General features: G+C 39.9%; 1 protein-coding gene (running past one end of the window). It reads left to right on the top strand.

Annotation, left to right across the window (positions count from 1 at the left end):
* The coding region annotated (locus AB1414_00005) for an IPT/TIG domain-containing protein (protein MEW6605818.1) crosses the window boundary (this coding region is incomplete at both ends): on the top strand, positions 1 to 57,671 show 57,671 of its 63,150 nt. 5,479 nt of the annotated region lie to the left of the window's left edge.

Here is a 57,671-nt window from a genome sequence, read left to right as displayed (position 1 = left end):
GACCATCAAGGTTAAGGGGGTGTCAAGTTCCTACCAGGAGAAACAGACAGAATTTAAGATAATACCACATATTACTTCAACTACACCTCAATCAGGAATAGTAGGTGTAACAATTACAGTTATGGGAGATGGATTTAGTGGTAATGCTAATCTTATAGTCTATTTAAGAGATGAGGAGCGAACGAGTCCATCTTCTCCTGGTAGTGCAGGGAGTTTTACTTTTACTTTTACCATAAACACCCAGGTATATGGGACAGCTACTATAACGGTTAAAGATGTAGCTGGAAATTCAGGAGGTTATGAAGCAACAGATACAATTACTATTCTTGCCAATATAATTGAAGTAACGCCTATCTCAGGAACAGTTGGTTCTTTTGTAACTTTATCCGGTAATGGCTATGGGGTAAGTGAGACAGTGGAGGTTTATTTTGGTATTCCGGCTGAATTTAGAGGGAGTAAGACAGTATCTTCTTCCGGGACATTTACCATTGAGTTTACTGTGCCAAAACAACCTCTAGGCACAGCAACGATAGTAGCCAAAGGTATTTCTTCTGGTGCTCAGGCCACTACAACCACATTTGCTATTACTGGTAATATCTGGGTAACAGCAAATACTGGAACAGTAGGGAAGTTGGTAACATTGTATGGAAATGGGTATAAGGCAAGTGAGCAAGTTCAGGTAGATTTTGGTACCTTTAGCAATCAATGGCAGGTTAATACAGATGGACTTGGGTCATTCACCTGTGTGCTTACGGTATTACAACAGCCCGCAACGATAAGCATTACAGCTCGCGGGATGCTCTCCGGAACAACCAGGACAACTGCCTTCTTTGTTCAAGCATCAATTTATCAGGTTACTCCTTCTTCTGGAACGATTGGCAGGGTGATTACAGTATTGGGACAGGGGTATGGCATAAGTGAAGCCATTAGACTGGATTTTGGGAATATAACAAATATAGGCATAGGGACGAGTAATTCTAATGGGACATTCAGTATTGCTTTTACTACACAGGACCAGCCGTATGGGACAAGGACAATCCTGGCTCGAGGATTTACCTCGGGTAGGTTTAGCGAAGGGACATTTAGTGTGATGTCGGCATTTCCTGAGATTACACCTGCTCAAGGGACAGTAGGGAGTTATGTTACGGTAAGAGGTAGTGGATTTGGCTCGGCAACATTGGGAACAATAACTTTAGGCATTCCTGCTCATCCACGCAATACCTTTACTACCTCTGCTTATGGGACATTCTCGGTAACATTTACCGTAGATACCCAGCCTTTTGGCTCAACAACTATCAATGTTAGAGATACCTGGGGTGCAAGTGCTACGGATACAGATAGGTTTAAGATAATTGGTAATATCTATCGGATTAATCCTGGAAGTGCTTCTGTTGGTGAATTGATTACTGTTTATGGAAATGGGTTTAAGCAGGAGGAACGGGTAGAAATAGACTTTGGATTAGTGACCACAATAGCACAGACGACAACAGATACGATAGGGTCATTTACTGCTGTTTTCACTGTAGTTCAGCAACCAGCAACTACGACAGTTAAGGCAAGAGGAATTGCTTCTTTGACCACACCAGAGGCTACCTTTAATGTAAAACAGAGGATTACTTATCTAACACCAATTTCAGGGATAGTAGGGGCAATAGTTACAGTAGAAGGTGAAGGATTCCTGGCTAATGGGCAGATTTTAATTGATTTTGGTACTATTCAGGTGATAAATCCAGGAAATCCAGGGACAACGAATGTCAATGGGACATTTAGTATTGTATTTACTAATACCGCAGGTGGAAGGAGTCATCCTTATGGCACGACGACTATAAAGGTGACGGCAGTAAATATGAGTTGGATTACTGCAGCTACCTCAACTTATCGTATCTTATCTCATATCATCAGTGTTAGTCCAAACAGAGGGAGTGTAGGGACATTAGTTACTGTACAAGGTAATGGATTTGAGGCTACAAGCGGGATAAATATTACCTTTGGACTCTGGATGCATAATATGGGAACATTTAATTCAACAGTTTCGGGGTCTCTTACCGCGACATTTACGATAGATACACAACCTTTTGGCACTACTACGATTAAACTGACAGGTCTGCAAGGCTCTTCTGTGGCAACCGGGACTGCTTTTTGTATTGTGGGAGGAATATACTTAGTTACACCTCTAAAAGGGGTAGTTAGTAGTAGGGTAACGGTTTATGGAAATGGGTATCTGACGACAGAAAGTATCAGGATAGAATTTGGTAATCATAGTAGTATTGCCTTTGCCACAACAAATTCAGCCGGGACATTTACGGTAGAATTTAGCGTGAATACCCAGTCTTCTAATCGGATGGCAGGAACGACTATTACCGCTATTGGTTCAAGTTCTGGCCAGTCATCAACAAATAATACTTTTAATATAGTTGCCAATATCTATAAAGTTTCACCCAGTTATGGGACAATAGGAACGGGAGTAGAAATTTATGGGAATGGTCTTAAATATAATGAATATTATTACTATGCCATTGATCGTACTCCTACTCCTGTGGACAAGGATGGTTCTGCTCAAGCAACAATTAATGGAGATTTTTCATTTGCTTATACATCATTTCCTATATATCCATTTGGGGAAAGAGTAATCGGAATTGCGGGGATTATGTCGCCTCCTGAAGGACGAGAAGCATATGCTACATTTACTGTGAGAGGTAACATAATTCAGATTTCACCTCAAAGCGGCACAATAGGTATTCGAGTAACGATTTCGGGAGATGGATTTAGCCCAACAGAGGCTATAACGGTAAAATTTGGGGGAGATGTAGTTGGAATAGGGACTACATCGGAAAAAGGTAGTTTCACGGTAACATTTACTACCATTACTCAGGTTGGGACACCAAGTATTGTGGTAATGGTAGAAGGGCAAGGTGGTGCTACAGCAGCTACTACTTTTAAGATTCAAACAAAGATTGTTATTACTCCTACTTCTGGGATAGTGGGAACAACTATTACTATAGATGGAGAAGGCTTTGGGAGTAAATCTATTGGTGATTCAGATGGCATTAGAATTGATTTTGGGACTACCATAAATAGAAAGGAAGTAGGTTATAATTTACTTAGTGAAAAGGGGACATTTTCAGTTACCTTTACTGCGGATGTTCAAGCGGCAACTACTACTATTAAGGCTACGGGTATAAAATCAGGTTTAACAGCGACAACTACTTTTGTAGTAACAGGTAGAATTTGGCAGATAACTCCAACAATAGGGACCGTAGGGAGTGAAGTAACGGTAAAAGGTGATGGTTTTGGGAATAACGAACAGATAAAATTAACCTTTGGTGGTCCAACAACCTGGACAACAATATACAGTAGTCCCAATGGTTCATTTAGCGTGACATTGACTGTTCCAGGACAAAATGCTGGGGTTAAAACTATTACTGCTTATGGGTTTACTTCTGGACATTATGGTGAAGGAACATTTACCATAAGAGGACAGATTAGTATTTCACCAACTATAGGTTCTGTGGGAACTATACTTACGGTAACCGGGAGTGGTTTTGCCCAATCTGTAGATGTTTATATAGACTTTGGGACTACCAAAACAATATCTTCTACTTCAACAAATGCGGCAGGTGGATTTGTTAAGTCATTTACGGTTGATACACAACCTTATGGAACTACTACTGTATCGCTTAGTAGCCCCTCATCAGAAAATGTTTGTCTCTTTACCATAATTGGAAATATTTATAAGGTGGAACCTACATTGGGGACAGTGGGAAGTTCTGTGACTGTCTTTGGTAATGGATTTGGAGTTTCATCCGATATTACTATTAACTTTGGTAATTATAGCCCACTTACCTCCTATGGTAGTTCAACTAACCTTGGCTCATTTACTATTTCCTTCACTGTAAACCTCCAGCCTTATGGGAGTCATACTATTGTTGCAACCGATAATTATACCCGAGGGACAAGTAGTTTCTTCATCCTGGCAAAGATAGTGGATATTACACCGAGTTCTGGGACAGTGGGTTCTCAGGTAATGGTCTGGGGTAATGGATATGGTTCATCAGAGTTAGTGACTATTGGATTTGGGTCAACACTGACAATTACTACTACTACCTCCAATAGATTAGGTAGTATCAGTTTAATATTCACTACCGATGTTCAGCCTTATGGAACAACAACAATCTCTGCAACAGGTGCTGATGGAGCTTATGCTACCAATACTACCTTTAAGATAACACCAAAGATGATTTTAGTTACTCCATCTCAAGGAACTATTGGTTCTATTGTAACTATTATTGGAAATGGATTTACACCTACTCCTGGAGTGATACAACTGGTTATTGGTTCGCAGATTGATAATACTAAAAAGGCGGCTACATCGGGTTCTTTAACAGTGGAACTGACTATTTCTTCTGGTCAACCAGGTGGAACAAAAACAGTTTATGGGACAGATACTTCTGGTATAAGAACCGAGGGGACATTTACTATTATTCCAAATATAACCTGTGTTACTCCATCTGAAGGAACCATTGGGACAAAAGTTACTGTTTCTGGTAATGGATTTAAAGAAAATGAATATATAAAAATAGGATTTGGTATAGTGAGTTCTATTTGCACAGCACAAGCAAATGTGTATGGAGATATAGTAACAAGTAATAAGTTTGATGTTGATACTCAACCTTATGGTTCAACTACTGTTACTGGTACGGGATTTGATATTATTCGTGAAGTGGTTAATTATTTTAAGATAAAAGGAAGGATAATTTCTATATCTCCTAATGCGGGAACAGTAGGAACATATATTACTTTAACTGGTGATGGATATAGTAGTCTAGAAACTATAGTAATTAAGATGGGGACGAAGTTGGCGGATGGAGATCCATATCGTCAAATGACTGGAGCAAGTTCAAAAGGTACTATTAGTACTACTTTTACAGTAGATATTCAACCTTTTGGAACTACTACTATCAAGGTTTACGCGGCAGGATCTATCCAGACATTTTATGGTTCAATTACTATCCAACCTAATATCTACAGCATTTCTCCTACTTCTGGAACAATAGGGATTTTGGTGGAGATAAAGGGTAATGGCTATGGGTTGAGTGAGGTAGTGGATGTAGATTTTGGGGCGCTGAGTGCGGGGGATACGGGAACAACAGGTGCAGATTCCGATGGTGCTTTTAGCTACACCTTTACTGTTCTTACTCAGCCGGCGACGGTTACGGTTAAGGCAACTGGAGTTAATACAGGCACATCAGCTACTACCTTGTTCCATGTTTTAGGTAAGATTTACGATATTTCACCTCGAGCAGGCACGGTAGGGACAATTGTGACTATCTATGGTCAAGGATTTGGGGCCTCAGAATATGTCCAAATTAGATTTGGAATTACAGAGGGTATTGCTACGGCGACGACGAATAATGGGACTTTTTCTCAAACATTTACTATAGATACACAAGCGGTAGGAGATAAGGAGGTAAGGGCTGGTGGACTTACTTCTCAGCGAGTAGCTACAGAATCTTTTACTATTAATCCTAATGTTTGGGTGACACCTACCTCCGGAACGGTTGGATTGGTAGTAACGGTAGAAGGAACAGGATTTGGTGGTGCAGAAGTTATTTCTATACATTTTGGGACAACCAGGACGATAACTACCGGTAATAGTGGTGGTCAATTTGGGCAGGGAAGGTTTGTCATATATTTTACGGTTGATACTCAAAAATATGGGACGACGACAATTTGTAGTAAGGGCCCAGGAACTCAGACAAATACCTCGTTAGTCATCTTGCCTAACATCTTTTTTGTCAGTCCAGTTTCCGGTTCAGTGGGAACAATAGTTACTGTCCAGGGTAATGGTTTTGGGGCAAGTGAGGTAATTGTGATTCATTTTGGGACAACTGCTACCATAACTCAGACCTCAACGCAAGCCTTTGGGTCATGGACAACTACCTTTACGGTTGATACGCAGGGATATGGTCTTAAAACTATCACGGCTTATGGTAGTGATACCACTCAAAAGGCTCCTGGGACTTTTTCACTTACTATAACTTCAAATTTAACATTTGTTACACCTTCTTTTGGAACGGTGGGGACAGTAGTAACCATAAATGGAGAAGGTTTTAGTGCCTCTGAGACTATTCGGATAGATTTTGGGACAAAACGGAGTATAACCGTAAGTCAAGCCAATGCCTGTGGGACATTTACTACTTCATTTACTACGGATACGCAACCTTATGGGACAACGACAATTAATGCTGTGGGTGTTTCTGCATCAGGGACTTCAACCGGCTATTTCAAGATTGTTAATATCATTATTTATTTGTCACCAAGAACTGGCACAGTGGGTAGTTTTGTGACTATTACTGGTAATGGATTTGGTAGTGCAACACAAATATCCATAAATTTTGGGACAGATGCGCTTCCGGGATTTAACTCTACTGCTTATGGTTCTTTCTCAACTAAATTTACTATTACTACTCAACATTTTGGGACGCATACGGTTAAAGTAAGTTCTACTTATGGAGAGTATTTTGAATCTATTGGTAGTGTAGGAATTACCTCTAATCTATTCCTATTCTCACCACAAAGCGGAACAGTAGGAACAATAGTTACCATAGCCGGGAATGGATTTGGTGCCACAGAACTTATCCAGATAGATTTTGGAACTAATGTTACTTTATTAACTACTTCAACCTATGCAGAAGGGTCATTCTCCACTACATTTACTGTTAATACCCAGCCTTATGGCACGACAACACTTAAGGTTACAGGACTTGGTAGTCAACAGTATGGGACGGTATCAGACTATTTCTTCAAGATTTACTCAAATATAATCTTGTTTACTCCGACCATTGGCTCTGTAACCACAGTAGTTACAGTGGCAGGTAATGGTTATGGGGCAAGTGAGGAGATTTCGATTACAATTAGTGGAGGTGGAATTGCCGAGAGTATACGAGGAACTATATCTACTACTGTTTTTGGGTCATTTAGTACTACATTTACCATAGATAGACGAATGTATGGGTCAAAGACTGTAGAAATGAAAGGGACGCTCACTCAACAGATAGGCACTCGAACATTCAAGATACTTCCAAGAATTTATTTGGTCTCGCCAACTCAGGGTTCAGTAGGCATAACGGTAACAGTGTGGGGTGATGGTTATTATTACGATGGGACACATCTGAACGCAGTTTTAGACTTTGGTAATGAGATAGATAAATATGAGTGGCTGAGGATAAATAATGATGGGAGTGTTGATAAAGCCGATACACCTGGTTATTTTACCTTTGTGATTGATAAATCTCAGCCGTATGGGACTACGACCATTACAGTTCATAACAAGGACTCAATAAGTGAAGGAACTCCTACTGCTTACTCAAGTTTCTTTATTTTACCGGATATCTGGAAGGTTGAGCCACCAGAGGGTATTGTGGGAACAATTATAACTATTTGGGGTAGGGGCTATGGCAACCAGGAGCAAACAAGAATAGATTTTGGGACGAGACAGAGTATAACGATTGCTGTAGCTGAGGAAGTAGGGTCATTTAATGTTACCTTTACTATTGATACACAACCTTATGGAACAACAACTATTATAGGTAGAGGAAATACCTATAAATATCCGGCAACTAAGACCTGTAGGATATTACCCAATATTATTTATTTGAATCAACCAGCAGGACCTGTGGGAACAGTGCTTACGGTAAGTGGTAATGGATTTGGGTTATCCCAGACTATAAGGATAAAATTTGGGACGACTCCTACGATTAATACTATTAGCAGTACTCAATATGGGTCATTTACGATTACCTTTACCGTAGATACGCAGGCGGCAGGCACCTGTACGATTACTGCCTATGATGATGTTAATGGAATTTGGGCGGCAACCACTACATTCCAGGTTCAGGCAAGGATTTATCAAATTACTCCAACAAGAGGCAGTGTAGGAAGTTATGTTACTATTTCGGCAGATGGGTTTAAGAGTAATGAGTCTGTGCGGATAAGTTTTGGGGATAAGACAACAATTACTATCGTTCCAGCCAGTCAGGTATCTGGTGGAACATTTACAACGAAATTTACTGTGGATACCCAACCGTATGGGACGAAAACTATTTGGGCTTATGGTTTAACATCCGGGTTACCTACGAATGAAGGGACATTTACTATCATCGCTAATATTATCGTAGTTACACCATCTAAAGGCACAGTAGGAAGTGTGGTTACCGTAGCCGGGAATGGGTATGGGATGACCGAGAATATCTGGATAGATTTTGGGACAACACAGAATCTGGTCACTGGCACGCAAACTATAAGTAGTGCGGTAACTACAGCCTATGGCTCATTTACTCTTACCTTTACTATAGATACTCAACCTTACGGGACAACAACAATTGTGGCTAAAGGTGCTGCAAGCGGAGAACGGGCAACTAATACTACTACCACACTGCCATTTGTAATCCAGCCAAAGATTATCAATATCACACCAACTGCGGCTACAGTAGGTAGTGTAGTTACAGTATCTGGTAATGGGTATGGTTTATCAGAAACTATCCTCTTTAAGTTTGGCACTACAGGAACATTTACTACAGGCTCTGCGACGGTGAATGGTTCATTTACCTTGACATTTACCGTAGATACTCAGCCGTTTAGTACAACAACTATCAGGGCAACTGGTGAGATTTTTGGTGAAACAGCCGCAACAACTACATTCCGTATCCAGCCAAATATCTTTTTAGTTACGCCTACAATCGGGACCGTAGGTAGCTATGTGACTATATATGGGAATGGATATGATACCTCTGTGAGTATAAATGTTAAGTTTGGGACAATAGCAGATATAGTTTTGACAAGTGCAAGTGTGGATGGGTCATGGACGGTGAGATTTACGGTTGATAGTCAACCGTATGCAACGACAACTATTGTGGCGAGAGGTAGTAGATATAATGAGCAGGCAACGAATACATACTTTATTACACCTAATATTATTCTTGTTACACCTACTACGGGGACGGTAGGGACTTCAGTAACGGTAGAAGGAACAGGCTATCCATCTACGGGGTATATAGCTATAGATTTTGGAACAGTGCAAGGGGCAGGAGCATCATCTCCATCATGGGCTGATGACGAGTGGGAATGGCATATTAGGAGTATGTCGTCAGACTATAATAAGGGTTTAATAAGATTAGTATTTGAAGTTGATACACAACCTTACGGGACAACCTCTATAACTGCGGTATGGAAGAATCAGGGATGCCCATATACGGATAAATATTATAATATTTCTGCCAAGGGGACATTTAGTATAAGACAGAGGGTTGTATTTGTTACTCCTACCTCAGGTTCAGTGGGGACTATTGTTACGGTAAGAGGTGATGGGTATCGGGCAAGTGATACGGTGAGAATTGACTTTGGTGACCCAGCTCAGGGAGGAATGCAAGGGATTACCATAGGTTCAAGTACTGACTATGGTTCATTTACAATTACTTTTACAGTAAATACCCAATTTTATGGAATAAAGACTATTAAAGCGTTGCATATTTCTCCTTATCTATCTGAGGAAGGCACTTTTTGTATAACGGCAAATATTATTTTAGTTACGCCAACAGAAGGGGTGGTGGGGAGTGTTGTTACGGTAATGGGTAATGGTTATGGTCAAAATGAATTAGTCAGGATTAAATTCGGTACGAATCCCACTATTACTTTAGTCTCTACTGATCCTACAAATTCTGGATATTACGGTTCATGGACAACTACATTTACAGTGGATACACAAAAGTATGGAGATACGGATATTGTGGCATATGGGTTTGATACAGGGGCGGTTGCAACTCGAACCTCGCCTAATACATTTAAGATAATATCACAAATAACCTTAATTACGCCGACAAAAGGAACAGTAGGAACAAATATAACTATAAGTGCCACAGGGTATCCTAATGAAGTAGTAGGTATTTTCTTAGATGCTCAGGTACTGCCTATGTTATCTCCACCAGCCAATGGTTCTTTCACTTATATCTTTACAGTAGATGATCATCCATTTGGCTCAAGGACCGTTACCATTAAAGATGCGCCTCCTTTTAATGCATTACATTATAGAGTATTCTATATAATTCCTAATATTATTTCAACTACACCTACTATCGGGACGGTAGGAACAATTGTGACTATTAAAGGTAAGGGTTTTGATATAGAAGAAAAGATAAGGATTCAATTTGGTATTACTACTACTATTATTACAGTAACATCTACTCCAATAGTAGACGCAGAGAATACATTGGGGGGGACATTTAGTGTTACCTTTACTATTAATACCCAGTCTTATGGGACAACAACAATTATTGCTTTGGGTTTGAATTCACAATACGAGGCTACATCTACCGTCTTTATCTTACCTAATATTATTTCAATTACACCTACTTCAGGAACGGTAGGGACAATAGTAACTATTTATGCCAATGGTTATACTGGAAGTCAATTACTGCAGATAAGATTTGGGACTACTTTGACTATCACGACTGTAACTGCCTTTGCCTCAGGGTCAGTTACCACAACCTTTACCGTAGATACTCAGCCGGGGACGACTACCATTTGGGCAATAGATTTAGCCTCAGGTGCATCTGCTACCTATACTTTCTATGTTTTACCTCGTATCTTTGAAGTAACACCTTCCTCAGGAACAGTTGGGAGTAGAGTTACATTATCTGGTGATGGATATCAAGGAGGAGAATCGCTAAAGGTTAAATTTGGTAATTCACAATTTGTTGGAACACAATTATATCCAAATGGGGCTACTGCTACTTCTTCCGGCTCATTTACAGTTGCTTTTGATGTTAATATACAATGCTTTGGGACCAAAACTATTGTAGTTATAGGTCAGGGTTCTGGTCGTCAATCGGAGAAGTTCTTATATGTGATTATGCCAAAGATTACTAATGTCGCTCCTTCTGAGGGAACCATTAGTTCTAATGTTACTATTACGGCAAATGGTTATGGAAATAATGAACAGGTGCATATATTATTTGGGACTACGGGAACGATTACAATTACTACTCCATCATCAGAGGGGACATTTAGTGTTAGTTGGACTGTAAATGAACAACCCTATGGAACAACGACTATAGTTGGTATTGGACTTAGTTCCTATCCGTGGTATGGTGATTGGGAAACAGGTGAAGGACACGGCACCTGGACTTTTGTAATTAAAGAAAAACTTACTTTAGTTACTCCGAAAACAGGGACAGTGAGTACTATTGTTACTATACAAGGAAATGGATATGGGGCATCTGAATTAATACAGATTGCATTTGGGGTTGCAGGAACGATTAATACTGTAACTTCAAATAGATTTGGGACATTTACGGTTACCTTTACTATCGATACCCAACCTTATGGTTCTACAACAATTACAATTTTTGGGGTAGGTTCTGGTAGGGTGCTTTATAGTGATTTTAAGATTACACAACGGATTAGAGAGATTTCACCTTCAATAGGTACGGTAGGTACAAATATTACGGTTTATTTTGATGGATATCCTAGTGGAGAAATATGGCTTAAGCGTGAATTTGGGAAGACAACTTTACCTGATATTGTTAAGAACACTACTGATGGTGAAGATAAATTTTCGTTCGAGGTAAATTCTCAATGTGCAGGAACTACAACAATATCAGTATATCTAATAGGAAGTGAGTATATTAGAGCGACTAATACATTTATTATTATCCCTCGTTTATTAATTACTACACCTCTATCAGGTTCTGTAGGCACGGTGGTTACGGTAGAGGGTGCAGGATATGGGGTGACGGAGATGATAAAGCTTGATTTTGGGACGACAGAGAGTATTACTACAGGAATTACTACAAGTGAAGATGGGACATTTACTACCCAGTTTACAGTAGATATTCAGCCAGTTGGTATTACTACCGTTAAGGCAACCGGACATAAACTTAGGGCTTCAAACTTTAATTGGGCTTCTGCTACCACAACATTTATCATTACCAGTAGATTGACCATTACACCGACATCAGGCACAGTAGGTAGTTGGGTGACGGTTAATGGGCAGGGGTATCAGGCATCTGAAACTATTCGGGTGAGCTTTGGCAGGACATTTACGATTGCCGTAACTACGGCTGATTACACCGGGTCATTTACTACTACCTTTACTATTGATACCCAGCCAGCAGGGTCAACGACAGTTACCTCAACGGGCATAAATAGTGGTGGGTCATTTACTGTGACATTCTTTATCAAGCCAAATATTATTCTGGTGACGCCTCTGTCCGGGACAGTTGGGTCTCAAGTTACGGTGCGAGGTAATGGCTATAGTGCCACTAATCTGGTTCAGATAGATTTTGGCACTACACCTTCGGTGATTATTACCTCTACTTATTATCATGGTTCATTTACGGCTGTCTTTACGATTACTACCCAACCTTATGGCTCGACTACTATCACTGGTAGAGATAGGGGTATTCCTGGTGAATCAGCCTTTGACAGGTCATTTACAATTCTACCTAATATCATCGCTATTACTCCAACTCAAGGTTCGGTAGGAACGGTTATTACTGTTAGTGGTAATGGTTATTCTGCTACGGATAGCATTCGTATAGATTTTGGGACCAGTCGGACAATTCAGACGGTTACATCTGTAGCACAGGGTAGTTTCACCACTACATTTACCATAGATACTCAACCATACGGGGTTACTACTTTCACTGCTTATGGTAGAGGCACGGGCACAGAGATAATTAATTCTGCGGGGACAGTTACTATTCTGCCAAATATTATCCTGATTACACCTACATCAGGGACAGTCGGGGCAATTATCACTATTTGTGGTAATGGCTATGGTGCAAGTCGGACTATTCGGATAGAATTTGGGACCAGTCAGACAATTCAAACTACTTCAACCTACGCTCGAGGTTCCTGGACTACTACCTTTACTATAGATACCCAACTTTATGGGACAACCACAGTTCGGGCACATCAGGTTGATGGACAGGCACCATCTCGGGAAGGGACGATTACCATTTTACCAAATATTATTTTAATCACACCAACATCTGCGACTGTAGGCAGTATAATTACCATTGCTGGTAATGGTTATGGTGCAAGTCGGACTATTCGGATAAAGTTTGGGACCAGTCGGACAATCCAGACTACTTCAACCTACGCTCGAGGTTCCTGGACTACTACCTTTACTATAGATACCCAACCTTATGGGACAACTACGGTTGGTGCTCATGGTGATGACCAGGATTTACATCGTTACGGATCATTGAGTATCGAATCAAATATTATTTTGATTACTCCGACACAAGGGACGGTAGGGTCAATAGTTACGGTCAGTGGGAATGGATTTGGGGCATCAAAGACGATTAAGCTCAATTTTGGCAGAACACCTACTATTCAAATTACCTCAAGTGAAAAATATGGTAGTTTCACAACTACATTTACCATTACTACGCAACCGTGGGGGATAACGACCATTAAGGCGTATGGTAGTGAACAAGCAGTTGGAACATATTGCATACTACCAAATATCATTCGAATTACACCAACATCCGGTACAGTAGGGGCAGTAATTACTATCAGTGGTAATGGCTATCATAGTTCACAGACGGTGATGATAGAATTTGGCACGACCTCCAGTATCCAATTTGTTACCTCTGCCTACGAAGGGTCATTTACCACTACATTTACTATTACCACTCAACCTTATGGGACGACAACGGTGATTGCCCACGGATATGACCCGCATATCCAGGCAGAAGGGACAGTGAGTATTTTGCCCAGGATTATTTTGGTTACGCCTCTAACTGGTGTAGTGGGAGATAGGATTACGGTTAGAGGTAATGGATTTGGTGCGACGGAGAAGATTTATATACATTTTGGGACAACTAAGACAATAAATACAACAACTACTGAGGCTTATGGTTCATTTACGACCTGGTTTAGCGTCGATACACAAATGTATGGGTCAACAACTATTACGGCGGTGGGAAGTGTAACCGGTGTTTTAAACTGGGATTATTTCACGATTATAGCACGGATTATTTCGGTTACACCAACTACAGGCACAGTAGGAAGTTGGGTTACGGTTAAAGGAAATGGTTATAAGACATCGGAGACAGTAGCCATACATTTTGGAACGACACGGACGATTACTACCACTCATGTCAATGGGCTTGGGTCGTTTACAGTTAAATTTACCGTAGATACTCAGCCTTATGGAACGACGACTATCATTGCTTACGGAACAGAATCTACGATTTCGGATGATGACCTGTCTTTCTCTATTCAGCCAAATATTATCTGGATTTCACCTCAAGAAGGAACGGTGGGAACAAAGGTTACAGTCAGTGGGAATGGTTATAGTGCGAGTCGGACAATTCGGATAGCATTTGGAACCATTCGGACTATTCAGACGGTTACATCTGTAGCACAAGGTAGCTTTACCACTACCTTTACCATTGATACTCAACAGTATGGGATTACCACGATTACTGCTCATCAGGATAATATAGGTATAAAATCGTTGGGGACATTTACTATCTTGCCCAATATCATTTTAGTCACACCAAAACAGGCAACGGTAGGAAGTATAATCACGGTTAGGGGTAATGGTTATGGGGCATCACATACGATTCGGATAGATTTTGGGAGGACTCGGACGATTCAGACAACCTCGACTTATGCTGAAGGGTCATGGACAACCACATTTACCATAGATACCCAGCCTTATGGGACAACAACGATTATGGCAGAAGATACAGGATTTGCGGCGGGGGTAGTAGCTTATGGTAGCACAACTATCTTACCAAATATTATCTATATCTCACCAACTTCAGGCACGGTAGGGACTATAATTACTATTAGGGGTAATGGCTATAGTGCATCAAATACGGTCAGGATAGAATTTGGGACAAATAGGACTATTCAGACAACTTCGAGTTATGCAGAAGGGTCATGGACAACCACATTTACCATTGATAGTCAGCCGTATAGTCTAAAGACAATTGTTGCCTGGCAAGATAATATTGTTAGAAAGGCAGAAGGGACATTGACTATTCTACCAGAATTATTCTATGTTACTCCAACTCAAGGAACGGTGGGCAGTATTATCACTATTCGTGGGACAGGGTATGAGGCATCGGTAGCGGTGCGGATTGCGTTTGGGACGAATAGGACTATTCAGACAACATCAAGTTATGCAGAAGGGACATGGACAACCACATTTACTATTGATACACAACCGTTTGGCACTACTACTATCACGGCTTATGGGCAGGATGAAGGAAATGTTAATGCCAGCAACCGATTAAAGATACTGCCAAATATCACAGTAGTTTCGCCAGGTGCGGGCACGGTCGGGACAATAATTACTTTACGCGGTAATGGATTTGGGGCAACGCATTTAATTCGGATAGATTTTGGGACAATTGTTACTATTCAGACTACCTCAACCTATGCCGAAGGGTCATTTACCACTACCTTTACCATTGACACCCAGCCTTTTGGAACGACTACGATTAGGGCAACGGATGTCCAGATTATTGATGAGCTGGTATTTGCCACGCAGACTTTGACTATTCGACCGAATATAATTTTTGTTACACCAACTATTGGCACGGTAGGGAATATAATCACGGTTAGTGGTAATGGCTATGGTGCTACGGAGTCAATACATATCAATTTTGGCACAAAGCGGACAATTACTTACTGCACTTCAACTGCCTTTGGTTCATTCACGACAACATTTACCATTGATACTCAACCTTATGGCACAACCACGATTACCGCTGTTGGTATAAGGATAGGGACATCGGCTATTTCTTACTTCCATATTCGTCAGCGGATAATTTCGTTCACGCCAACAACCGGGACAGTAGATACGCGGGTAACCTTGCGTGGTAATGGTTATGGGTCAAGCGAGGTTATCCGAATACAATTTGGCACAAATCGCACTATTGCTTTAGTTACGGCAGAAACTTGCGGGTCATTCACCACTACCTTCAGCATCGACACTCAACCGTATGGGTTAACTACTTTGCATGCAGTTGGACTGACTTATGGTTCATCAGCTATTTCAGGGGTTGATGGGACACATACTATGGAGCATTTCTTTATTAAGCCACGAATTACTTTAGTTACTCCAGAGAAAGGTTCAGTAGGAGAATGGGTAACTGTATATGGAGATGGATATCCTTCAGGAGAGTTTTGGTGGGTAATAATTCGTTTTGGGTTAAACGATAGCATAGTTTATAAGGAACCTTCTCTTTATGGAACGTTTGCTATTTCATTTACTGTAGATACTCAACCTTTTGGTACTACGAGTGTAATATCGAGATGTGCACCAACGATACCAGAAATGCCAGAAGATAAGTTTCGTATTTTACCTAAAATTATTTCAATTACACCTGACAATAATCCTCCTGGGACTTTGATTACTGTTCAAGGAAATGGATATGGTGAATCGGAACCAATCAGGATAGATTTTGGGACAAAAATGACTATAGCAATGACGACAGCAAGTCCTGTGGTGGATAATTCAGGTGGGACATTTGCAGTTACCTTCAATGTGCCTGTATTAGAAGGGGAACAGACAATTACGGCTACAGGGTTATGGTATAGAGAATCAGATACCTGGTTATATCATATTACCGCAAAAATTGAAATAAGTCCAAAATCAGGGACAATAGGGATTATAGTGACTGTAAATGGTAATGGATTTGGGGCAACTGAACTGGTGCAGATAGATTTTGGGACAATTGCTACTATTAATCAGATAACTACGAGTGATGAAGGAACATTTACTCAAACATTTACTGTAGTAACACAACCAGGAACAACTACGATTAGAGCTTATGGACTTTCATCTCAAAGAGCGGCAGTTGAGTCATTCATCGTTCTGGGTAAGATTAGCTCTATTACACCTACTTTTGGGACAGTGGGGACAACAGTAACGGTCTTTGGAGAAGGGTTTGGAAGTGAGACAATCGTACTTGATTTTGGGACAACATTTGGGAGGGCAATCTTTGGGAGTAATTATCTGGGGACATTTACTACTGACTTTAATGTTGATACACAACCTTATGGTATTACAACTATTGTTGTTAGAGGTCAGACCTCTGGACATAGAGGAACTTATACCTTCACTATATGGGCAAATATTATTTTAATTACACCAAAGAGTGGAACGGTAGGAACTATAGTAACGGTAGCGGGTAATGGTTATGGAGCGACAGATGACATTCGTATAGACTTTGGCACAACTCCAACGGTGGTTACTACCTCTACTAATAAGAGCGGAACATTTAGTGTTACATTTACTGTTACCACTCAACCTTGTGGGACTACTACTATTAAAGTTGATGGGGCTAATTCAATGTATTGTATAGGTAGTTTTACTATTCTGCCAAATATTTGGATTACTCCTGATACTGGAACGGTAGGGTCTTTTGTAACTATATGGGGAAATGGATATGGAGTAGAAGAAATTAGAATAGACTTTGGTAAAAAGCAGAGTATTACAGTTGTTAATGCAGCGTCTGAAGGAAGTTTCACTACTACCTTTACAATAAATATTCAACCATATTCATGGAAGACAATTAAAGTTACAGGTGTTATCTCAGGAGTAAATACTAATGTATTGTTCTTTATAACTCCTAATATTTCATTAATATCACCCTCTTTGGGTACAGTTGGAATAATAGTAACTGTTGAAGGTACTGGGTATGGTGCTAAAGATGAACCTATTAACATATATTTTGGGAATAAAAATTCAAGAGTAGCAAATGATCTTCTAGGAGAAAATGATAACGGATTCTTTTCACTAACATTTAATGTAAACACTCAACCATATGGGGTAAAAACAATAAAGGCTACCGGTATCTCAAAAGAAAGTAGGGGTACTTTTACTATTTTACCTAATATTTGGATTACTCCTGATGCGGGTACAGTAGGGAGTTTTGTAACAGTAGGTGGTGATGGATTTGATACGACGGAATTGATTCGAGTTAATTTCGGTTCAACACAGAGTATTACCCAGGTCATTTCTACAGGGATAACTGATAATGACCAAGCTGCAGGTGGAACATTCTCCATTACCTTCACTGTTGATTCTCAACCATTAGGAACACGAACTGTAAATGTGTATGGGCATGATATTCATCTTGATAGGCAGAAGCTATTTACTATTGAACCGAAGGTTACATCTGTTACTCCTGCTTTTGGGACAGTAGGGACTGTTGTGACTATAACAGGTAATGGTTATGGGGTAACTGAAGGAATTCAGGTTGATTTTGGTGGGCATAAGACTATAACTATTACCACTACAAATGCTAATGGGACATTTGCAACTACCTTTACTATTGATACCCAAGCATTTGGGACTACATCTATAATTGCTACAGGACTATCGACACAAGGTGAAAATTATATTAATTTTAAGATTATTCAGAAGATTCTTAGAATTACTCCTACTTCTGGAACTGTTGGTTCCTTTGTAACAGTATTTGGTGATGGTTATGGTCAAACTGAGACTATTCACATACATTTTGGTACCACACATACTATAACAAATACAGCGAGTAATCATGCCGGGTCATTTAGTGTTACATTTACTGTAAATGCCCAGTCGATAGGTATAACAACTATTCTTGCTTATGGCATAACCACAGGTAATACTGATTTTTCTTATGCCACATTTAATATTACCAGTAAGATAGCCATAACTCCAACATCTGGTACAGTGGGTAGTTTCGTTACAGTACAGGGAGATGGATTTAAATCAAGTGTGTTGATACATATTGATTTTGGTGCAGAACAGGATATTACTACCATTTCATCAGATGCCTGTGGTTCTTTTACCACTACATTTACAGTGGATACACAATTCTATGGGACAAAGACTGTTAAGGTATATGATGGTGGAAGAGAATTGACTAAATCATATAAAATAGTGTCTAATATTATATTGATTTCACCTTCGTCTGGTACGGTTGGAATTATTATTACATTGAAAGGAAATGGTTTTGTGGCAACAGATGGAATAAGGATTGCATTTGGGATGGCACAAACTGTTACCTTAACTACAGGTGATGCCATCGGTTCATTTACTACTACATTTACTATTGATACCCAAGCTTATGGAATTACCACCATTGTTGCATATAGTTCTATTCAAGATGTGTTAGCTAAAGGGACATTTAGTATTCAACCAAGAATTCATTATGTTTCTCCTGAGGAAGGGACCGTAGGATCATGGGTAACAGTGAAAGGTAATGGATTTCCTGCTTCTCAGGATATATATATTTATTTTGGTACAAAAGATAATGAAATTAAATCTGTTAGTTTTGATGAAGTAGGCACACGGGGACAATTTAGTACTTCATTTACTGTAAATATTCAACCAGCAGGTACTACTACCATTAAAATAGAGAGTTTTGGTGGAATCGTGGGTGTTATAGCCACTGAGACATTTACCATCCTCCCTGCTATTTATCAAGTAACCCCGACTGCAGGCACGGTAGGTAGTTTTGTAACCATCTTTGGTAATGGTTATGGTAGTGTAGAGCGGGTGAAGGTAGATTTTGGGACGACTCCAAGTTGGACATTTGTAACCACAGATACTAATGGTACATTTAGTGTCAGATTTACCGTAAATACACAACCTGCCGGGTCAACTACTATCACGGCTACAGGATTTACATCTAATGCTATCTATGGTTTTTATGCAACGAGTACATTTAAGATTACGCCAAATATTATTTTTATTGATAATAGAAATATCCTTCCTACTGGTATTGAGAATTATGCTTGGGTAGGACAAAGTTTGATAATCAGTGGTAATGGTTTTGGGGCGTCGGAGACTATACGGATAGAATTTGGTTCAGAAGGAAGTATGACGACGACAGATATACGATTTACTACTCCATTTGGTTCATTTACTACATACTTTACGATTAATACACAACCGTATGGGACAACTACTATTACTATTTATGGAACAAGGACGGGTGTTTCAGCAGGGACATATACCTATATTCGTCCACAGATAATTACTCCTTCAAAGATACAAACAGCTCCAGAAAGGATTGTTGGAGCAAGTGTATTTGTTGAAGGTAATGGTTTTGGTTCTTCAGAAAGAGTCAGGATTAAATTTGGTAATACACTTACTATTGCTGTGGTTACTGCCAATACAGATGGTTCTTTCTCAACTACATTTACTGTAGATACACAGAAGTATGGAAATACTAATATACATGCAATCGGTGTAACTACTGGGGCTACTACTGAGATATATGAAGGTGAGGAGAAACACGGATGGGTAAAAATAATACCCAATATCTTTTTAATTACTCCTAAAGAAGGAACGGTAGGGATAATTGTTACGGTAGCAGGTAATGGTTATGCTCAAATAGAGGATATTATGATACATTTTGGTAGTAGCAGAACTATTACCGTTACTTCTTCAGATGTTATTGGTTCTTTTACGGTTACATTTACTGTAGATATTCAAGGATATGGTATAACTACGATTAAAGCAAAAGGACAGGGTGGAAGTATTGCCGATGAGGCTGAAGGAACTTTTACCATCAAACCTTTCATTACCTCTGTTAGCCCGATATCTGGAACGGTAGGCAGTGTGGTTACGATAGAAGGTAATGGTTTTACTGCATCTCAAACAATAACGATTAAATTTGGGACTAATAATAATATTGCCACTAAGACGGTAAATGGCAATGGTTCATTTACACTTACATTTACGATAGACACACAACCCTATGGGATAACTACTATTGTTGGTAAAGGTGCTAATAGTGAACAATCTACGAATACCGTTTTTTCTATCCTACCAAAGGTATTTTTGGTTACACCAGCCGAGGGGACAGTAGGAAGTAAAGTTACAGTCTCTGGTAATGGTTATGGGAGACAGGAAAAGATAAGGATAGATTTTGGGCTTACCTTATCTATCACATTTGTTAGCTCTGAAGTTGAAGGTTCATTTACTGTTACATTTACGATTAATAGCCAAAAATATGGAACGACTACTATTATCGCTACCGGTCAGAATTCTCAATATGGGACAATTAATAGTCTCAGGATAAAAGCTAACCTTATACCTGTTTTACCTATCCCATTTGAAGGTCCTCAAGGGACTACGATAGTGCTATCAGGAACAGGATTTGGTGCCACTGAAAACATAAGGATAGATTTTGGAACTTATCCTACGATAACAACATCTATCTCAAATGCATGGGGAACATTTACAGCGATATTTACAGTCCCTCTGTCAGCTGGTACTCAGACCATTGTGGCTACCGGTAGTCAGACTCAGACTTTAGCAATTTACTATTTCTTAACAAAGGCAGGTATTAGATGGATTTCGCCTACCTCTGGCACGGTTGGTAGCTTAGTAGAAGTAGATGGTGCTGGATATGATGGAGGAGCTACTGTTACTATTCATTTTGGGATTACTTTATCAATTACCTGGGTAACAGCACAAGGTAATGCAGGAATAATTTATGCTACCTTTACCGTAACTACACAACCGGCAGGGACTACGACTATTATTGCCTATGAAACTGACAATATACAGGATGATGAATTCTTTAATATCAAAGCAAATATTGTTGAGGTAATGCCACAAGAAGGAACGGTAGGTAGTATTATCACGGTTCGAGGTAATGGTTATAAAGCATCAGAATTGATTCACATTAAATTCGGTAGTAATCCTACTATTACTACTGTTAGTTCGGTAGCAGAAGGGTCATTTACAGTCAAATTTACCATTGACACTCAGCCGTATGGAACTACGACAATAGTTGCAATAGGATTAAGTTCCTATGAACAAGCAACCAATAGTTTGAAGATTTTACCACATATTGTCTTTATAAATCCTGGGCGAGGGACAGTAGGCAGTACTATTACTATACATGGGGATGGTTATCCTGCCAATGGGAATATTCAGATTAAGTTTGGTACTACTGCTACTCAAAATCATGGTGATACATTTACTCAACATGGGTCTTTTACTATAGAATTTAATGTTGAAAATCAACCAGGTGGAACAACAACGGTGATTATTATAAGTTATACTACACAGATAGCGACAGGGAGCAGCTTCTTTATTCTGCCTAATATTACCATGGTAGATCCTGACACAGGGACAGTTGGACAGTCAATACAGGTTTGGGGAAATGGGTTTGCTCTAAATGAGAAACTAAAGATAGATTTTGGAACGACAATATCAATTACGATAACTGATTTTGACCAGGTATATGATAATAATGGAAATATTAGACCTAAGTTTAATATAGATGAGCAACCTTATGGTAGTACAACAATAGTAGTTTATGGTTTTACCTTAAAACTTCCTGCTACCAGTAGTTTGCGTATTACTTCTAATCTTTGGGTAGAGCCAGGTAGTGGCACGGTGGGGTCGGTAGTAACCGTTCGAGGGACAGGATATAAAGCTACAGAGACGATTCGGATAAAGTTTGGTAGAGTTACTACCGTGGCTGTTACATCAACTAATTTATCAGGTACCTTCTCTGCGACATTTAGTGTTGATACTCAACCCTGGGGAACAACAACTACTACAGGATATGGAGATGCACCACATAGTGCTAATGATGTAGATTCTTTCTTCCTGTTTAAAATCAACCCGCAAGTAGAGTGGGTCACGCCACAACAGGCAACCGTTGGAACTATCATCACTATTCATGGTAATGGTTATTATGTCTCAGAGGAAATTTATGTTCATTTTGGCACGACAAAGACTATTACTACGACATTTTCAAATTGGTATGGTTCATTTACTACTACCTTTACGGTTGATACCCAGTCTGGAACGAGAACTATTACTGCTATTGGTCAAACAAGTAGGACAGAAGCGGTCAAGCACTTTGGTGTCTTAGCGGTGATTGATTCAATTACACCCGTTACCGGCAGTGTTGGAACTATGGTCACGGTGAATGGTAGTGGTTATAGTCTTAATGGCCGTGTAGAAATACAATTTGGCACGACGATGACTATTACCGCTACTACTGCCAGTGAGTTTGGTGGTAGTTTCTCGGTTACATTTACCGTAGATACCCAACCTTATGGGAGAACTACGGTTGTTGCCAGAGATGTAAATACAGGAGCGGAGAGTAGAGGGACATTTACTATTGTCCCGGCTATTTATCGAGTTTCGCCAAACAAAGGTAGTGTTGGCACATTGATTACGGTATATGGCAATGGCTTTGGTAAGACAGAAAATATTGAGGTAAATTTTGGCACTCATCCAACTATTGCCTTTAGTTCAACAGATTATAGGGGTAAATTCCAGGTAGCATTTACAGTAGATACCCAAGCCTGGAATTTTATCACCACCATTACTGCTAGAGGAACCAGAACATCACAAGTAGCTACCACTAGTGTTACTGAGATAGAATATGATACATATAGTTATAGATTATTCAGGATTATACCAAAAGTTATTTTAGTTACTCCTTCATCTGGCACAGTAGGTAGCTGGGTGACAATAGAAGGTAATGGATTTAGTGTCTCAAAAGAAGTTGAGATTAAATTTGGGAAAGTAATTCATTTAGCGTCACAATATTCAAGACCTCTACCAAATATAAATGGGACATTTAGTTATACATTTACAGTTGATATCCAACCGGCGGGGATTACAACTGTTGGAGCAACGGATTTTGATGGGGGTGATGCAATAGATAATTATTTCTATATTAAAGGTGAAATTATATATCTTTATCCTCAGACAGGAACAGTTGGGGTTTCGGTAATAGTAAAAGGTAATGGATTTGATGCTTCAGAGAGTGTGCATATTCATTTTGGAACAACAATGACTATAACTACTGTTACTTCTACAGATATGGGGACATTTGCAGTTACCTTTACGATAAATTCTCAACCTTATGGAACAACCACTATTATAGCCGTTGGTCTAACCTCTCAAGAACGAGCAACTTCAAGTTTATTAACCTCCTTTAAGATTATTCCTGAGATTATTATTACACCTATATCAGGAACAGTTGGGACAATAATTACCGTTATTGGTACTGGATTTGATGCCACAACGGGTATTCGGATTGCCTTTGGTAAAACACCCACTATTACCCAAATATCAACTAATAGCGATGGCACATTTACCCTTACCTTTACTGTTGATACACAACATTATGGGAGTAAGACAGTTACGGGCATTCAATTTAATGATTTGAATAAATTTGCTAATAAAGAATTTAAGATATTAGTTCAGGTAGTAGAGGTAACTCCAATACGAGGGATAGTAGGAAGTAGTGTTAATGTTCGAGGTGATGGGTTTGGAAATGGTGAGGAGATAAGGATTGTATTTGGGGTTGGTTTGACAATAACTATTCCTGCAAGTGGTGATGGAACATTTTCAACTACATTTGCAGTCGATACCCAACCTTATGGAACAAAGACTGTCTATGTTGAAGGACAACTTTATGGCAAGGAAGATAATAGATGGACATTCTTTATTTTAGGGAAGATAACTTCCGTAAATCCATCACAAGGTTCAGTAGGAAAGATAGTGACCGTGACAGGAAATGGTTATGGAAGTTCTGAGGAAGTCCATATTATTTTTGGTAAAGATACAACCGTAACTACTACTACTACCAATGAGAAAGGACAATTTACCGGGGTGTTCACGGTTATCGCACAAACATACGGTAGTGTCACCATTACTGCTATTGGCTCATCGACAGGTGCTACGGATATATCATTCTACTGCATAGTTGGACAACTTACTTTAATTTCACCTCCAGAAGGAATTGTTGGAACTCTTGTTACGGTGCGTGGGGATGGTTATGGCTCTACAGAAATGGTCTCTATCTTATTTGGAACTAATAAGACTATTACTATGGTTAGTACAGACGCGGCAGGTGCATTTACCTCTATGTTTAGTATTGATACCCAACCTTATGGAGATACACAGATTAAAGCTATTGGTAGTAATTCTAATACTATGGCATATGGTAATTTTAAGATTTTACCTAATATAACATTAGTTTCACCATCTTCTGGAACAGTAGGAACTAAGATGACGGTTATGGGAAATGGATTTCGTGCAACTTGTGATGTAAGAATTGATTTTGGTGATAATGGACCAGGTAGAGGATTTATTATGAGTAGTGGAGGGGGAAGTTTTACGATTTCTTATGATCTCTTTGTCTCTCCAAATATGACGATGATTGATTATCCTATGGGGACGGTCACGATTAAAGCCACAAATTTAGGTTATACCTATATAACAGATATTGATTACTTTATCCTGCAACCAAATATTATCGTTCAGCCAGCTGTTTATGGAACAGTTGGATTTATAGTTACGGTAGAAGGGCATGGCTATGGTGCCAGTGAAGAGGTCAGAATTGACTTTGGTGTTACCAGAAGCATTGCTCTGGCTACGACGGATAATGTATATGCTAAGTTTAATGTTACTTTTACTATTGATACTCAGACTTATGGGAGTAAGACTGTTTTAGCTACCGGACTTAGTCGTGATGGGTCAAGTACTGCAGAATTTAAGATAATACCCGACATTATCTTTTTATCTCCAACCACCGGTAGTGTCGGCACAATAGTTACGATTAAAGGAACTGGTTATGGAGAGTTAGATGATATTCGTATAGATTTTGGTAAATCCAATACTATAACTACTACCTCTGCTCATAATAAAGGGACATTTACCATTACCTTTACAGTTGATACACAAAGTGTTGGGCAAAAGACAATTGTTGCCTCTGGTAGAAACTCAAGTTATGATGAAGGCACATTTACTATCTCTCCTAATATTATTGAGTTAACCCCAAGTTCAGGTTCAATTGGGACTACGGTAACTATAAGCGGTAATGGTTATTCAGGAGGAGCATATATAAGTATATATTTTGGTTCTACTTATCAAATTTCAATTAGTGGAACAACTACAATAGACGGAACTTTTAGCGATCAAATTGCACTCATTAATCAAGAACCTTATGGGACAACTACTATAACGGCATCTAATCCATATCCACCTAATGAATCTGCATTAGCATATTTTAAGGTTCTTGGGAATATCTATCAAGTAACACCTCAATTTGGTAATGTAGGCACGATAGTGACTATCTATGGTAATGGCTATGGGATGAATGAAGGAATTCAGATTCTATTTGGTAAATTAACTACGATTACCTATTCGACTGCTACGAGTAAGGGCACTTTTTCAGCCACATTTACTGTTAATACTCAACCTTACGGGATTACTACTATTACTGCCTATGGTAATACTTCAAAGGAACCGCATAGCGGAACATTCAATATCACCTCAAATATCACTCAAATTACGCCTACCACAGGCACAGTAGGTATTCTTGTAACGGTTACCGGTGATGGTTATGGTGCCAGTGTCCAGGTGCGGATAGAATTTGGGACGGCAAGGACGATTACCCAGGTTACTACCAGTTCAACAGGGACATTTACCATAACATTTACCGTAGATACTCAAAAATATGGCACGACAACGATTATCGCGGTTAATGATTCTGCCTTTGAACAACAAGATATAAATAGACAGTTTATTATTCAACCTAATCTCTGGGTTACTCCATCACGAGGTAGTGTAGGAACATTAATAAGTATTATTGGAACAGGATATAACCCTTCAGTCAATATATTGATATCTTTTGGTACGAAACGGATAGCAGGTGGAGATAAGGCTACTGTTACTACTTTAAGTGGTAATTTTGTCTATAATTATACAGTGGATAGTCAACCGCAAGGAACTACAACTATTATTGCCGAGGAAGATGGTGAGGTGAATGAGAAGGAAACAACATTCTATATCCTGTCACATATTTATTCTGTTAGTCCAACTTCAGGAACAGTAGGGACAGTAGTAACCATTAAGGCAGATGGGTTTGGTGGCACAGAGTCGGTCAGGATAGATTTTGGGACGACAAGAACCATTACTACTGTCTCAACCTATGCTGATGGAACATTTACGGTTACATTTACTGTTGATACACAACCGTATGGTTCTACTACGATTACCGGTTATGGCAAATTAGAGCCAGCGACTAATACATTCAAGATACTGCCGCAGGTCTTTGAACCTGTGCTTGCATCCGGGACAGTAGGTCAGGTAGTAGCTGTTTATGGTAATGGTTATGGAGCAACCGAGTGGATTTGTATTCAATTTGGGACAACACCCACTATTACCCGGACACTTTCTACTGCTTTTGGGTCGTTCTCAACTACATGGACAGTAGATACGCAATCTTTGGGGACAACAACGATTGTTGCGGTAGGCACAAGAACAGGGGCATCTGCCTCTAACTTATTTGTGATTAAACCACAACTTGACTCAATCACTCCAAGTGAAGGAACGGTAGGGACCGTCGTCACCTTGCGCGGAGTTGGGTATCAGGCATCAGAATTAGTGCAGATAGATTTTGGAACGACGCGAACGATTACTACGGTATCTGCTACGATTGATGGTAGTTGGACGACGACATTTACCATTGATACTCAACCTTATGGGACAACCACGATTAAGGCCAGAGGGATTGCCTCAGGTCTTTGGGCAGATAACCTGAGTATCAGGATATTACCAAACATTGTTTTATTTACACCTACATCAGGCACAGTTGGTTCTATAGTTACCATAGTGGGTAATGGTTATGGTGCGACACAATCAATCCGCATTATCTTTGGCACAACACCTACATTGCATACTACTTCAACTTATGCCAATGGGTCATTCTCAACCACATTTACTGTTAATACCCAACCTTACGGTCTAACGACGGTTATTGCTTATCAAGGTAATCCTATTTCACGAGAGGCAACATTTACTATTTTGCCTAATCTTATTGAATTAACACCTAATCAGGGTTCTGTTGGGACAGTAATTACTATTGCAGGTAATGGGTTTGGGACAGGAAGTATTGGTGTCAATATAGACTTTGGCACAATCTACCGCACTACAACTCCTGTTAGTCCCTTTGGCTCATTCTCCACTACCTTTACCGCACCCGTTCAAGTACGGGGAAGTCACATCGTTATGGCAACAGATACCAGTATTTCAGGTGTTTGTGCTACCCGGAGCTTTACTATCTTCCCATATCTATTCTTAGTTACTCCAACAAGAGGGACAATCGGAACAACTATTAGTATCAATGGGAATGGATTTGATGGTAATTATTCTGCTAATGTTAAGATTGGAATTGTCTTGTATAATCCTGTAACGGAAGGAGTTGCGATGCAATCAGACGGCAGTTTCCAAAATGTTTGGAGTAATAATATAAGGAGTCAACCTTATGGGACTGTAACTGTAATGGCAACCCAGACGACTGGTTTATATGCTACCAGTACATTCTCTATTCTACCAAATATTACAGGTGTGAATCCTTTATCAGGGACAGTAGGTAGTCAGGTGACGGTATTTGGTAATGGTTATAGGGCAACAAGGAGTATTCAGATTGATTTTGGGACAACTCAGAGTATAACTCTTGCTACTACTAATGATTATGGTAGTTTTACTATTAGTTTTACCGTGGATACTCAACCATTAGGAAGCGTTACTATTCTGGCAATAGATTTAGAGGCAGGGACAACTACTGCGTTCTTTGATATCATACCTCAGATAGTGGAAGTTACTCCTTCCTTTGGCACAGTAGGCAGTGTAATTACTATTACAGGTTCTGGATTTACTGCCAATGAAAAAGTCAGGATAAGTTTTGGGAATACCAATACTATAACTACTGTGAGTGCATCTTCCATAGGGTCATTTACGACAACCTTTACTGTTAATACTCAACCTTATGGTAGCACGACGGTGAGGGCTACGGATATTAAATCGAATACCTCTGCAGAGGTAAAGATATTTGTTATCCAACCAGCTATTTTCTCAATTACACCGACTTCAGGGACAGTAGGTAGTATTGTTACTGTAGCCGGGAATGGGTTTGGGGCGACACACCTTATCTATATTCATTTTGGGAACACTCCTTCTATTACTACCATTACCTCTGCGGCACAGGGTTCATTTAGCACTACCTTTACGGTTAATACACAACCCTATGGTATTAAGACGATTAAGGCACAAGATTTGAGTTGTTCAGTAGTAGAAAATACAGGTACTTATAATCTTTTACCTAATATTCATTCAGTTACACCTGATAATGGCAGTGTTAATACAAGGGTGACTATAATTGGGACAGGATTTGGAATTACCGAACAGATACATATTAAGTTTGGTACCACGCAGACGGTATCGTATGCTACGACAACTATCTCCGGGTCATGGACGACTACCTTTACCATTGATACTCAACCTTATGGTGCAACAACTATTGTGGCAGGTGGTTTGAGTAGTGGTAAAGTAGCGACTTCTACATTCTTTATTGAGCCTGATATTATTTTACTTACACCCACTACTGGGGTAATAGAAAATACCTGTATAACTATACGAGGTAATGGTTTTGGGACATCTGAGACAATCTCTATAGATTTTGGCAGGACGACAACTATTGCACAGGTTTCAGCAGAGACTTGTGGGTCATGGACACTTACCTTTAGTGTTGATACCCAGATTTATGGCACACATACCATTACGATTAAAGGATTAACCTTTAGTCAATCATTTACAAGAAAGTTTATGGTGTTACCGCGAATACATTATGTAAGTCCTACCTGGGGAAGTATAGGTACGGTAGTAACTATACGAGGAGATGGATATAGTAAGCAAGTTTGGCCGAATCCGAATTATTTAGTCATTCATTTTGGAACAATTAGAACAATTACCATTTCTGCGGCAGAACCGCTGGGATTGGTGTCTGGGATGATAAATCCATCTGATTCTGGAACATTTACTGCTATCTTTACCATTACTTCACCTCAACCAGCAGGCACAACTACGGTTGCTGTGCAATCATACAGGGCAGAGAAGGAATATAGCGAAAATATATTTGTTATTACGGGTAATATTACCTTTGTTAATCCTCAAGATGGAACTGTAGGTTGGGTAGTAACAGTTACGGGTGATGGATTTAGTGCCTCAGAGTTAATCAGGATAGATTTTGGGACAACCAGGACTATAGCCACAGTAAGTAGTAGTAATGTTGGGACATTTAGTTGTACCTTTACAGTAGATACTCAACCGGTAGGTGCAACTACTATTATTGCTCAAGGTAGAATTGCCTCTGCTACGGCTTCTTTCTATATTAAGACAAGTATTACAGCTCCTTCACCACAGACAGGAACTGTGGGAACTATTGTTACTATTCGAGGCGTAGGGTATCAGGCATCAGAATTAATTCGGATAGCCTTTGGTAATAATAATACTATTACTACTGTTAGTGCAGTAGCAGAAGGGAGTTTCACTACTACCTTTACCATAGATACTCAACCGTATGGTAATACTACTATTCTTGCTGTGGGGATGAATTCTAATGCCACTGCTACAGCTACATTTACGATAACTCATAAACTTACTATTGTTTCACCTCTTTCTGGAACAGTAGGGAGTCGGGTAACGGTGTTTGGTAATGGTTATTATCCGACCTGTGATATGCGGATTGGTTTTGGGAATAAAGATTCTGACTCATCTCCAATTGTTACAGGTAATTCTAATGGAATGGGGACATTTGCCATTACCTTTACTGTTGATACTCAACCTTATGGGATAATTACTGTTCAGGCTCGTGGTAAAAATGATGTTTTGGGTCATTTAATAGGACCAAATTCTTATGGGACATTTACTATATTAGCTAATATAAGTAGCCTTACGCCATTATTCGGTACAGTAGGTTCTTTTGTTACTATTACAGGTGAGGGATTTGGAGCAAGTCAGAGTGTAAGAATAGAATTTGGGAATAATTTGACTATTACAACTATAACTGCAAGTCCTATGGGTAGTTTCGCAACTACATTTACCGTAGATACACAGAGTTTTGGTACCAAGACAATAACTGCGGTAGATACATCAGGACATCATGCAGAGGTAGAGGGGACATATAGAATAGATGTTCATATTACTTTAGTTACTCCTAAATCAGGGACAGTTGGAAGTTTGGTTACTGTAACCGGTGATGGATATGGTGGAAGTGAATTAATTCAGATTGATTTTGGAAGTACCGCGACTATTACTCAAATAAGTACCAGTGGCAGAGGGACATTTTCAATTACATGGACAGTAGATACTCAACATTATGGAACTCATACGGTTAGGGCGTATGGCATAAATAAACAGCGGGAAGATACAGATGAGTTTAAGATTATGCCTAATATTATCTACATTAGTCCTCAAAAAGGCACAGTCGGGACTACCATAACAGTAAAAGGTAATGGTTATCCTGACGGTTTAGAGAGAATAAAGATTGATTTTGGGACACAAAGAACAGTAGTTACAGAACCTTTTGACCCGAATACAGATAATAAGGGTAGTTTTACTCTTACCTTTGTCATTACCACTCAACCTTATGGAATCACTACAATAACAGCAAGAGGTGTTAATAATCCTGTATCATCTATAGGGACTTTTGCCATTACCTCAAGAATTAGAGAGGTTACTCCTAATTATGGGACAGTTGGGTCACAAGTAACAGTTAAAGGAGATGGTTATGGTGCGACTGAACCAATTACAATACAATTTGGTATGCATACGAGTATTGGGGTAATAACATCTTTGGCAGATGGTTCATTTGTAGGGACATTTACTGTTGATACACAGGCGTATGGTTCAACTACTATTGTTGCTATAGGCACTAATCTTCCAGCAGAACATCGTGCCACTAATACCACCGATTTCTGTATCACCGCCAAATTATATCAAATTTCACCTACTGCAGGGACGGTAGGAACTAAGGTTACACTTTATGGGAATGGTTATGCTAAAGCTGAGCCAGTTCAGATAAGTTTTGGTAGCACTCAAAATATTGCTACTTTAACTGCAAATGGATTAACAGGGACATTAACAGGTGTATTTACGGTTAATACACAACCAAGAGATGTGCCTGATGATAAATTAGTGGTTGGGACAGGAACTATATCTCATCAGATAGGAACACAAACATTCAGGATTTTACCTAATGTCTATTCAGTATCACCTAATACTGGAACGGTTGGGACAAGAATAACTATTCAAGGCAATGGATATAGAGCATCAGTAGAGATTTATGTTACCTTTGGAACAAGTAGAACAAGTTATGACGACATAGATCTACGCGGGACGACTACCATTTCAGGGGAATTTACAAAATACTTTACTGTTGATACTCAACCCGCAGGGACGAGGACTATAGTAGCGATTGAATATCCTACAGGTCTTGGTGGGAGGGCAACAAGTACCTTCTACATCCTACCTCAAATCTGGTTTGTAAGTCCACTTCAGGGAACGGTAGGCACGATAATCACTATTGAGGCAACCGGATATTCATCATCTGAGACGGTGAGGATAGCATTTGGCACAACACCAACTATTACTCAGGTTTCCGCCAATGTCAATGGTAGTTTCAGCACAAGATTTACTATCAATACCCAACCTTACGGTACTACCACGATTACCGGATATGGCAGATTAGACTCTGCTACCAGGACATTTAAGATATTGCCGCAGATATTTGCTCCCATCCCAATGAGTGGAACAATAGGGCGGATTGTTACGGTTTCTGGTAATGGCTACGGGGCAAGTGAGTCAATACATATACTATTTGGCACTACCAGGACGATTACAAAAGTTACTTCAACTGCCTTTGGGTCGTTCTCAACCACATTCACGGTAAATACTCAACCACTGGGGACAACGACTGTCTTAGCGGTTGGTATGCAGACGCAAGCCGCTACACAAACCTACTTTGTCATTAGCCCGCAGTTAGACTCAGTTACGCCCAGCGAAGGGACGGTAGGCACAATTGTTACTTTACGCGGTATTGGTTACAAAGAAAATGAATTAGTCAGGGTTGATTTTGGTAGGACGATAAGTATTACTACGGTTTCGGCTGATTCTCAAGGTAGCTTTACCACGACATTTACGATTGATACGCAACCGTACGGCACGACAACTGTCCGGGCAACAGGTTGTAGTTCACAAGGGGTGGCAGATAACCTGACAGTGAGGATATTGCAGACGATTATTGCATTGACACCAACATCAGGCACAGTAGGGAGTATCGTTACTATTGCTGGTAATGGCTATGGTGCAAGTCAATCCATCCGCATTATCTTTGGCACAACACCGACTTTGACCCTGACCTCAACCTATGCCGAAGGTAGTTTCTCAACCACATTTACCGTAGATACCCAACCTTACGGGACAACGACAGTGACAGCATATCAGGGCAATCCTATCTCAACATCAAGGCCATTTACTATTCTGCCCAATATCTATCAAGTAACTCCAGCACAAGGGACGGTAGGGACGATAGTTACTGTTGCGGGTAATGGCTTTGGGACAGGGAGTTATGTGCAGATAACCTGGGCAGGGGTGAGTATAAACAATAATCCACAAACTATAGAGTTAGGAACAAATTCGGTGACTGCTTATGGTTCATTCTCAACGACATTTACAGCACCGATTCAGCCGTTTGGGACATTTACTATTACTGCCAGGGATACAACAGATTCAAATATCGAGGCTACAAGTAGCTTTGGTATCCTGCCACATCTATTCTTAGTTACGCCAACTGAAGGAACAATTGGAAGGATGATTACTGTAAATGGTAATGGATTTGGTGGTGGTCAAGTAAGTTGGATTGTTTTAGGTATAACTTCTTATTATGCTGATGCATTTTTAATGAATTCTGATGGTAGTTTTCCGGCGGACCAGATACATAAGTTAGAAACTCAACCTTATGGAACTATAAGTGTAATAGCCAGTCAAACTCTTATCTTTGCCGAAGAGAAATTCGTCATTAAACCACATACCTGGGTTACACCTACTGAAGGTTCTGTAGGGATGGTAGTAACATTATATGGTGATGGTTATGAGGCAACAAAGAATATTCAGATTGATTTTGGGACGACTCCCAGTATAGTTCTTACCTCAACAGATATATTAGGTAGTTTCACCATTACCTTTACCGTAGATACACAGCCGTTAGGAACTGCAACTATCCTTGCTATCGCATCTACTCCAGTAGGAACACAAACGATATTCTTTAGGATAATTCCATATATAGTAGATATAACGCCAACGAGAGGTTCAGTAGGGACAATAGTTACTATACAAGGTTCTGGATTTACTGCTAATGAGCGGGTGCGAATAAAGTTTGGAACTACAAATACTATTACTACTGCGAGTGCATCTTTCACCGGGTCATTTACTACAACCTTTACTATTAATACTCAACCTTATGGTAGCACGACTGTTAAGGCTACGGATATTAAATCGAATATCTCTGCAGAAGAAAGGATATTTGTTATCCAACCAAATATCTTCTCGATTACTCCAACTTCCGGGACAGTAGGTAGTATTGTTACCGTAGCCGGGAATGGGTTTGGGGCGACACACCTTATCTATATTCATTTTGGGACAACTCCTTCTATTACTACCATTACCTCTGCGGCACAAGGTTCATTTAGCACTACCTTTACGGTTAATACCCAACCTTATGGTATTAAGACGATTAAGGCACAAGATTTGAGTTGTTCAGTAGTAGAAAATACAGGCACTTATAATCTCTTACCTAATATTCATTTAGTTACACCTGATACCGGGACTGTAAATACAAAAGTTACTATAATTGGGACAGGATTTGGAATTACCGAACAGATACATATTAAGTTTGGTACCACGCAGACGGTATCGTATGCTACGACGACTCCCTCCGGGTCATTTTCAACTACCTTTAGTATTGATACTCAACCCTATGGTGCAACGACTATTGTTGTCACTGGTTTGAATAGCGGTAAAATAGCGACTTCTACATTCTTTATTAAATCAGATATTACACTTTCTACACCTACCAGTGGCATAGTGAGTACTTTGATTACCATTACGGGTAACGGTTTTGCACAAACTGAAGGTATTTATATAAAATTTGGAACAACTTCTACTATTAGTCAGACTTCAACAGATGCCTGCGGTAGTTTTTCAGTTACCTTTACAGCAGATACTCAACTTTTTGGGACGCAACATATTATTATTACTTCGGATATGTCAGGGGCGGCACATACTCAAACCTTCTGCATAATTCCAAGAATATGGCAGGTAAGCCCTACATCAGGGACGATTGGAAGTGTGGTTACTATTTGGGGTGATGGATATAGAAAGAGTAATCCTTTAGCTACGGCAGATAATAAATTAGTTATTCATTTTGGTAACCTGCGGACAATTCCAATATCAGCGGCATTGCCTGGTTTTGAGCCTACCTATAATAGAATTGTAATTTATAAGGACAATCCTTCTCTTGCAGGTACATTTAGTGCTGTATTTACTATTTTAACCCAATCAGCAGGGACTACTACTATTACTGTTCAATCAATATCTGAAGCTACACAATTAGCAGAAAATATATTTGGTATTATTGGTAAAATTACTTCAGTATATCCATCGGATGGAACAATAGGTACAGGAGTTACTATTACTGGTAATGGTTTTAGTGCATCAGAATTGATTCAGATAGATTTTGGAACAACTAAGACTATTATGACCGTAAGTAGTAGTAGTCTGGGAACATTTACCTGCATCTTTACAGTAGATACACAACCTTATGGTTCTAATACGATTACGGCTACTGATAGGATTACCTTTGCCATCGCATCTTTCTATGTCAAGACAAGTATTGTTTTAGTTACACCAAAAGAAGGGACAGTTGGGTCAATGGTAACGATAAGAGGTATTGGTTACCAGGCATCAGAATTAATTCGGATAGCCTTTGGAACAAATCCGACAATTACTATCATTAGTGCCGAGTCAGCCGGTTCATGGACGACTACATTTACTGTAGATACACAACCCTGGGGTATAACCACTATTTTAGTCGTAGGAGTGCTATCTAATGCCACTGCTACAGATACATCATTTAAGATAACCCATAAACTTACTTTAGTTACACCTGCTCAAGGGACAGTGGGTAGTTTGGTAACCGTATATGGTAATGGTTATTATTCTCCTCTTTCTAACATTTACATTTATTTTGGCAAGACATTAAATATTCCTCCTGGAACTACTACTACTTCTTCAGGTAGCTTTATGTTTGATTTTCAGATTAATACCCAGCCGTATGGAATAACGACTATTCAAGCAGTAGGACATAAAGATGGATATACGCCTGATCTTGGTGAGAATAATTCTTATGGAACCTTTACTATATTAGCCAATGTAACTAATGTTACTCCACTTTGTGGGACAGTAGGTTCTATTGTTACTATTAGAGGTAATGGTTATGAATCTACAGGATTAGTTCGTATTATCTTTGGTGCTAATCAAACAATAACTACTACCTCAACCTATGCAGAAGGGAGTTTCTCTACTACCTGGACAGTGGATACTCAGGTTTTTGGGACAAAGAGTATTACTGCCATAGATTCATCAGGACATAGTTCTGTGAAGGATAATTGGGAATTCCGTATAGATGTCCATATTACTTCAGTTACTCCTACATTTGGGACAGTGGGTAGTTTAGTTACTGTGACAGGTGATGGATATGGTGGCAGTGAATTAATACAGATTGATTTTGGAGATACCTCTACTATTACACAGGTAACTACCAGTGAAAACGGAACATTTTCAACTACCTGGACAGTAAATACTCAATATTATGGCACTCATACGGTCAGAGTATATGGTATAAGAACTCAGCGACAAGATGTGGGTAAGTTTAAGATTATGCCTAATATTATACTTGTTTCACCTCCCTTTGGGACAGTGGGAATTTCGGTAACAGTAAGTGGGACAGGATATGGACCTATAATGGGGATACAGATTGACTTTGGTAATCACAGAACTATTTCTATAGAAAGTGGAGTAGATACTACTGGAGAGGGGACATTTACATCTGTATTTAAGATTGATGCTCAACCGTATGGAATAACAACTATTACCGTTTGGACTCCGCCTATTTCAGATTCAGCCTTTGGGACATTTAATATTATTTCAAATATTACTGAAATACAACCTACTTCTGGGACAGTTGGTTCACAAGTAACAGTGAAAGGGAATGGTTATGGTGCCAGTGAACTAATTAAGATAGAATTTGGTATGTATACGAGTATTGGCTGGACTACTTCTTCAGGGAATGGTTCATTTGATACTACATTTACGGTAGATACCCAGGCTTATGGGACTCCGACTATTGTGGTGGTGGGACAGAATGCTCCAACAGAACATCGTGCGGCTACCAATACCTTCTGTATCGTGGCTAAATTATATCAAGTTTCACCTACTCAAGGAACGGTAGGGACTATTGTTACACTTTATGGCAATGGTTATGCTAAAAATGATAAGGTTCAAATAAGTTTTGGTAGCACTCAAAATATTGCAACCATAACCGCAGGTGAATTAAGGGGGACATTGACCGGTGTGTTTACAGTTAATGCCCAGACAAGAGATGGTAAATTAATCGTAGGCACAGGAACATTATCTAATAATCAGATAGGAACACAGACATTTACCATATTACCCAATATTTGCTTAGTAACTCCCACCAGAGGAACAGTGGGAACACTGATAACGGTCCTTGGTGATGGATTCCTGGCAACTACAAATATATTTGTTACCTTTGGCACGACTATGACCGATGAAACTAATGCCCCTACAACAACGACTACGATTAATGGAACATTCACACGGAGTTTTACTATTGATACGCAACCAGCAGGAACTACGACTATCGTAGCAATTGAATATGGACAGGGATATGGCAATAGGGCAACAAGTACTTTCTATATTCTGCCTGAAATTTGGTTATTAACACCTACTTCAGGCACAGTGGGAACAGTTGTTACGATAAAAGCAACCGGATTCTCATCTTCTGAAACGGTGAGCATAACATTTGGCACTACACCTACCATTGTTCAGGTATCAGCGAATATAAGTGGTAGCTTTACGGTTATCTTTACCATTAATACACAACGGTTTGGGACAACTACAATTACCGGTCGGGGTAGATTGCCAGAAGTAGCAACTAAGGTATTCAAGATACTGCCGGCTATCTTTGCGGTTACACCTACAGAGGGAACAGTAGGGACAATTGTTACGGTTAGGGGTAATGGTTACGGAAGTGCTACTACGGTGCAACTTGATTTTGGCACAACACTTAATCTGAGAACAGTATCTACAACTGCCTACGGTTCCTTCACTACCACCTTTACTATTACTACACAACCTTACGGAACTACAACTATTACTGCTTTTGAGACGATAGATGGTGAGTTAGTAAGTGCGACAAATAGCTTTACCATTAAACCAAATATTATATTGGTTACCCCACTATCCGGGACGGTAGGAAGTATAGTTACGGTTAGCGGTAATGGTTTTGGGGCAACTGAAGGGATACACATCCACTTTGGCAATACAAAGACTATTACCATTATTTCAACTGAAGCCTATGGGTCATTTACCACTACATTTACCATTGATACTCAAAGTTTAGGGACAACAACGATTACTGCGGTGGGTATATTTACATGGCAACAGGTAGCTACAGTTACCTTCCGTATTACGCCAGGATTGGTTTCAGTTACTCCAATGCAAGGCACGGTTGGGACAATCGTAACCTTGCGCGGTGGTGGGTATCAGGCAAATGAATTAGTGAGAATAGATTTTGGTTCAAAACAAACGATTACTGTAGTCTCTGCGGTTGCAGAAGGTAGCTGGACAACAACATTTACCATTGATACCCAACCGTATGGTTCGACCACTGTCAAAGCAACCGGGTGCTCATCAGGATTTGGGGCAGAGAACCTTGAGGTATTAATTAAACCTAATATTGTTTATGTTACGCCATCTGAAGGAACGGTTGGAATTGTAGTTACGGTTAGAGGTGATGGGTTTAAGGCAAATGAAGATATTTGTATAGGATTTGGTAGAAGCCCAACTATCCAGACTACACAGACATCTATCGAGGGTAGTTTCACCACCACCTTTACTATTGATACCCAGCCCTATGGTAGCACAACTGTTACTGGCTATGGAACTGTCACCCAGGCAGAAAAGACATTCTTTATTAAATCAAGGATTATTTATTTATCACCAATTGAAGGAACGGTAGGAACGATTATCACTATCAGCGGTAATGGTTATGGTGCTTCAAAGACAATCAAGATAGATTTTGGCACCACCATCACCATTCAACAGGTTTCCAGTGAAGGGTGTGGGTCGTTCACCACCACATTTACCATTGATACCCAGCCTTTTGGCATAACTACGGTTGTTGCTCATGGCGATGAGTCTGATTGTGGCACGATTGCAATTACGCCAAACATTATTCAGATTAGTCCAAAGACAGGGACAGTGGGAACAATAGTTACCTTGAGAGGTAATGGTTTTGGGGCATCAAAGGCCATCTGGATAGATTTTGGGAGAACTGCAAGTATTCAATCTACTTCTACTTATGCAGAAGGTAGCTGGACAACCACATTTACGGTAGATACTCAACCATACTCTGTGAAGACAATTAAGGCACACGGTAGTGAAGATGCTTCTGGCACATTTACTATCCTGCCTAATATTACCTTGATTACGCCGACAGAAGGAACGGTGGGAACAACCATTACCATTACTGGCAATGGATTTGAGGCTTCGACAACTATTAGTATCAACTTTGGCAACAAAACAGATATTCGTCTGACATCAACTTATGCAGAAGGTAGTTTCTCAACTACCTTTACGGTAGATACACAGAGCTGGGGAATAACCACCATTAAGGCTTCAAGTGGTTCTGCAAATAAAGAAGGCACATTTACTATCCTGCCGAATATTATTTATATCAGTCCTACCGAAGGAAGTGTAGGGACAATCATTACTATCAGAGGAAATGGGTTTAATGCCAGCACACTTATTCGTGTAGCCTTTGGGATTACTCCAACGATTCAACAGACATCAACCTATGCCGAGGGTAGTTTCACTACTACCTTTACAATAGATACCCAGCCGCGTGGGATTACCACTATTCAGGCTTTTGGATTACCAGGGGTATTTGCTAAAGGCACGGTAGCGATAAATGCGTATGTCTTCTCCATTACTCCAACTTCAGGCACAGTAGGGAGTTTTGTGACGGTGCGAGGTAATGGCTTTGGTGCCAGTGAGTTAGTGCATATTATCTTTGGTTCATCACCAACGGTTGTCACTACCTCGACTTATGCTCAGGGTAGCTTTAGCGTGAAATTCACCGTAAATACACAACCTTACGGCACAACCTCTATCAAGGCAGTGGGTATGAGTAGCGGTGTTTTCTCAGAACGATATATTTATCGTATTTTGACACATCTGACCGCTATCACGCCGACAGAAGGAACGGTAGGGACAGTAGTAACCTTGACCGGTGATGGATTTAGTAGCAGTGAGTTGGTGGGGATAGATTTTGGCACAAACAAGACGATAACTACAGTAACAGCCAATACCTATGGTTCATTCAGCACCACATTTACCATTGATGCTCAACCTTATGGCACGACTACGGTTATGGCTACAGGACTTATATCTTCCTGGCCAGCTACAATCTCGTGCAAGATTCTCCATAAAGTATTTTTATACACACCTGACTTTGGAACAGTAGGTACACCGATTAGTGTGGCGGGTAATGGCTTTAGTTCAAGTAAAGAGATAGTGATAGAATTTGGGCAGACTTTGAGTGTTACTATCTGGAGTGCGGTAAATGGTTCGTTCTCAACTGTATTTACCGCTAATACCCAGCCGTATGGGACCTGGAATGTGAAGATAACGGATAAATTCAATACAAGCTTATTTGCTACCTATACATTTAAGATAGAACCAGCGGTTTGGTTGGTAACACCTAAATCAGGGACAGTAGGGACAGTTATTACTATTGCAGCTAATGGATTATACGATACTCCAGACAATATTTGGATTGATTTTGGGACTAATAAAGATTATACCGGTGTACCGTATACAGGAGATTCGATAGGTTCTACAACAATAATCTTTACGGTTAACGCACAACCTTATGGGACCACAACGGTTAAGATAAAATGTTCTAAGACTGGTCTACCGGATTTACTTCCAGAAAATATTTTCTTCTTCAAACCGAATATTTTCTCAGTAATACTTTCTGAAGGTCCTGTAGGAACAATTGTTACTGTAAGAGGTAGTGGATTTAGGGCTACTCAGTCTATCCAGATTGATTTTGGAACTACCCCAAATATTACACAGGTTACCACGGATGCCTATGGAACATTTACAGCTACATTTACTGTGAATACCCAACCATTAGGTTCTACAACTATTTTAGCCATTTGTCCTGTAGCAGGAACAGCGGCTTCTTCATTCAAGATAATTACGGCAATTACTTTAATCAGTCCAAAGACAGGCACAGTGGGTACTATTGTGAGATTAGAAGGTGATGGATTTGAGGCAAGTGAGGGGATACGGATTGACTTTGGGACTAGTTATAGTATCAAGAGTGTAACCGCAAGTTCAATAGGTTCATTTACTACTACATTTACCATAGATACGCAACCTTATGGTATTACCACTATTAAAGCAACAGGTCAGATATCTGAGTATCCTGCTTATGGCACAGTTACTATCGAACCAAATATTATTCTGGTTAGTCCAGATAAGGCAACAGTAGGGACGATAGTGACAGTAAGAGGTAACGGGTTTGGAGCAAGCACTACTATCCAGATTAATTTTGGCACGACTAAAACTATTCAGTTAACCTCTACTTATGCAGAAGGGAGTTGGACCTGCACATTTACAGTAGATACACAATTATACGGGACTACTACTATTAAGGCTATTGATATAACCCAGCCAACGGTAGTAACAGATGAGGCGACATTTACTATTTTACCGGCAATCTGGTTAGTAGAACCATTATCAGGGACCGTAGGTAAGATTATTACTGTTGCAGGTAATGGTTTTGGGGTATCTGAGTTAATCCATATCCACTTTGGCACTACCCGAACAATTACCTTTACTTCTACCAGTTTCAATGGTTCATTCTCAACTACATTTACTATTGATACACAACGATATGGGACTACTACTATTACTGCTCAAGGATTAAATAGTGGTCAGATGGCGTTCAAGGTATTTGATATACTTTCTAATATTACCCTTATTACCCCTGATAGAACACCTATTACTACTATTATAACCATAACGGGTAATGGTTTTGGACAGTCAGAATCGATTAAAATAGACTTTGGGACAACAAAGACCATTACAATGACCTCAACAGATGCTTATGGTTCATTCTCGACTACATTTACCGTAGATAATCAAAGTTATAATCCCAGTCCAAAGATAGTTACTGTTACAGGACTTGAGTCTAATCGTGTTGCAACCATTTCATTTACATTAGTTCCAAGAATTTATAATGTAACACCAACCAAAGGAACCGTAGGAACAACAGTAACCATAAGTGGTGATGGTTTCTGGTCAGGTGCTAGTTCGATTCAAATTGATTTTGGAACAATACCACTAATAACAGGAGGGTATGTTAATGGGGGAGATTGGGGAACATTTACAAATGTAACCTTTGTCATTAACATTCCTCAACCTGCAGGAACTACTACAATAATTGCTTTTAATTACTCGCGTCCTTATGTAAGGGCTACATCTACTGTCTTCAGTATAATAGGACATATTACTCAAATAGTACCACCAGCAGGGACAATAGGTGATTTAGTAACTGTTACTGGTGATGGATTTGGTCAAAGTGAGCTTGTGCAGATTGACTTTGGCACTACCCGTACTATTACTACCACAAGTGCTAATGTCAATGGGACATTCACCGCTATCTTTACGGTAGATACTCAACCGCAGGGTATAACCACTATTCGTGCTTATGGTCTTACTTCACAAACATCAGATACAGGGACATTTACGGTTAAACCTACTATTTTCTTTGTTTCACCACAGCAAGGGACAGTAGGAACATCTATTACGGTTAGAGGTATGGGTTATAAGACAAGCGAAACAGTTCAGATAGATTTTGGAACGAGATTGACTATTACTACCGCTACACCTGATGCCTTTGGCACATTTACCGCTGTCTTTACTATAAATAAGCAGAGATGGGGAACACATACGATAAAGGCGTATGGTATTACTTCAACCGTAGTAGCGTATAATTATTGCAAGATTTTGCCAAAGGTATTTTCTGTTTTACCGCCAACCGGGACAGTTGGAACAGGCGTTACTGTAATGGGTGATGGATATAAAGTAAGCGATATCATTCGATTGGATTTTGGTAATACACAAGTACATCCATATAGCGGACAATCTTTAGCATCAGAAAATGGGACATTTACTATTCAGTTTACCGTTAGTTCACAACCTTATGGAATTACTACTGTTCTCGTTAGAGGGATGGATCCTAATCCAGAAAGAGTGAAGGCAGAAAATATCTTCATTATCACTTCTAAGATAACTATTACACCTTCTTGTGGTTCGGTGGGGAGTATAGTAAGTGTTGAAGGGACAGGGTATGGTGCTAATGAACAAATCAGGATTGATTTTGGAACGACGCAAACTATTACTCTGGTGACTATAAATTCAACAGGTGGCACATTCAATACTACCTTTACTATAGATACTCAATTCTATGGAACAAAGACGATAACTGCCTATGGCTTGCAGGATATAGTAAATCATAAAGCAGATAAATTGTTTATAATAGAGATAGATATTCCTATGTTTATCCCAATGCAGGGAACAGTAGGGAGTTTTGTAACTATTCAAGGCACAGGATATGGTGAAAGTGAATTAATAGAGGTAGATTTTGGCAATACGGAAAGCATTACTACTGTTTCTACTTCAGGGGTGGGAACATTTGCTACAACATTTACGGTAAATACTCAGGTTTATGGAACTAAGACAGTAACAATTACAGGGATGAATAGTGGAAGAGTATCTACAAAGTCCTATAAGATAATACCTAATATTACCTCTGTTACGCCATCAATCGGCACGGTAGGTGTAACGGTGACTATAGAAGGAAATGGATTCGGACCAACAGAGCTAGTAAGGATACATTTTGGACAAACACCTTATATTGATGATGTGTTATTGGAGTCATCTAATATAGGAACAATTACTACTTTCTTTAAAGTAAATGTCCAACCTTATGGTTCTACTACTGTAGAGGCAATAGGCACACAAACACAACATTCTGCATTTAGTTACTTTAAGATTATACCTAAGATTACGGGTGTTAATCCTACTTTTGGAACGGTAGGGAGTCAAGTAACAGTTTATGGTAATGGATTTGGTAAGAGTGAGGCATTAAGAATTGCGTTTGGTATTAATTCTACAATTACTACGCTTACTTCAGAAGCAAGTGGTTCATTTACCACATCCTTTACGGTAGATACTCAACCTTATGGAACAACAACAATAATTGGGATAAGTATATTCCGTCCTGAACAAAGGGCAACAAGTACCTTCTCCTTCTCAATCAAACCTAATATTATAAGTGTATCTCCAACAAGTGGTTCTGTAGGCACTCAAGTGACCATAACAGGTAACGGTTATTCTGTATCAGAACAGGTTCTAATTGGTTTTGGTAAGACAAGGACTATTACTATTGCTACCGCAGATAACATAGGATTGCTTACCGCTATATTTACCGTAGATACGCAGAGCTATGGTAATAAACTCATCATAGGTACAGGAACTGTCTGTGGCGAATCGGCTGCTACTAATACATTTAAGATTACATCGAAGGTTAGATTAATCTCACCGCTTCAAGGAACAGTGGGGACAATAGTTACAGGAGAAGCAAATGGTTTCGGACAAAGTATATCCGAGATATACATTTATTTTGGAACAGATGAAATACATCAGGTTCAGACAGCAGAATCGAGTGCAGATGGAACATTTGCTATTACATTTACTGTAAATACTCAACCAGGTGGGACAACTACGGTTAAAGCATCTGAAACAGCAGAAAAATCAGACTACGGTTACTTTACTATTCTGCCGGCAATCTGGAAGGTAGAGTTAACCGAAGGCACGGTTGGGAGTGTGGTGACGATTACTGCCAATGGGTATCCGAAAGAAGGGTTGGTGCGGATTGGCTTTGGAACGAGTCCGACGATTCAGACGACATCAGCAAATGTCAACGGCACATTTAGTGTTTCATTTACCATCAATACCCAGCCTTACGGCACAACTACCATCACCGGCTACGGCTCATTAGGCTTTGCTACCAATACCTACAAGATACTGCCAAAGATTATCTATGTCAGCCCGGCTCAAGGCTCTGTAGGAACAATCGTGACTTTGAGTGGGAATGGATTCAATGCCACAAGTCCTATTGTCGTACAATTTGGTATGCATTCGTCAATTACAACTGTTACCTCTACAGCGTATGGTAGTTGGACAACTACATTTACCGTCAATACTCAGCGGGCTGATGCATACGGAGACTATGCAAGTGGTGATGCTTGTAAGATTAAGGCTAAGGATGCACAAAATGTAGAGGCAGTAGATAAGTTTAAGATACAACCAAATATTGTTGTCTTTAATCCACAAGAAGGAAATGTGGGAACTGAGATTACCATTGCCGGTAATGGGTTTGGTGGAGTCGGAATGCCAAATGAAGTAATACGAATCTCATTTGGAACTACTATAACTAGGACCGAAGTACAAACTGAAGGTGATTATGGTTCATTTAGTGCTACATTTAGTGCTGATGGACAACCGGTTGGAACTGTTACTATTGTGGCTAAAGGATTAAATACGGGAACTACTGCAACCGTCTTCTTTAAGATGTTATCCAGAATAATTGATGTTTCTCCAAATCAGGGAACGGTTGGTACTATAATTACCATTAAGGGTGATGGATTTACAGGGTCAGATTATGTGAGAGTAGATTTTGGAACGACATCAAGTATTACTTCAGTATCAACGGATAGTGCTGGTTCATTTACGGTTACATTTACTATTGATACACAACCGTATGGAACTATGACTATTCTTGCAGTTGATACAAAAGGCATTAGTGCCAAACATACATTTAAGATTCTGCCTAATATTGTCTTCTATACACCACGGTCCGGGACGGTGGGTAGTAAGGTTACCATAGCCGGTAATGGATTTAATGGCTCCCAGACTATTGCTGTGTTATTTGGTAAGATTGGAATTGATAGAGCGACAGTGACACTAACATCTTCTTATGCACAGGGTAGTTTCTCTACTACATTTACGGTTCCTGAACAGAGACATTATCCCTTAAGGGATATTCTGGCGATAGATGAAAGAGGTATATCTAAGGATGTATCTTCTTCTGGAATGAATAACTATGAAATTCTACCTCAAATAGTTTATGTTACTCCTACTTCCGGGACAGTCGGTAAAGTAGTTACGGTTTATGGTAATGGATTCAATTACCCGGCAAATGATGCCAAGATTCACTTTGGGACTACCTATAATATTGCATCTATGGATATGACAGAGGGTGGTTCATTCACCGTTACCTTCCCGATAGATGCACAACCTTATGGAACTACTACTGTTATAGCAACTGATGCGGCTGTTTTAGGTGTGATAGATCCGGCTACAGCAACTTCTACTTTTGTTGTCCTGCCTAATATTGTCTCTATAGTTCCTACAGAAGGAACTGTTGGTAGTTGGGTTACAGTTGCGGGTAATGGGTTTGGTGCTACTGAAATGATTAGTATTATCTTCGGGACGGAACGGACTATTACTCCGGTTACCAGCACTGCCTTTGGTAGTTTTACCGCCATATTTACCGTTAATACCCAATCTTATGGAACTACAAGTATTATAGCCGTAGGGTCATCCACCAGGCAGTCTGATGAAAGATATATTTACAGGATAAGGTCAGAGATTATTTCTGTTACACCAACGCAGGGTAGTGTAGGAACAATAATTACCATAAGTGGTAATGGGTATTATTCTAATGAACAAATTCGGATACAATTTGGGACTAAGAATACAATAACTACTACCGTAGCAGAGAATAATGGGTCATGGACAACTACATTTACTATAAATGCACAGGTTTATGGCACAACTACTATTTTTGCGGTTGGTCTTACTTCACAGGATGGCACTTCGACACTTATTACTATCTTACCGCATATATATGATGTAGCGCCACTTTCAGGAACAGTAGGTGCATCAATTCAAGTAAAAGGAACAGGTTTTGGTTATAATGAGCAATTACGGTTAGAATTTGGAATTAATCCGACAAGAACTATTTGGATGAGTGCATTTGATGGCACCTTTGAAAAAACATTTACTATTGATGTTCAACCTTATGGCACTACATCTATCAAAGTTGTTGGTGTCCATACCAGGGCGCAATATTCAACTTATACCCTGCGGATACTACCTAATATTGTTTCAGTTACTCCTCAATCAGGGACTGTTGGTATCCTGGTTACTGTGGCGGGTAATGGTTTTGGTACATCAGAAGGCATAGAGGTTGATTTTGGCACAACTTTAACCATTACTACTACCCGAACAGATGGGGCAGGGGCATTTATGGTTATCTTTACCGTAGATACTCAGGAATATGGTCCTACCCTTGTTAAAGGTAGAGGAACATCGACATTGTCAGTAGCGGAAAATGTTGTTGCTACCTTTACATTTACTATCTTACAGAAGATTACACTTATTACTCCTACCAGTGGTGTGGTCCAATATCTAATTAATGCTATTAGTGGTGAGAAGATATATGATATTGTAACAATTACCGGAAATGGTTATGGTGCAAGTGAGGGTATTTGTATTGATTTTGGAAAAACTCTTACGATTACGATGACTTCTACTGATGCCTACGGTAGTTTTTCAACTACCTTTACGGTAGATTTACAGGTTTATGGCACTCATACCGTAAAGGCAACAGGGATGAATAGTGGAAGAGTAGATTATGGCTATTTCAAGGTTATTGCCAGGATATATGTGGTTAGTCCATATCAGCAGACAGTAGGGACGAAAGTAACGGTAATGGGTGATGGATATGCAGATGGTGAAAAGATAAGACTTACATTTGGGACTGATGTTGAAATTCCTAAAGATTATGCTTGCAATGTAAATGGACAATTCACACATTACTTTACGGTTGATACTCAACCTGCAGGGACTACGACTGTTAAGAGTAAAGGACAACCAGGATATAATGCTTCTGAGCAAGAGGCATATAATAAATTCTTCATTATGGCTGATGTGATAAGTGTTGAGCCTACTTCTGGACCGATAGAACAGGAGGTTGTAGTTAAAGGAACAGGTTATCTAGCAAATGAAGTTGTGCGGATTGATTTTGGAACACATAAGACTATTACAACTGCGACGGCAGGACATAATGGGACATTTAGTGCCACATTTACGGTTGATATTCAGCCGGTTGGGACAACTACTGTTAATGCCAAAGGTCAGATTACGGAAGATTATAGCTACTTTACAATTGCATCTGGTATTATAATTACACCTTATACTGGCACAGTGGGAACAATAGTGACGGTTAGTGGAACAGGTTATGGTGGCAGTGAGCTTATCCGCATAGAATTTGGAACAAATCGAACCATTACTACAATTACCTCAGAAGTAAATGGTAGATTTACTACCCAATTTACAGTGGATGAACAGTGCTATGGAACTCATACCGTAAAGGCAGTTGGTATGAATACTACGACAGAGTCTCAGCGGGAATTCAAGATTAAGCATAATATTGTTTATGTGACAGCTACAGAAGGCACAGTAGGATTGCCAATTACAGTCTATGGAAATGGTTATCATCGTCAGGGGACAGTAACGATAGAATTTGGGACTACCCTAACGATGAAACAAAAGTTGGCAAGTTATAATGGGACATTTAGTATTACATTTACGGTAAATAGCCAACCGTATGGTTCAACAACGATTAAGGCATATCGCGAAAGGGGAATTCTTGTTCAAGATTATGATAATTCAGACTATCGAGATATAGATTCCTTTAAGATAATTTCACATATCTGGTTAGTAACACCAAGGGCACAGTCAGTAGGAACAATTGTAACCATAGCCGGTGATGGTTATGCGGCTATGGCTACAGTGCGGGTAACATTTGGTCAAACTACTACTATTACGGTGGTATCAACAGATGTCTGTGGGACATTTAGTATTACCTTTACGGTGAATACACAACATAGTGGGACACATACCATTGTGGCGGCTGATTTATATGATTTGGATAATCATCGTGATATTGATGAATTTAAGATAAATTCGCATATTACCTTAGTCAGTCGGCAGTCAGAAGTGCCTCATTTTGATGTGCCAGATAGATGGAAGGCACAGGTAGGAGATGAGATACTTATTACGGGTGATGGGTATGGTGCTAATGAGGTAGTGCAGATAGATTTAGGTGCAGCCATAAGTATAACCACAATTTCAACTAATGATGCCGGGACATTTGCTACTATCTTTACGGTTAATACCCAATACTTTGGCACCAAGACGATTGTGGCTACAGGACTTAACACTCAGGAAGTAGATAAGTGGGGTGAATACTGGAATAAAGGACCTGACCAATATAGATACTTTGTTCTCATTCCAGAAATTACTGTAGTTACTCCAACTACGGGAACCGTAGGAACTATAATTACTATTAAGGGAACTGGTTTTGGGAGAAGGAATCCAATTGATGGTGAAGATTTAAAGATTGGGTTTGGAACGGAGCCATTTATTGGAGCTGATGGAATTGAGCCATATAGTCTTGAACAACCATATGTAACTTCAGAAGGAACATTTACTTTGAAATTTGACATTTCATCAGTAAATATTCCTCAGCCATTTGGGACGACAACTATTACCGTTTATGGAAGTAGTACTGCACAGTGGGCACGCAATTACTTCGTTATCTTACCCATAATTACTACACTTACTCCTAAGTCTGCTACTGTAGGGACGACAATTACGATTGCTGGTAGAGGCTATACACAAAATGCAGATATTCAGATTGCCTTTGGTAATAATCCGACCATTACTATTGCTACGACTAATGATTCAGGGACATTTACCAGGACATTTACCATTGATATTCAGGCATTTGGCATAACAACGGCTACGGCTATAGGACCAAAAGAACCTACTGCTCGCGAACAAGCAACAGATACTTTGTGCATATTACCGCATATTGTCAGTGTTACTCCAACTATTGGAACAGTAGGAACGATAGTTACACTTTACGGTAACGGCTATACGGGTGGTGGAGAGGTATTAATTGGATTTGGCTGGACACGGACGATTACAACTACAACGGCAAATCCAAAGGGTGAATTTAATATTACCTTTACTATTGATACACAATCCTATGGGACAAAGACTATCTATGCTACTGATACTGTTTCGGGAGTAGAAGATGATGACCTTGGTGGAGTAGATGACCTGTTCAAGATAATTCCAGAGTTAGTCTGGGTTTCACCGACTAAAGGGACTGTGGGAAGTCAAATTACACTCTTTGGCACAGGCTATGCAGTTACTCAAGGAATATATGTTGATTTTGGAACAGTATTAGATAAAGACTACGCAACTGAGAGCGCAACCTGGTTACCTGTGTATGGGACGGCTTCTCTTGCCGGGACATTCAGTCTAATATATACAATTGATGTTCAACAGCCAGCAGGCACAACCACATTTACCGCCTGGAATTCTATTTTAATTGGACCTAAAGAATTTGAAAAACGAGCCTCCAATATCTTCTATGTTATGGCAAAAATCTATACATCTACACCAAAAGAAGGCACGGTGGGCACAATTGTGACATTAGAAGGTGATGGGTTTGGTTCTGCTTCAACCGTGAGGATTGATTTTGGAACGACGAGGTCAATTACTACGGTTTCTGCTAACGCCTCTGGAACATGGACAATTACCTTTACGGTTGATACTCAGCAAAGTGGCAATACCACAATTACCGCAACCTGCCCACTGAACTCTGCGACGGAATCATTCAGGATTAAGCCAATAATTACATTAGTTACACCAACGGTAGCAACTGTAGGGACAATAGTTACGGTAACAGGTAATGGTTTTGGCGCCAGCCATACGATTCATATACTCTTTGGAACTAATGAGACGATTACTATGACTTCTACTTATGCACATGGTAGTTTCTCAACCACCTTCACCATTGATACACAGCCTTATGGCACGACGACCATTGTGGCAGTGGATGTCCAGTCTATTGCAGGAGATATTGCCTCAGATGATGATAGACTCACAATTATTCCAGAGATTATACTGATTACTCCAAAAGAAGGAATCGTTGGAAGTGTAGTTACAGTTCGAGGTAATGGTTATGGTTCAAGTGAGTTAGTAAGAATTAAGTTTGGAACGACAGAGACAATTACCTTAGTTTCAGCAGAATACTGCGGTAGCTTTACAACCACCTTTACGGTTGATACTCAACCGATAGGCACGACGACTATTGAGGCAATTGGGGTGATGACCGGTAAGAGCAGTTGGAAGTTTGAGTATGTTATCAAGCCACAATTAGTCTCAATAACTGCAACTGAAGGGACGGTGGGTGTAGTAGTTACATTACGCGGTGGTGGATATAAAGCCGGTGAGTTAATCCAGGTAGATTTTGGCACGACAATGACGATTACCACTGTGACAGCAGAGTTAGAAGGTAGTTTCACCACTACATTTACCATCAATACACAACCTTATGGTGTGACAACTATTAAAGCCACAGGGATAATTACAGGTGCCTGTGCCGATAACCTGACATTCTTTATCCTGCCAAATATCGTTTATGTTACCGCTAATACAGGGACAGTTGGAACGGTAGTTACGGTGAGGGGTGATGGTTTTGAGGCTTATAGAAGGATTCGTATAGAGTTTGGGACAACACCAACTATTAAACTTACTTCAACTTATGCCGAAGGTAGCTTCACCACCACATTTACTATCGATACTCAACCTTATGGGACAACTACAGTAAAGGGACATGGCGATGGTATTAATGCAGAGAAGACATTGACTATTTTACCCAATATTATCTACTTATCACCAACGCAAGGCACGGTTGGAACAATCATTACTATTCAAGGTAATGGATATGGCAACTCAAGGACGATAAGGATAGAATTTGGTACAACACCAACAATTCAACTTACCTCAACCTATGCACAAGGAAGTTTCTCCACAACATTTACTATTGATACTCAACCTTATGGCACAACGACAGTAGGTGCTCATGGTGATGACCAGGGCTTACATTGCTATGGAAGTGTAACTATTCTACCTAATATCATACTTATTACGCCTACCTCTGGAACTGTGGGGACGGTGATTACGGTTAAAGGTAATGGTTATGATGCCTCAACCATCATTCGGATAGAGTTTGGGAAAACACTAACTATTCAAACTACCTCAACTTATGCTGAAGGTAGCTTCACTACTACCTTTACCATAGATACACAACGCTACGGAATTACTACTGTTGTTGCTCATAGCGATAGTAAGGTAATAAAGGCAGAAGGGACTTTAAGTATCGAGTCAAATGTTATCTTTGTAACGCCAACATCAGGAACTGTGGGTGCGATTATTACGGTCAAAGGCAATGGTTATGGGGCATACAAGAAGGTTCATATTGATTTTGGCACGACACCAAGTATTCAAACTACTTCAACCTATGCTGAAGGTAGCTTCACGACTACATTTACTATCGATACACAGAGATATGGAATTACGACCATCAAGGCAAAGGGCAGTGAAGAGGCATTTGCTACCATCACTATCTTGCCGCAGATAATACTTTACACGCCAACAGAAGGAACGGTAGGAACTATCATTACAGTGGCAGGTAATGGATTTGGTGCAACTCATACTATTCAGATTGACTTTGGAACGACAAAGACGATTACAACGGTTATCTCTAAACCACAAGGCTCATGGACAATTACTTTCACAATCAATACGCAACCTTACGGCACGACAACCATTATCGCCACAGATATAAATGAGGTTGATTTGGTGCGAGATTCTCGGGCGATAGTTATCAAACCTGAATTATTCAAGGTTGAGCCACAAGCCAATACGGTGGGGTCAATAGTTACAGTAGCCGGTAGTGGATTTGGAGCAAGTGAAAAGATTCAGGTTGACTTTGGAACAACGGTGAGTATCATTGTGACGAAGACGACTGATTCAGGGTCATTCAGTACTACATTTACTATCAATCCTCAACGATATGGGATTACAACCATTACTGCCAGGGGTATAAATACAGGTCAGCAGGCAAGAAATACATTTAATATCCTATCGCAATTTACACTATTTACGCCAACCATAGGCACAGTAACTACAATAGTTACTATTAGAGGTGATGGATTTGCCGCTACAGAGACTATCCATGTCAGGTTTGGGGCTAATACGACTATAACTACGGTTAGTTCAGATGCCTATGGCAGTTTCTCGTTGACATTTACCGTTGATACTCAGACCTTTGGAACAAAGAGTGTTACGGTAACAGGACTTACTTCAGGCAGAGTTTTGATGGGTAGTTTTACTATTATCGCCCGTATTCATACCGTTTCACCGACAGAAGGGACAGTAGGAAGTTGGGTGACTATTTATGGTGATGGTTATGATGCAGGGGATGAACTAAAAATTAAGTTTGGAACTACAGCTGAATTTAATATAATAACTACATGTAATGGTATTGGACAGTTTACTTATATATTCACTATTAATACCCAGCCAGCAGGAACTACTACAGTAAAAAGTAGAGGAACACTTGTAGGTATGTCCAACCAAGAGGCATTTAATATTTTCTTTATAAAAGCAGAGATTATAAGTGTTACTCCTCCTGCAGGGCAAATAGGGACTATGGTTACTATTACAGGAAGTGGTTATGTGGTAAATGAAATTGTGCAGATTGATTTTGGAACACACATAAGTATTACTACTGTCACGGTAGGACCTAATGGCACCTTTAGTGCAAAATTTGAGGTTGATACTCAACCTGTGGGGACAACTACTATTACAGCCACAGGCCAGATTACAGATGATTATGATTACTTCAGGATTACCTCAGGAATTACGATTACACCTCTTACAGGAACCGTTGGGACTCCAGTAGAGGTTAAAGGAACAGGTTATGGTGGTAGTGAACTTATCCGTATTGAGTTTGGAACAAATATGAGTATTACTAATGTTAGTGCCGCAGGTAATGGTAGTTTTGTGACACAATGGACAGTTGATGAACAATGCTATGGCACACATACGGTTAATGCAGTTGGGGAAACTACCCAGACTCAATATCATACAGATTTCAAGATTACGCATAACATTGTTTATGTGACTGCTACGAGCGGCACAGTAGGGTTGCCAATTATGGTCTATGGTAATGGTTATCATCGTCAAGGGACTGTAACGATAGAATTTGGAACAACATGGATGATAATACAGCAAACAGCAAATTATAATGGGACATTTGCTATTACCTTTACGATTAATTCACAACCTTATGGTATCATAACGATTAAGGCATTTCGTGAAATACCAGGAGGGATGCAATATTGGCAATTTGATACAGAAGAATATAGGGATGTAGATTGCTTCAAGATAATTTCACATATCTGGATGGTAACGCCAAGGGCACAATCAGTAGGGACAATTGTTACCATAGCCGGTGATGGTTATGCGGCAACGGCTACAGTGCGGGTAACTTTTGGTAATACGACTACTATTACGGTGGTATCAACCAATGCCTGTGGAACATTTAGTGTTACCTTTACAGTAAATACACAGCCTGCCGGGACACATACCATCATTGCGGCTGATTTATTTGATCTGGATAATCATCGTGATGATGACTTATTCAAGATAAATTCCCATATTACCTTAGTTAGTCGGCAATCAGAAGTGCTACACTTTGATGTGCCAGATAGATGGAAAGCACAGGTGGGTGATTTCATACTCATTCAAGGTGATGGTTATGGTGCTAATGAGGTAGTGCAGATAGATTTAGGCACAACCTTGACTATCACCGCAGTTTCAACTAATGATACCGGGACTTTTGCTATTACCTTTACCGTCAATACCCAATACTTTGGTACCAAGACGATTGTGGCTACAGGACTTAATACGCAGGAAGTAGATAAATGGGGAGAATACTGGCAGAAGGGACCTGACCAGGATAGATACTTTGTGCTAATTCCAGAAATTACTTTAGTTAGTCCAACTACAGGAACTATAGGCACGATAATTACTATTAAAGGAACAGGTTTTGGTAGAGAAGGTGTAAATGGTGAAAATCTAAAAATTGATTATGGGACAGAGTATGGTTTAGTTGTTAATACAGGATTTGTGATTGTTGAACCAGATACTCCGCGAGTCTCTCCACAAGGAACATTTACGGCGAGGTTCTATCAGAGTGTAGTAGATATACCTCAGCCGTTTGCGACGACAACGATTAAAGTTATTGGTATGACCACAGAGCAATGGGCACGAAACTACTTCTTCATCTTACCGGTAATTACCACACTTACACCTAAATCTGCGACTGTAGGCACAACAATTACGATTGAAGGTAGAGGCTACACACAAAATGCCGATATCCGTATTGCCTTTGGTAATAATCCGACCATTACTATTGCCACGACTAATGCATCCGGGACATGGACAAAGACATTTACCATTGATATTCAGGTCTTTGGCACAACGACGGCTACAGGTATAGGTCCAAAAGAACCTACTGCTCGTGAGCAAGCAACAGATATCTTACGCATATTACCGCATATTGTGAATATTAGTCCAACTAAAGGCACGGTTGGGACTATCGTTACTGTTTCTGGTAATGGTTATACCGGTAGTGGATTGGTGCAAATTGGATTTGGTTGGACACCAACGATTACGACTACATCTGCTAATAATAAGGGTGAATTTTATATTACATGGACAGTTGATACGCAATCTTATGGCACAACGACGATTACTGCAGTAGATATTGCCTCCGGGGTTGAGGATGATGATTTAGGTGGGGTAGATGATTGGTTTAAGATAATTCCAGAGTTAGTTTGGGTGTCCCCAACGACGGGTACTGTAGGCACACAAATTACACTCTTTGGGACAGGTTATGCGGCAAGTCAAGGAATTTATGTTGACTTTGGGACAGTCCAAGATGAGGATGGAGATATTCTTAATCTAAATCCTCCTTATGGTGGTATCTATGCCAGTCAGGCAGGGACATTTAGTTTAGTCTATAATTTCAATGTTCAACAGCCAGCAGGCACAACTACATTTACTGCATGGAATACAGAACAGCTTGATCCATTTGAACTTGAAAAACGAGCATCTAACGTCTTCTATGTTATGGCAAAAATCTATACATCAACACCAAAACAAGGCATAGTGGGAACAATAGTAATATTAGAAGGTGATGGCTTTGGCTCCGCTTCAACAGTGCGGATTGATTTTGGAACAACCAGGTCAATTACTACCGCTTCTACTAATGCCTCCGGAACATTTACTGTTACCTTTACGGTTAATACCCAACAAAGTGGGGTTACAACAATTAAGGCAACCTGTCCACTTAATTCTGCAACGGAGATATTTACTATAAAGGCAAGTGTTACTGTAGTTACACCAGTAGGTGGCAATGTTGGGTCAATTGTTACGGTTTGCGGTAATGGTTTTGGTGCAAGTCATACTATTCATATCCTCTTTGGGACAAATAGGACAATTACGACGACATCTACTTATGCACAAGGTAGTTTCTCAACTACATTTACAGTTGATACACAACCTTATGGAACGACAACGGTTGTTGCTGTTGATGTGGAAGAGGTAAATGTATCGGCAAGCAATACCTACTTTATTGGACCAAATATTATCTTAGTTGCCCCAACTGAAGGAACAGTTGGTAGTGTGGTTACAGTAGCAGGTAATGGATTTGGTGGTAATGAGCCAGTGCAAATTCAATTTGGAACTACGCAGACTATTACTATGACTACTTCAGAAGGATGTGGGTCGTTCTCAACTACCTTCACCGTAGATGTTCAACGGATTGGGACGACTACTATTACCGCCTGGGGAATAAATACCGGCACATCGGCGTATTCATTGCAGTTTAAGATAGCACCGAAGTTAGTCCAGATTACTCCCACCTCGGGAACTGTTGGCACGATAGTTACTCTCTATGGAAATGGTTATTTAAGTAGTGAATTAGTGCAAATAGATTTTGGGACTACCCTGACCATTAATACAGTTACTGCCGCAGAATCAGGGTCAATTACGCTTACCTTTACTATCGATACCCAGAAGTATGGGACGACAACGATTAAGGCAACAGGATTGAACTCGAATTATCCGGCTTATATTACTTTCGGAATAGAGCCTGCTATTACAGGAATTACACCAACAGAAGGAACGGTAGGGTTAATCGTAACCATAACTGGTAATGGATTTGGAGCCAGTCAAACTATTCGTATAAAATTTGGCACGACACCAAGTATTACCTTTACCTCAACAGATGCCTACGGCAGTTTCTCAACCACATTCACCATTAATACCCAACCTTATG

This window comes from bacterium (genome assembly GCA_040755795.1).
Classification (GTDB): Bacteria; UBA9089; CG2-30-40-21; order CG2-30-40-21; family SBAY01; genus JBFLXS01.
Note: the sequence above shows the minus strand (reverse complement) of the source record. Positions and strands in the feature narration are given on the sequence as shown.